Genomic DNA, 53284 nt, shown 5'->3' on the forward strand with positions numbered 1-53284 from the left:
ATAAAAAAGTATTTTAAATACAAAGCTTTAGAACAATTATTTTTTATAAATTAGACAAAAGAAACTTAAATTATACAATAATGATGAAATATAGATTTTGAACGAATTTTGTGCATGTGTTAAATTTTAGCCAAGAGATGAAAGCTTTAATTATATATAATTAATATTAGATAAAACATTTCTATTTCTTGTGCAAATATATGATTTTTATAATTTCATCTCTTTTTTATATAAATTTAAAAGTTTCTTTTGGATGAAAGGAACAGGGCAAGGTAGAAAATAAGAGTTTATTTCATTGGGGCGGTATTTTTTTGCTATCAAGGACTATTTGTAAAAAAGGAAATTGCAATGAAAGAAAATTTGGAATTTGGATATGTATCTCATAATGGTCATATAGATCCTTATTATCATACAAAATTGATAGAAGATTGGGAGTTTTCTTATCACCAAGTATCTTCTGGAAAGTTCATTGGTAATCTAAGTAAGATCTGGCTTGGTGATATAGAAATTTATGAGGAAAAGCTATCAACTGCAGTATTTCAAGAAGGATGCTGTCAGCAAGGGGTTTTATGTATAGGTATATTTCGAAATTTTCAATCTCCAGCGATTTGTCTAGGACATACAGTAGAAAATTCAGATATTATTAGTATTAGGCCCAATCAAGAGATTTTGATAAAAACACCTGAAGAATCAAAGTTCTATGCGTTGCAAATACCACTGCAATCATTGGTCGGGGATGATATTGAACAATTAGAAGACATGATGAGTTTAAGCAGAAATGCTGAACTAAATAATAAAATTTATAATAAAATTAGGTTCTTATTTAACGCATTTGAAAATATTGTTTTAAATGAGGTAGCTAAAAAAGATATTATTTCAGATTTTACTGATATTGGTTGTGAATATATAAATTCCATTAGGAATGACAAACTCGAACATAAGAAAGCTAAGAATAAAGCAGAACGGGTCATTAAAAAAATTCTATATTATTTACAAAGTACTAGCGATCTGCCAATTACAGTTGAAGACTTTTGTAAGGTTACCAATACATCCAGAAGAACCTTGCAAAATTATTTTGAAATTATTATAGGGTGTAGCCCATCTTTATTTCTAAAATACTGGAAGCTAAATTGTGCAAGAAAAATGCTATTAGCCAATGAAGAAAAAACGACGGTTAGTCAGGTTGCCTCATATTGGGGGTTTTGGCATTTTTCTCAATTTGCACAAGATTATAAAGGATTATTTGGAGAATTACCCTCAACAACATTAGAGCTTTCGAGATGATTTGGGCTATAAATAACAACATCCATTATTTTATTAAATAAGATAATAATGGATGTCTATTATTTTATAACTTGGCTTCATTCATGCATTTTTTGGATAATTGCTTTAGTGGTTTCGATATATCCACTGATATCTTCATCGGTCATGGGTAATGTAAGACCAATTTGTCCACGATGCACAGGAAAGTAGCCTTGCGTTGCCATTTCCAATGCATAAGTATTCATAGAATCTTCATCAATTTTATGCCAATAGTCACGATGAGTTTTGATTTCTTGACCAATTTCTTTGGTAAATGCATACCCTAGCATTGAAAATGCGCCATAAACAATAAAAGGATAATTAGATGCTTTCGCCCAGTGATTGAGTTCATCCTTGATTCTTTTTGCCATACGATTCAAATGCTCGTAAGCTTCATCATTCATGACTCGTAAACAAGCGCTACCAGCTGCACATGAAAGTGGGTGTCCATGATGTGTGCCTGAAATAAGCACTTGATTTTCTTCTAGAATGCGGAAGATTTCGCGACGACCACCTACAGCACCAATAGGAAGCCCACCTCCAATCATTTTACCCATTACCGTAAGATCTGGATGGACTTGATAGATACTCTGTAGTCCTCCTTTAGCTGCACGTAAGGTCATGGTTTCATCAATGATTAAAAGGATGCCAAGCTCCTGAGTAAGCTTTCGAATACGAGCAACAAATTCCTTATCAAGCTCAACGACTCCTCCTGCGCCTGACTGCAACTCCATAATGACACAAGCTACATCATCTGCATGATTACGAAGAATACTTTCGCATGCTTGATAATCATTTTGTACTAATACAATGACATTATCGCTTTTGTAGGTTGGGATCCCTGCTGAATCTGGTAATGGCTTTGGATGGAAGTCTGGGCCTGGAAAACTAGCTGGTGTTGGATGTGCAGAAATTGCTAAATCGTCACAGAATCCATGATAACCTCCTTCGAATTTGGCTATTTTATTTTTTCCTGTGTATCCTCGGGCAATCCGGATCGCACTCAAACATGCCTCGCTAGCGGAACAGAAGAATTTAACCTTTTCAATAGAATCAATTCGTTGGCATAGGAGTTGGGCGAGCTCTAACTCGTAATTTACAGGATTACCAAATGAAAATCCCTTTTTCAGGACTTCCTGAATAGCTTTGAGAATTTCAGGGTGATTGTGACCAGTGACATTGGTTGAAAAGTTATTATTAAGATCGAGTAGTTTTTTACCTTCAATTGTATAAACATATTGGCCTTCACCTCGCTCAGCGAAAATTGCATGCGGGCCATAGGCAAACGTTCTACGACTAAAACCACCTGGGATTTGATCATTCCCTTTAGATGTTTCTTCCTTGGAAAGATTGAAAGTTTCAGAGAATTTTCTTAAAGATTCAGCGTAATCAAGTTTCATATTTTAATCCTGATATTAAAAGGAAAATCGTTATTTTTTAAATAACTATAGATTTAGATTCGCTAAAATAGATAATACAGAGGTTGGGCTGTTCACGATGAGTGAAGAGCTGTTCAGAAAATTAGGCACAACTGGGCTAAAAAGCCGGTTACTTTTGTGGCTTAATTTTTTGTATCAAGACCATCCCTATCTATAGTGCGTCTAAGAGGAAATAAAATTTATTTCCCTATCGATTTGTGTTTAAAAAAGCCATAAGGTTCTCCATTTCCTATTCGTAGGCTTTGTCAGTGTTAGATTTTCATAAGTACGGGTTGAGCTAAATATGCTTTTAGAGTTGTCTAATTGACTGATTTTATTTAATTAAATAAATTTAAAGCTTTAGCTTATCTATTAAAGTATTTATAACGAAGTGCAAAAATTCTGACTATCAATATCTGGAAAATTTGAAGTTTTAATGTGGACGAATGTAATAAAAAATATCTAAGGCAAAGATGATTTATGAGAGGGGTAGATTTTATTCTTCGCTATATTGTTCTCACTAGAGATACTGAGAGCACACATAGATTGGATTTTAGCCATATTCATCTTTTGGTAAAGATTGTTTTAGCGTGTTATAGATCGCTGAATTAATTGGTATATTCTACGTTTTATGAAATTCAAAATTTGAATCTTATCAATGATTTATTTTGGATTATTTGATGATCTTTATCTTAACTTGATTACGCTATTCTGTGATTCAGTTATAAAAAAGCCCAGCATACTTTTCATTCAATATGTCTGGGCTATTTTTGATTATTAACTGTGTAGAGTTAATAATTTTATTATTCTACCGTTACACTCTTGGCAAGGTTACGTGGCTGATCGACATCAGTTCCACGTAATACAGCGACATGGTAAGACAATAATTGTACTGGTACGCTGTAAACGATTGGCGCTAGCCATTCATTAACGGCTGGAATATGTACGACGTGTTGACGGTCTTTACCGTGAATACCACTGTTCTCATCCGCGAAAACAAATAATTCACCACCCCGTGCTTGTACTTCTTCCATGTTCGATTTGAGTTTATCGAGCATTTCATCATGCGGTGCCAAGATAACTACAGGCATTTCGTTGTCAACTAAAGCAAGGGGACCATGCTTCAATTCACCCGCAGCATAACCTTCAGCATGAATATATGAAATTTCTTTCAGTTTCAATGCGCCTTCAAGTGCGATTGGGAAGTGTGTTCCACGGCCCAAGAACAAGCAGTGATTCTTTTCCACGAACAGTGCAGACAAGCGAAGAATTTCAGTATCACCTTGCAAGGTATCTAAAATGACTTTCGGGCAGTGCCATAAAGCAGTTGTGATTTCATTTAGTTGTGCATCAGAAAGGCGTTGTTTCACCTGACCAATTTTCAGGATTAACAACATCAATGCCGCAAGCTGAGTGGTAAAGGCTTTGGTTGATGCCACACCAATTTCAGGGCCAGCCAGCGTCAGTAAATGGTGATCTGTTTCACGCACCATTGATGAGGTTGCGACATTACAAATCGTCATTGTCGTGATGTCAATGTTGTTGGCTTTGGCACGTTTTTGAGTTTCACGTAATGCAGCTAAGGTATCTGCGGTTTCACCTGATTGAGAAATACAGATATACAGCGTATTGGCAACGATGACAGGTGTGCGATAGCGGAATTCACTTGCGATTTCAACCTGACAAGGCACGCCAATCAATTGCTCGAACCAGTATTTGGCAATCATACCTGCATGGTAGCTGGTACCGCAGGCAATAATTTGAATTTGCTGGATTTTACTGAAATCGGCATCGGCATGATTTAAGAAATCTTCGCGTAAGCTATTGCCATTCAATGCTTGAGAAATGGTTTGCTGAATCGCTTCAGGTTGCTCATAAATTTCTTTGAGCATGAAGTGCTTATATTCGCCTTTAGAAGCATTACTAACCGTTGCATCTAACTCTTTTACTGGGCGTTCAACCGCTTCACCATTTGCAAAAACTTCAATACTATTACGGGTTAAGCGTGCAATATCGCCTTCTTCTAAATAAACAAAGCGATTGGTCACAGGCAACAAAGCCAACTGGTCTGAACTGATAAAGTTCTCACCAATACCCACACCAATGACCAGTGGAGAGCCTTCACGCACGGTAATCAGCTCATCCGGATGTGCGGTATGCACAATACCCAGTGCATACGCACCTTTCAGGCGAGGTGTAATTTTTTGTACCGCTTCCAGCAGACTATCAGTTTGTTTTAGTGCTTCATTAACGAGATGCGCAACAACTTCTGTATCTGTTTGAGAGGTAAAGACATAACCTAAAGCTTGTAATTCATCTTTAAGTTCTTGGTAGTTCTCAATAATACCGTTATGTACAACTGCTACATTGCCAGAAACGTGTGGATGCGCATTGTTTTCAGTCGGTTTACCGTGTGTTGCCCAGCGTGTGTGTGCAATACCCACATTACCTGTTAAATGCTGTTCTGCTACGGCTTCAGCTAGATTAGCCACTTTACCTACGCGACGTTCACGCAGGATTTGCTGTTTATTGAGCAAGGCTAAACCTGCAGAGTCATAGCCACGATATTCCAGACGTTTTAGACCTTCGATCAGAATCTCGGTTACACAACGTTCAGCAACGCCACCAACAATACCACACATAATTTTATCCTCTTATTTTTTCAGTTTTTGGGGACGTTGATAATCCGCTTTTTCAAACTGCTTTGCTCGTTCCACAGCCAAACTATGCTCAGCCACATCTCGTGTTAAGGTAGATCCCGCACCTGTGGTCGCACCCTGACCGATTTTGATTGGTGCAACCAATGAGTTATTGGTTCCAATAAATACATTGTCTTCAATAATGGTACGGTGTTTGTTGGCGCCATCATAGTTACAGGTAATGGTGCCTGCACCAATGTTACAGCCTGCACCGATATCCGCATCACCTAGATAAGTGAAGTGGTTGGCTTTAGAACCAAGACCAATATTTGAATTCTTTACTTCAACAAAGTTGCCGATATGCACGTCATTGGCAAGATTAGCGCCTGGGCGTAAACGCGCGAATGGCCCAATCTGGGTATTTTCTCCAACTACCGCGTTTTCAAAAATACTATAGGCCTGAACCTTGGTACCTGCCGCAATACGGGTATTCTTTAAGATACAACCAGCGCCGAGCTGGACGTTATCGCCAAGTTCGCAGTCACCTTCAATGATGACATTGACATCAATTTGTACATCTTGACCGCACTTGAGACTGCCGCGCAAATCAAAACGATTTGGGTCAATCAGATGAACACCTTGTTGCATCAACTCTTTGGCTTGCTGTTGCTGGAATTGGCGCTCTAAGGTCGCTAGTTGCAGACGGTCATTGACGCCTTCAACCTCGAATTCTAGCTCAGGCTGAATAGACGCAATCTCTAAGCCATCTTCAACTGCCATTGCCACAATATCCGTCAGGTAATATTCACCCTGAACATTATTGTTAGAGAGCTTTGGTAACCATTGATGCAGTTTGGCATTGCTGACGCAGTAAATGCCTGTATTAATTTCCTGAATCTGGCGCTGTTCTTCATTGGCATCTTTATGTTCAACAATGGCCTGAATTTTGCCAGCTTGACGAACGATACGACCATAACCTGTTGGATTTTCAACATTCAGGGTGATCATACCGATACCAGATTGACTCGAAGCTTCTAATAATTGTTCAAGCGTACTTTGACGAACGAGTGGCACATCACCATAGAGAATTAAGGAAATTCCATCTTGCGGTAGTACCGGTAAAGTCATTTGAACCGCATGACCTGTGCCTAACTGTTCAGCCTGCTCAACCCATTCGATCTGTTCGGCAGCGAAGCTTTGTTTAACCAGCTCACCGCCATGACCATAAATGGTAATAATATTTTGCGCATTCAGTTTTTTTGCCGTCTGGATCACATGACCCAGCAGTGGACGACCTGCCAATGGTTGTAATACTTTTGGTAGTTGTGAACGCATTCGCGTTCCTTTCCCTGCTGCAAGAATAATAACAGTTGTTGACATAACTAACTCTAATTTATGGCTTAAGTCAAAATATAAAAATGAATAATAAGAATACAGAGTGCTGCCCAAAGTCCCGCAATGATATCGTCGAGCATGATTCCAAAGCCGCCAGAAACTTTCTGATCTGCCCAGCTGATCGGGAATGGTTTCCAGACATCAAATATACGGAATAATACGAATCCAACAATGACCCATAACCAGTTCACTTGTTGCAAATAAAGCAAAGGAAGCAGGGTAATGGATTGTCCTGCAAACTCGTCCCAAACAATACGTCCATCGTCGTGGACATTGATCACTTTTGCTGTATGGCCACAGATATAAATGCCAATCAAAGACATGAATATGACCACAACGATGCTGGCAGACAGGCCGAGATATACCCATAGTGGCATAAACAGGAGTGCAAAGGCCGAACCAAATGTACCCGGTGCTTTAGGTGCTAAACCAGAACCGAAACCGACACCGCAAAAAACGATGAAACGGTCAAACCAAGACATTTGGTTAAAGTGAATGGGAGGTTTATGCAAAGTGTTGGTATCCATGAACATGTAACGGGCATGCTTCGCCCATATACTCAAATAACAATCCAGTTTGTTGGGTAATTTCGCCAATTATTGTAATCGGAACATCTAATTGTTGTCGCGACAGTTCCTTAAAGTTTTGCGGTGATATTGTAAAGCATAATTCGTAATCATCACCGCCTGCAAGTGCATAATGCCAAGTCTGTTGCAGATCGAGTTGTTTTAGTGATGGATCTAACGGAAGTTGGTCAAGCTGTAATTTTGCACCGACATCGGAAGCTTTCAGAATATGACCCAGATCCTGAGCCAAGCCATCCGACACATCAATCATGCTGGATGCCAGACCTTTCAGCTGTTGGCCGAGTTGACAGCGTGGCGTTGGGTAGTCCAGACGTTGTTGTAGGACATGACCAAGATGCTGCAATCCAAAGGCTGCGTCTCCAACTTGCCCACTGACACAAATATAGTCACCAACCTGAGCGCCTGCACGTGTGATGGCTTGGCCTTGTTCAATCCAGCCTAAGGCTGTCACACTGATGGTGAGTTGAGTACTTTGAGTGGTATCGCCACCGATCAGGCTCACACCAAATTGATCGCAGCAATCGAAAAGCCCCTGACTAAATCCAGCCAGCCAGTCGTGATCAACGGTCGGTAAGCTCAGTGCCAGTAAAATACTGTGGGGTTTTGCACCCATTGCAGCCAGATCAGATAAATTGACAGCGACACTTTTCCAGCCAATAGCATGGGGAGCCGTATCTAGGGGAAAATGTCGACCAGCAACCAGTGTATCTGCACAGATCACCAATTGTTGTGAAGGAGGGGGGGTGACAATGGCTGAGTCATCACCGATGCCTAAACTTACATCTGCATTGGATGTACGCTTAAAGTAGCGCTCAATAATGGAAAACTCAGCCATACAACATCAAGCCTATTATTTTGCTTGTTGTTTTTCAGCTTCACGAAGTTTTGATGAAAGACGGTCTAATACACCATTGATGTATTTATGGCTGTCTGCACCACCAAAGTGTTTCGCTAACTCAATTGCTTCATCAAGTACAACACGATACGGAACTTCGAGGTGATCTCGTAGTTCATAAGCGCCTAAACGCAAAGTTGCAAGCTCTACACCATCAAGGGCATTTAGCTCACGGTCAAGTACCGGGATGAGTAACTCATCTAAGGCTTCATGTTGAGCAACCACTTGAGTGAGCAATTCATGGTAATAGTTAAGGTCAACTTTGTGCATCGCATTTTCAACACGCGTACGTGCTTCAATTTCATGTACAGGGTTATGACTCATTTGCCATTCATAAATCCCTTGTACAGCAAAACGACGTGCTTTGCGTTTCGCTGCATAAGCGGCCTGAAGTGTTTGCGACATGCTTTAAATTGCCTTTAATAAGTTAACCATTTCGATTGCAGTCAATGCAGCTTCGCTACCTTTGTTTCCTGCTTTCGTACCAGAACGTTCAATTGCTTGTTCAATGCTGTCTGTCGTCAAGACACCATTGATCACTGGCATTGTGCTTTCAAGTGCAACCACACCTAAACCTTTCGCACATTCGCCTGCAACAAAATCAAAATGTGGTGTGCTACCACGAATCACTGCACCTAATGCAATGATGGCATCAAATTTATTTGAAGCCGCTAATTTTTTCGCAACGATTGGCAGTTCCCATGCACCTGGCGCATGAATAACCGTAATCGCATCTTCTGAAACGCCATGACGTTTTAAAGTGTCGATTGCGCCTTCAAGTAAATGTTCAACCACGAAGCTGTTGAAACGACCCACTAAGATCGCATAACGACCTTCGCTTGCGAGATGTAATAAACCTTCAATACGGCGAATTGCCATAGCAACCTCGATTATTTTGCTGTGATTTGATCGGCAGTGATGTATTCCACTACCTCTAAATTAAATCCTGAAAGGGCATTGAAACGAAGTGGAGAACTCAACAACTTCATTTTCTCAACACCCAAGTCACGTAAAATCTGTGCACCGACACCAATGGTCTGATATTGGTGAGAAAGTGCGGCATTTGATTTCAGCGGTTTTGGCTGATTCAAACTATTTAAAGCTGGGCCTAAATCTTCTAAATGATTCTGACCAATCCAAACCAGTACACCACGATCACTTGCAGCAATGGTTTTCATTGCAAGATCAAGATTCCATGCGGGTGAACCGTCTGCTTTATTCAGCTTTAACAAGTCACGAATTGGACTGAAACCATGTACACGAACTGTCGTAACACCCTGTTTCGGTTCACCTTTGACCAAGGCAACGTGAATATCAGGGTTACCAATTTCACGATATTTATACAGCTCAAAAGTACCATATTCAGTTTCAATGGTCTCTTGAGACAAACGTTCAACGGTTTGCTCATTGGTCATGCGGTAATGAATCAGATCCGCAATAGTACCGATTTTTAAGCCATGCTTTTCTGCAAATACTTCCAGATCAGGGCGACGCGCCATAGTACCGTCATCATTGATGATTTCACAGATCACTGATGCAGGTTCAAGACCAGCCAAACGGGTTAAATCACAACCAGCTTCGGTATGACCCGCACGGTGTAGTACACCACCTGGTTGTGCCATCAATGGAAAAATATGCCCTGGCTGTACGATATCGCTTGGCTTGGCATGTGCAGCAACCGCAGTACGAATGGTATGTGCACGTTCAGCTGCTGAAATACCTGTGCTAATGCCTTCTGCTGCTTCAATTGAAAGCGTGAAGTTGGTCGCGTGCTGTGCGCCGTTCTGATCAACCATTAATGGCAAGTTGAGCTGCTTACAACGTTCACGGCTTAAAGTCAGGCAGACCAAACCACGTGCATGGGTAATCATGAAGTTAATATCTTCAGGGCGAACATGCGTTGCAGCGATGACTAAGTCACCTTCATTCTCACGATCTTCATCATCCATCAGGATGACCATTTTGCCTGCACGAATATCTGCGACAAGCTCTTCAACACGACTCAGCGGCATTCGCTTTCACCTTTGATGTTGCCTTTTAAGGCTCTAGTATTCGATAAATCTGGCATAGTTTACCGCATTTTAAAAAATTTCGCCTGTGCTTCTTGATCAATTCAAATATGTCATCTGCAAAAGCAGATAATGGCTTGATCTGGGGCTGCTGTTGTGAACTTTCTAGGCTCATTTTGTGAGGCGTTTGAGCAGGGAAAAAAATAAGGCTTTGTTATGAAACAAAGCCTTATTTTAAGATGCGGCGCTTGAATCAGGACTCAGTGGCTGCTTTCGCTTTTTTGCCCATCAAGATTTCAGTACGCAGTGTTTGTGCCACAGTTGCACAGGCTTCATTCATGCCATTAATCATGAATGCATGGCGAGTCATGATGTTGCTTGGATTTGGCATTGCCACCAGTTCATAATTATTTTGAATGGTCTTAAGTTGATCATGATTGAGGTGTAAAGCCGCTTCTTTGGCATGTAAATGTTGAGTCAAGCGTTTTGCTGCTTCAACCGCATCCAGTTGCATAGCATCCACCGCGCCAGCAACCGCACCACGAGTTTGCAAGGCAAAACGTTTATCTTCACGGTAACGTTTATACAATACATCAGACAACAGCTGGAACACGGCACCGACCATCATCAGGCATTCTAGCGCTTGTGGCTGTTCCGTGTTGGTGGTCAAAGTTGCACCTTCGCTATCAAATTCTTGGGTGACATGAATCTTAGCGGCATCAATTTCATAATGCTTGGCACAGAGGTCGATACTTTTATCCAAGAATAACTGGCAAAGTTTAAAATATGGCACCGAAACAGACTGATTGACACTATTTAGAAGTTGCTTCGGATCATAGAACTGAATGTTCAAAGCCAATGCTTGATCATCCAGTTGAACCGCTTCTGCTGGACGCTTCTCGACGCGCGCCTTGCTCTGCGCTTTGGCCTGTTGTTGAGCCTGAGCAACCAGTGTCACCGTATTTTGTTTTTCGAGTGCCAATGCTTGAGTTAAACGTTGAATTTCATGCTTAAGATGATTCTCTTGGTTAATACGAGCCAGATATTCACTGCGCGTTGGACGGGCAATGGCACGATAAGCCAGCCAGATCAAGGCATGAATAAATAACGAGACTAAAATCGCTAACCATTGGGTACGTAAGATTTCACCGATACTTGGCTGGATGAGGGTAATTTCAACCGTTCCAACTTTCTTCTCATTTTGCAATGCATCACGAACAAACACTTCGCCTTGGCGAGTTTTCGACATCCCACTGGTGGCAAGGACTTGCTTATTGGCATCCAGAATACGAATCGAAGCAACACTTGGATTGGTGGCATAACGATTCGCCACCAGAGCCAATGAAACGGTGTTGGCAGGTTCCAGCTCGGAAAGCGTATCTGCCACTAACTGACTTGTCATCAGTTGACCTTGGCTGGCGCGGTTTTCATTGAGTTGATGTGTCGTTGCAATCACCAATAAAAAGGTATGCAATGCAAAACTTACGATCAGTAGGCTAGCAAATAGCCCTTGGCGAGGCGCATTCAAGTTAAACTTCCAAGGCAAATAGATTTAGGTTCGGTTATGTTATGATTCTTACATACAATAGTTGTCGCTCAACCACGAGTCAATTCATGCGAGAAATCATTCTTATATCCTTTCTAGGACCAGATCAACCGAATCAGTTTACTCGATTAATGCAGGTACTATCCGTACATTCTTTGCAAATACTTGATGTAGGTCAGGCCGTTATCCACAATCAACTCACCCTCGGGATCGTTGTTGCATCGGATAATGAGACTGCTACCGCATTGGCAATGAAAGAGATTCTGATTTTAGCACATGATATTGGCCTAACAGTGCGATTTAAACCAATCTCCAACGCAGAATATGATCAATGGGTGAGTGAAGGTGGCCGAACACGCTATATCGTGACGGCACTTGCCCCAGAACTCACGGCTGCGCATTTGCAAGCGGTCACAAAAATTGTGTCGAGTCAGGGTTTTAATATCGAAACCGTTACGCGCTTATCTGGCCGTTTAGAGCTGGATACAGAGAGTCCTTTCCCGCGTCGGGCTTGTGTCCAATTTGGATTGAGTGGGCAGATGTTAGATGCGCAAGCCATGCGTGCAGCCTGCCTGAGCTTGTCAGGTGAGTTGAATATTGATGTCGCAGTACAAGAAGACAATGCGTATCGCCGCAATCGCCGTCTGGTGTGCTTCGATATGGATTCAACCCTCATCGAGCAAGAAGTAATTGATGAGCTGGCTTTAGAAGCTGGTGTTGGTGCGCAAGTCGCTGAAATTACAGAGCGCGCCATGCTCGGGGAATTGGATTTCCAGCAAAGTTTCCGTGCCCGTGTCGCTTTATTAAAAGGTCTGGATGCGTCAGTTTTACCTAAAATTGCAGAACGTTTGACCGTGACTGAAGGGGCAGAGCGTCTGATTTCAACATTGAAAGCGCTAGGTTATAAGACCGCAATTCTATCAGGTGGTTTCCAGTACTTTGCTGAGTACTTGCAAGCAAAACTTGGGATTGATGAAGTGCATGCCAATATTCTCGATGTTGAAAATGGCATCGTGACAGGTGAAGTGAAAGGTGCGATTGTCGATGGCGCGCGCAAGGCTGAGCTACTACGTCAATTGGCTGAGAAAATGGGGATTTCCTTAGAACAGGCGATGGCGGTTGGAGATGGTGCTAACGATTTGCCAATGCTCTCGATTGCGGGTCTTGGTGTCGCATTCCGTGCCAAGCCTTTGGTTCGCCAAAATGCCAATCAAGCAATTTCCAGTGTGGGTTTAGATGGTGTTTTGTACTTGTTAGGTATGCATAATAAAGACTTGAATCGCGCTTAACACAGCGATTTTCGGGTTCAAATAAGGCCGCTTTTGAAGCGGCTTTATTCATTTTTAAGTCGTCACGATTCCGTCATATTTATGTCTAAATGTATAGAAAAACAACGATAAAAAATTTCTGAAAAAAGTTTTTTTAAGGTCTAAAACATCGATAGTTTTTTGTAATGACACGCCGCAATTGATGCTATATGGAGATTCGGGACTTTTGTAATTTTAAAAAATGTAATTACAAAAGCATATTGCGACAGCTTATGTCGTAAGGTTAATTTCAGGCTCTTTTTTTCTAAAAAAAACACTCCATAATGCATAAAGACGTTAATGCAACACCAAGTACTGTTTGAGATTACAGAACAATATAGAGGTCTGGACACAATTGCAGACCATCCTTTTTAAGACGGAGGTTTCTATGGAAGCAGCGAATTTCACCATGTTGGTTGGATTTGGCTTAATCGCTGTCGCAATTATTGCTGTTTTCTTTTCTCCTTATCGTCGTTGGTTAGGTTTTATGTTGGCAGGTATGCTCTGCTGGGGACTGTTAGAAGTGGTACGCTTTGGTGCGCAAACCATATTCGAGATGTCAGTCGCCTATAGCTATCTCACCGCATTGAGCTTCGCGATGATTACGGTTACATTTATTTTGTTACGTGAAGATAAACAAGCACAAAAACAACTGGCAAATCGTCAGTATATTGAACATACACCTGTTTATAAGGATGATCAGCAACAATGTTCTAGTAGATAAATTATAATAATTTTAACAACATCAAAGGCATGCTCAGCATGCCTTTTTTGCACTAACTTTCTGCAACAAAGCTTTTTCCGACTTTTCTACAATTGTGCTAGGATACAGTTGTCTTAATTTTCATCATAATACTGTAGGCATAAATGTCATGAAGCTTTCTTCTTTACCTGTGGTTAAGTTACCTATCGTTGATGTAAGCACTGATCCACTTGATCTATTAGTGGCAGGTTTGGCGTTACGTATGAAGCAATTGGCACGCACTAGCCCGAAGTTTATTGAATTGGTTCATGACCGTGAGTTCCGTATTCAGATTGGTACGGATTTAGGTTTTGCACGTCAAATTATTGTGAACCGTGGCAAAATTGATACAGTGGCAGGTAACCCGGAACAAGCTGATTTTATTTTGCAATTTGCTTCAAGTGAGCAAGGCGTAAAAACCTTACTGAAAGGCGACCCAACTGCATTTATGACAGGGATGCAGGACGGCAGCATTAAAATGGAAGGGGACTTTAGCTTATTGGTGTGGTTTAACCAAGCTGCAAAACTGATTCCACCTAAAGTACCAAAACCAGTAAAAGAAAAAATCCGTCAGGCACGTGCATTTATTAAAGAAAAAACAGGCAAATAAAAATGTCATAAAAAAACTCCCAAATCGGGAGTTTTTTTATGTGCTCGAATTATTCAACGTCCAGATTAAAGGTCACTGGCCCATCATTAATTAAATGAACTTTCATATCTGCTGCAAAAATTCCTGTTTGCACATTATTGAATTGTTGGCGGGCATATTCCACTAGCTGTTCATAAAGTGCTTTGGCTTCGGCTGGTGGCATCGCTGGACCAAAGTCTGGGCGTAAGCCTTTTTGCGTTTGTGCCATCAAGGTAAATTGAGAGACCAATAAAATCCCGCCATTTGCTTGGCTGACATTCCAGCCCATTTTGCCTTGTTCATCATCAAAAATTCGGTATTTCAGAATTTTATCAATCAGCTTCTGGCCTTTCTCTAAAGTATCTTCTTTACCCAGACCTAAAAATACCAGTAAGCCGTGTTGAATCTCACCTGTAGTTTCGCCCTCAACCACCACTTTCGCTTCGAGGACGCGTTGAATTAGTGCGCGCATAAGAATTAAAGATTAAATGTTCAGTCAGTTGCGCAGTCTAGCAGATTTAGTGACCCTACAGCGGAGTGCAAAATAGAGCCTTCGAATGCTTGATCTTATTTTTCGATTTGTTTTATTAAAATTATCTTTTTTATCTATTGTTAAAATCTTTGTATAGTCCCCGTGCAGGAAAGGTATTTGATTTTGGATTTAACAGTATGTTTAAACGAACGTTTTTATTCACAATAATGGCAGCAACGTTAGGCACCGCGTATGCAGCTCCTTTAACAAAAGACAATGGTGCGCCTGTCGGTGACAACCAGAACTCAACCACAGCTGGCGCAAATGGTGCAACCTTGTTGCAAGATGTGCAGCTTATTCAAAAATTACAGCGTTTTGGCCGTGAGCGTATTCCTGAGCGTGTGGTACACGCACGTGGTACAGGCGTATACGGTGATTTTGTCGCAACAAAAGATTTGTCTGATTTAACTGTCGCTTCTATGTTTAAAGCAGGTACGACCACACCTGTATTTGTTCGTTTTTCTACGGTGATTCATCCGAAAGGTTCACCAGAAACTGCACGTGATCCACATGGCTTTGCTGTGAAGTTTTATACCCAGCAAGGGAACTGGGATCTCGTCGGGAATAACTTGCCTGTATTCTTTATCCGAGATGCGATCAAGTTTCCTGACTTTGTACATGCGATGAAGCCTGATCCTGTGACCAATGTTCAGGATCCTAACCGCATTTTTGATTTCTTAAAAAGCCAGCCGTGGTCGATCAATATGTTGACCTATGTCTATTCAAACTTGGGCACACCTGAAAGCTACCGTACGCTGGATGGCTTTGGCGTGCATGCATTCAAGTTATACAACGACAAGGGTGAGTATAAGTACGTCAAATTTAACTGGCGTTCTAAGCAAGGGGTAAAAGGGCTGAATCTGGATCAGGTACGAGAAGTACAGGGCCGTGACTGGAACCACTTGACCAATGATATGTATAAAAATGTCTATGCAGGAAACTATCCGAAATGGGACTTATACATTCAGGTGCTTGATCCAAAAGATTTGGATAAATTTGATTTCAATCCATTAGATGCAACCAAAATCTGGCCGAATGAGCTAGTCCCTGAAATGAAAGTCGGGACCTTGACGCTGAATCGTATGCCGAAGAATTTCTTCCAGGAAACAGAACAGTCAGCATTTGCGCCTGGCAATTTAATTCCGGGTATTGAGCCATCGGAAGACCGTTTATTACAAGGTCGTATTTTCTCTTATTCAGATACACAGTTGTATCGTTTGGGCGCCAATCACCAGCAAATTCCAGTGAATCGTCCGCGTGTGGCTGTGAACAACAATAATCAGGAAGGCTTCATGAATATGGGACAAACTGAATCCCATGTGAATTATGAACCAAGTACGATTGAGCCGAAGCCATCAACTGAGATTGCGCGTGCAGTTGCAACGCCGTTGCAAGGTTCCGTCATGCAACAGGCGATTCAGAAACAACAGCCATTTAAACAGGCTGGTGATTTATATCGCAGTTATTCAGCCTTGGAAAAGAATGACCTGATTCGTAACCTTGCGGCTGATTTAGGCCAAGTTAAAGATGTAGAAACCAAAAGCATTATGGTCTCTTACTTCTATAAGGCCGATGCCGATTATGGAACGCGTCTGGCCAAAGCTGTGGGCGTAAATCTTAAAAATGTACAGAGCAAAGCAGCTCAGTTGAAAGACGAATAAACGCTTTGTTGATGTGGTAACAGGTGCCTGAATGTTACCCCCAGAAAGTCCTGTAACCTCAATAGCCTTTCCTGCACCTAGGGCGAGTGTTACAGGCACTCCTTGTTCAGATTTTTGAGGAATGCTCATGATCCATTTACGTTCGATCTTGTTTGCTGCGTGTTTGCTTTGCAGCAGTGTGGGGACTTCGGTCTATGCAGCAGTGCCATCTTCACAGGACAATGGTTCAGCAGAAGTCATTGAGCTGTTTTTCTCTGCCGCTAAAGTGGGAAATATTGAAGTCCTGCACGAGTTTTTAAAGCACGGTTTTCCGATTGATATTCAGGATCAGTCTGGCTATAGCGCTTTAATGATGGCGAGTTATTACGGTCAGAAAGATGCCGTCAAACTGTTGCTGCAGCAAGGTGCCAATCGTTGTCTCCGAGACAAACGCGGGCATACCGCACTGATGGGTGCAATCGTGAAAGCCGAATGGAGTATTGCCAAGCAATTACGTCAGGTGGACTGTGACGTCAATGCTGCCAAAACAGGTCAACTCACGGCAGAACAATTTGCGCTACAATTTGGACAGCAGCAACGCTTAAAAGAAATCCAGCCATCACCAGAAAAATAGTATTCGATTCAGCTAACCTATTGAATTTGAATAAGTGACTGTGTTTTATTTTCGTGAAAAATCATCCATTGCAATCGACAGACTCATTTCTGTGCAAAAGTGTGCTTTAATGCTTGAACGAGAATAGATCCTAGTCAGTCATGTCTACACCAATTATTCAATCTTTACTTGATACCGACTTATATAAATTCACCATGTTGCAGGTGGTGTTACATCAGTTTCCACAAACGCATAGTGTGTATCTATTCCGTTGTCGAAACCTCGAAGATACGGTTTATCCGCTCGTTGAAATTCTGGATGACTTGAATCAGCAGCTCGACTGGCTATGTGAATTGCGCTTTGCTGAAGATGAGCTTCAATATCTCCGCTCGTTACGCTTTATTAAAAGTGATTTTGTTGATTATCTGGAACTCTTCCAGTTAAAACGTCGCTTTATTCAGGCCAGTATTGATGAAGCGGGTCGTCTCGATATTCGTATTGAAGGGCCAATGGTTCAGGCGATGATGTTTGAGATCTTTGTCCTAGCGATTGTCAATGAACTGTATTTCCGCCGTATTCGTAGTGATGAGGTTCTGGCAGAAGGCGAACGTCGTTTACAGCAAAAACTGGTGCAACTGCAACATTACGCACAAGAACAACAAGAGAATGAACCTCCATTTTTAGTGTCTGACTTTGGGACACGCCGTCGCTATAGCTTTGAATGGCAAAAACATGTAGTGCAAGCATTTCATACTGCGGCACCAAAGGTATTTCGTGGAACCAGTAATGTGCTGTTGGCGAAACAGTTGGGGATTAGCCCGATTGGAACTATGGCACATGAATTCCTGCAAGCTTTTCAAGCCCTTGATGTACGTTTGCGTAATTTCCAGAAAGCGGCTTTAGAAGCTTGGGTACAAGAATATCGGGGTGACCTTGGGATTGCCTTGACTGACGTGGTCGGCATGGATGCATTCTTACGCGATTTTGATTTGTATTTTGCCAAGCTGTTTGATGGTTTACGTCATGACAGCGGTGACCCGTATGAGTGGGGAGATAAGGCGGCAGAGCATTATCGTAAACTCAAGATTGATACCAAAACCAAGATGTTGACCTTTAGTGATGGGCTGAATCTGGAAAAAGCATGGTTATTGCATCAATATTTTAAAGACCGTTTTCAGGTGAGCTTTGGTATTGGCACCAATTTAACCAATGATATGGGGCAGAAGCCTTTGAATATTGTGTTGAAATTGGTGGAGTGTAATCGTCAGTCGGTGGCGAAGATTTCGGATAGCCCAGGAAAAACGATGACTGATAATGATACGTTCTTGGCGTATTTGCGTCAGGTGTTTGAGATTGAGGACGTTGAGTAGAGGCATTGCGGTGTCTTACCTAATTATCATCAATTTTCAGGATAGACCTTCGGTGAGTTACTTTGGTTTTGCCCAAAGTAACCAAAGGCATTTGTTGAACTGACGGCACATCCTTGATGCCGCAGTTCAACGGGCGGCATCCATGCCGCCTTAGCACCATTAAATTTTTTCACAGTAAAGTAATATAGCCTAACTTCCGCGATGATCAGCAAATTCTTAATTTTTGACTCATCCTAGTTTAGCTTTATGCTATATCTCCTTTTCTGCTAAATGAATGCAAAAAATCAGACAAAGATAAAAAGTCGGCTATGCTAAAATTATTCATAAGGCGGATGACAAAACAGCATAACAATGACTGATGTAGATTTTAAACTTGATTTACTGATTGAACCTGAACAACTCGTGCCCTATTTAGGACACGAACGAATTCGTATTGTCGATTTAAGTCGGGCATCGGTTTATGAGCAACTGCATATTCCTCATGCAATTCATTTACAACCGAAATATCTGGTTGCACAACAAGAACAAGCCAATGGCGTGTTACCTGATTTAGAAGGATTACAGGCTTTAATTGAGAAGCTAAATATTTCACCGCAGCATCATGTGGTGGTGTATGACGATGAAGGGGGTGCCTGGGCTGGACGATTAATCTGGAATTTACATTGTCTGGGTTTTCATCATACCAGTCTGATTAATGGCGGGATTCATGGCTGGTTGGGTGCGGGATTGCCGACGACGGCTGAAGTCGATTCAGTGAAACCTGTTGCGGATCTGTTGCAAATTGATTTAGACACCGTTCAGCAATATCGGGTTGAATATCAGGAATTGTTGAAGCAAGTCGAAGAACAGAATATTCAACTGTGGGACTGCCGCAGTAATGATGAATATACAGGTCTACGTTTAGCTGCGCGACGCGGCGGTCACATCCCAAATGCGTTACATTTTGAGTGGAGTACTGCCCTTAATCGTGAAAATCATCTAAAATTACACCCGCTTGAACGCACACAACAACGTTTAGAACAATTAGGCTTTAATTTACAACAACCTGTGGTGGTGTACTGTCAGTCTCACCATCGTTCGGGCTTGGCGTATATTCTGGCAAGATTGCTGAACTGGCAAGTTAAAGCCTATGATGGTGCGTGGAGTGAATGGGGCAATCGCCTCGATAGTCCTATTATTTCAGGAGAGTCACCGTTGTGAGCTTTGCAGCAGATTTAAAAAAACAATTATTTATCAAAGCACAAAATCTTGTGCCGCAACATCAACTCAGCCGTGTGATTGGCAAGGTTGCCGCAAGTGAAAATCTCTTGGTAAAAACTGCTGTTATTCAGGCGTTTAAAGCAAAATACGGGATTGATATGAGTATTGCTGAACAAAGCAATGCGCAACACTATAAATCTTTTAATGAATTTTTTACCCGTGCACTCAAAGAAGGTATACGCGGTATTGATGAACAAGCGGATAGTATTGTTTGTCCTGCGGATGGTGCAATTTCACAGCTTGGTAAAATTGAAGCGGGTGATATTTTTCAGGCCAAAGGTCAAAGTTTTTCAGTGGAAAAATTGATTGGTGATCCGCAGTTGGCGAAGCCTTTCCATGAAGGGCAATTCGCTACGGTTTATTTGTCACCTAAAGATTATCACCGTGTGCATATGCCTTTGGCGGGCACATTGACCGAAACTTTATATATCCCAGGTGAATTATTCTCGGTCAATCAAGTGACTGCTGAGAATGTACCGGGCTTGTTTGCGCGTAATGAGCGTATGGTCTGCTTATTTGATACCGAACTTGGTCGTATGGCGGTGGTTCTGGTGGGTGCAATGATTGTTGCTGGTATTGAAACAGTCGCAACGGGTAAGGTCAAACCGACGGGTCGTGTTGAATTGCAACATCATCAAATGCAATTGGATAAAGGCGCGGAATTAGGTCGCTTCTATCTTGGCTCAACCGCTGTGGTTTTATTTGAAAAAGATAAAATGGTATGGGAAGAGCAGTTTAAAGCCAATTCGACAGTGGTGATGGGTGAGCGTTTAGGTCATTCCGTTTAATCGATAAAATTATAAAAAAGCCCTTTAAAATTTAAAGGGCTTTTTTATTTGTTGGATCATTCAGTTTGTGACTTTGTTATGAGGTATAGCAGGTGGGTGTCACGCCCGTATGTTGACGGAAAAAAGCGATAAATGCACTGTCACTGCTAAATTCTAGCGCTTGAGCAATCTCACTGATACTTTCATTTTCAGCTAACCTTTCGATGGCTTTCAATATTCGCCATTGCTGACGCCAGTCTTGATAATTCATCCCTGTTTCTTTTATAAATATTCGGCTAATGGTGCGTTCACAAGCACCAGCTTGTTGCGCAAATATATTTAACCGTAAAGGCAATTCACCTTGACGAATACGCTCTATCCAGACCGATAAGCGACGATCTTGCGGAAATAATAATCCCCAGTTTTCTTTTGGTGCCGTATTTAATTCTTCCATAAATACGGTCAAAAGACTGGTTTGAGATTCCGCAGACATATCCCAAGGCCAAAATGCCATTCGTTCAATTACTTCAAACAAAAGTGGATTAACCGCAAAAATCTGTAGTGGAATTTGTTTCAGGGGTAAATCCATTGAGAAGTATAAAGAGCGATAGGCAATCACCCCGCGCATTATTGCACGATGTAACACACCTGCTGGTATCCATGCTGCCCGCCCGGGAGGAAGTAAATAAACCTTTGTCTCCATTTCGATCGTAATACAGCCTGCTGCAGAAAACAGGAGTTGATGTCGCCTATGACTGTGCTGGCCCGAGTCATGTACAGGCATATCAGCAGCGATGCCCACCACAGGAAGATAAAAATGATCGGCATTAAAGCTAGTTGTAGGGCTGATTTTCGCCATCTTGTCCGTTTTTTTATATTTTGAGTCTGAATTATTGTAATCAAACCAATTCATTTTCACAACAATAGGCGGAACTCAGTCAGTAAACAAAAAATTGTGCAAATTAAGAAACAGCCACCGTTATGGTTATTAATTTTATTAATCATGTTTCCACAACTGGTAGAAACGATTTATAGCCCTGCTTTACCGAGTATTGCCTCGTCATTTCATGTGAGTCATGAACAAAGCTCTCAAACGCTTTCCGTATATTTCTTTGCTTTTGCCATCGGTGTCGCATTATGGGGCTGGTTAAGCGATTGGATCGGCCGCCGCCCAGCAATGCTTTTGGGATTAGTCTGTTATGCATGCGGTGCAGTGCTGGCAATATTTACAACTGATTTTAATATCCTATTGCTGGCTCGTATGGTTGCAGCCTTAGGTGCTGCTGCTGGATCAGTTGTAGTGCAAACGATCTTACGCGATAGCTATGAGTCAAATGCTTTGGCACGTGTATTTTCTGTGTTGGGAGCTGCACTCGCTATCAGTCCGGTCTTTGGTTTAATGAGTGGTGGCTGGATCGTTTCTTTTTATGGACATATTGGTGTTTTTATTGGATTGGCAATCTTAGCTATATGCTTATTTATACTTACAGTGGTAGTGCTACCCGAAACTCGTCCACAAACAATGGCGAGGCCAGCGCTATTTAAACTGGGTTCCGTTATGTTAAAGGATTTAGGAATCTGGAAAAGTGCTGTGTTAATTTCATTGTTCAACACAATGATTTTTAGCTATTACAGTCTTGCTCCATTTCTGTTTGAGCGATTGGGTTGGGGCGCACGTGAATTTGGCTGGACAGGAGGAGTGTTGGCTATTTCTTCTTTAGTGGGGAGTTTTCTCAATCGCAGGATGTTAATGAATGGCTGGAAGATTGAAGGGTTAATTCGATATACGTGTCTGCTCGCCTTATTATCTAGTATGTTAGTCTTTATTTTACAGGACTCTATCTGGTTTTTAGCCCCGATGATGGGGATTGTGATTGCTTATAGTATTGTTATTCCAAATGTACTTAGTACTGCATTAACTGATTATCGGCAATATGCAGGAACAGCTGGCGCGATATTGGGATTGACCTACTATTTATTACTGGGTGTGATGTTGGCTATAGCAGGTTTTGTTCAGAACTTAGGTCTTGTTTTAGCTGTTTGTGCACTTATCGCTGGGTTTGTGATAGTGAGAAAAAAGTCTTTTTGAAATCCTATACGTGTATGATTATATTTTAATCTCGAAAAATTATTCTCCGTAGATAAATATGATTGAAGATATAAGATATTTAATTATTTTTGCGAAAATTGCTGAGTTTGGATCAATTTCTAAAGGCGCTAAAGCCTTAGGATTATCTGTTGCGACTGTGAGTTTACATCTAACAAAACTAGAAAAAAATTTAGAGTGTGCTTTATTTTATAGAAATACAAGGAAAATGACCTTAACACATGATGGTCAGAAGCTTCTAGATACGGCTCAGGCCATGTTAGTAACATATGAATCAGGAATTTTAGATTTTAAGCAACGCTCTATTATTAAAAAAACACAGCTTCATATCTCGATCCCTGCAGTCTTTATTCATGGAGAGTTTATGCAATGTATCACGGTATTCTGTGATCAATATAAAGATCTTACTTTACATATTACTTGCGATGATAGCCGGACAGATCTTATTGCTGATAATGTTGATATTGCTTTTCGAATTGGTGAATTACCAGATAGCTCATTTAAAGCGAAATATCTATTTTCTTTAGCTCGCAGTATTGTTGCAAGCCCTGATTTTTTAAAACGATATCCAAGTATTAATCATCCTAAAGACTTGATGAATATGAAGTGGATAGGGTTGAGCATGAGAAAAAATAATAGAGTTTTAAGGAATGTAGATACTCAAGAAGAAATAGAAATTTCATATCAGCCCAATATTTACGTAAATAATGTTGAGGCTTCCTATCAATTGGTAAAATTGAATGCAGGATTGGCTGCACCACCTGATTACTTGACTCAGTCAGACATTGACCAACAGAAAGTTGTACAAGTTTTACCAGCGTGGAAGCTTGAACCTTTAAGTGTCTATGCGGTTTGGCCCGCCAATATCCCGATGAATGGAATTGCCCATGCTTTAATTGAAAAAATATATGAATCATTTAATCCAAAATATCTTAAGTAACATATAAATTGCAAAAAGGATGAGAGATCCACCCATTAAAAAATTTAAAGTTTTGATATTGGAGGTGTTAGTGAATATTTTTGATAATTTGTGGCCAGAAATTCCCCACAAAATTAAAGAAATATAGCAAATAACGAAATAAATAAGAATAAATAGAATGAGGGGGAAATAACTGATTGGTGAGGAAAATAAAGATATACCTGAAAGACATGCAATCCATGCTTTAGGGTTGAGCCACTGTAATAGAAATCCATCTGTAAAACTGGCAACAGAGATATTTTTTACAACTTCAATCTCTGGTTTAGAAAACATAATTTTCTGACCAATATAAAAAATAAATAAAGCACCTGTACATTCTAGTATTTTGAAAAAAATAGGATAATGACTAATCGTTTGACTAAAACCAAAGCCTAAAATTATTAATAGTAAGGTAAAGCCGAGCGTTGCGCCTGAGATAAAGGGGAGCGTTTTCTTAAAACCGTGAATTAAGCTGGTTGAAAGAATTGTAATATTAATTGGCCCAGGTGAAATGGACATGCTTAACGAAAAGATAAACATACTGACAAGAATCGAAAATTGCATTTTAGCTGTCTTTTTAATCAAATCTTGAACGGAGATGATACAGCGATGAGAAAATAAGATTAGCCAGTTTTTATCTAAAGCAGATTTTGATTTTTTATAGTTTTAAATCCAAAAATCTTAAATGAGCAATTTTTGCATATCAAAAATATACGTTATTACTCGTAATGAAGAGTATCTTATTGGAAAAATTTATAGTTGTTTAGAATGAAAATTTATCAAGTTGATGCATTTAGTGATCAGTTGTTTAAAGGAAATCCTGCTGCGGTTGTTCTTTTGGAAGAGTGGCTGGATGAATGTTTAATGCAGAATATAGCATTAGAAAATAATTTATCTGAGACCAGTTTTGCTAGGAAAATTGATGATCAAAACTATGAAATTAAATGGTTTTCACCGATACAAGAAGTGCAGTTTTGTGGTTATGGCACGTTAGCAACCAGTTTTATTATTTTTAAAAATCAACCTGAAATTGAATCGTTGGTATTTCATGTGGCGAACTTGGGTGAGTTTTTCATCACTCGCGGTGCAAATGGCAGGATCAAAATGAACTTTCCTGTACAGATCCCAAGTCGAATGGAACAGATTCCTCAAGCATTAAAAGAGAGCTTGTCCCAAGACATTGCTGAGGTATATGTCAATCCACAGGCTTATATCGTGATCTATCAAAATACAGAGGCTGTTTTAAATGAATACCCTAATTTTGATTTAATCAAAACTCTGGGTGGGCGACGTGTTGCAATTACTGCTTTAAATGATGCCACAGAGGGAAAAATGAGTGGGTTTGATATCGTTTCCCGTTATTTCACGCCTTCTATGGGAATAGATGAGGATCCTGTAACAGGTTCGTTGCATACCTCGTTAATACCACTTTGGCAGTCGCGACTTAAAAAGGAAGATATTATTGCCTATCAAGCATCAAAACGAGGTGGAGTACTGTATTGCAAGTTACTTGAGAATGACCGCATAGAGATCGCGGGAGAGTGTCACTTATATCTAGAAGGTGAAATTTTCATTTAATGAATAACATAAAAACCATGTACGCTTTTGCTTACATCCACTAACGGCAATGTCCCATTTTCAACCTAAACCAAATTGCCTAATATGAACTCATCAGGAACAGGAAGTTCCAAAACATAAAACAAGAATGATAAGTTTGAGCATCAGGACGTGAGGTACGACAGGAGTTGCACCTAGTAACGAAATACGAAAAAGCCCGACAGGATGTCGGGCTTTTTTATTTATTGTGAACTGTAATAAGCATGGATCGCATCAGCACAGCTATTCACGATCAGATCATTGTCCTTTCTCCAAATCAGTTTGACCTCACTCAACGTATTTTCATCTTGAATTGGGATAAGCCTGACATTACTTGGCAGGATCACTTTAAATTCTTCAGGCACGATACAAATTCCAAAGCCATTAGCAACCAGCTCAAGTTGAGATCTTTTTCTTGAATAAATTCTGCTTCGTTTTGGCGAAAATCCATTGACCAGACATAAATTAGCAGCCAAATAACTTAAGCCCCCACGCGCTTTATGCGGCACAGAAACAAAATGCAATGACGCTAATTCCCGTATCGAAATCCGTTCTTTTTCACCTAAAAATGGGTCTGCAATATGGGCAGCGACATACAAGGGCGCAGAATATAAACTGATAGCATTCACGTCATTCAGGTTGTGGTAAATCGGTGGTCGGATAAAACCCAGATCAATACTGCCATTCAATAAATATTCCAGTTGTAACTCGGATGATAAGGTATTCATCTCAATATCAATGTTATGGGTATCACAGAGCTGCTCGAAGATTTCGAGTTTATTCTGGTCAAGTACGATACTGCTGGAATGGGCAATTTTAATAATTCTACCTTCACCTCGACTGATACTTTGGGCGCTAACAATTGAACTTTTTAAATGATCAATATTGATTTTTAAACTTTTATACAGTGCTTCTCCTGCAGTGGTCAGTTTAATTTTTTTCTCGGACCGATCAAAAATTTCAAAGCCTAGTTCTTCTTCTAAATTTTTAATTTGCCTGCTGAGGGCGGATTGGGCAATAAACAGCTTTTCTGAGGCGGCAATGAAACCGCCCGTTTCTACAATCGTGATTAGATAATTAAATTGTTTTAATGTCCACATATCTCAAAATTAGATCAGTGCTGGTTTTTTCTATATTAGATGAGATGGGAAAAATCTTATACCTTTTTCATAGATGCTTGAATGAGGTAGAAAATGATGAGAATGAAAAAGCAGATTTTGACCTTAGTTGCCTTTGTGATGATTTGTCTATTGGCGCAGAGTTATGACAGCTATATGGGGATGCAGGTGATATCGCAGCAGGCTGATTTAGCTGGCGATTAGAGAAATGCTCGTATTATCTTTTATATTATGACTAATTAGAAAAATGAGATGAGGGCATGCTGATGTACGTTTTTGCTTACACTGATTAGAGGAAATGTCCCATTTTCAACCTAGGTTGAATTGCCTAATATGAACACATCAGGAACAGGAAGTTCCAGAACATAAAACAAAAATGATAAGTTCAGGCATCAGGACGTGAGGTATGACAGGAGTTGTACCTAGTGAAAGGAATACGAAAAAGCCCGACAGGATGTCGGGCTTTTTTTATTCGATATTGATTTCTTTTGTCCAGAGTTCGATGAGCATCTGAGTCGTTTGACTTAAAGGTTTGTGGCTCGGCCAGATTGCATGGATCGGCATATCCAGTCGATTGGTGGTGTCACGAAATTCCAGTCGAATCAAACTGCCTTTTGCAAAATGCTCTTGCACGATCGAGAGCGGAAAATTGCCCCATCCGAAACCTTGTTCCACCATATTAATCGCCATAAATAAACTATCGGTATACCAGCAGGAATCAGAAACCAGAACGCGACTATCTGGAAGGGGATAGTGTTTGCTTGCCACAATAATCTGTCTGAGTTCAGAGAGCATGGTGAGTTCATTTTTATTATTATCCTTAAGCTGTTGTGCATCTTTCGGGGAAACCGCCGCGACAAATTTTTCAGTTCCGAGCAGTCGGAATCGTTCATTCAGGTCGAGTTCGGATGAGCTATAGGCAATATAAAGATCAATTTCATTTTGATGTAAACGTGCTTTTAATTCTTGTTGGGGCGCACTGACCATTTCAATATCCAGAAGTGGGTAACGTTGCATCAGACGCTCAATACCAGCCAAGAGCAGCTTCTGGTTGATGTCCGCAGCGATCCCAATCGCAATACGGGTTTCCAGTCCTGTTGAAAGTTCAGTTAAATGCATTTCTAGCTGGCGCAATTTAGTCACAATCAATCGGGCATGGGGTTCGATGGACAAAGCAATTTCAGTGGGAGCAAGATGGTTTTTACTGCGTTCAAATAATTTTAAATTTAATTCTGCCTCTAAATTGGCAATCGCCATACTGACTGCGGAAGGAACCCGATTCAGTGCTCGGGCAGCCGCCGAAAAATTACCACGATCAATAATTTCAAGAATCAGTTCAAGTTGTTCACTGGTCAATTTCATTTTAATTTACTTGTCAGCTGTGCTGATAACGATTGACTTTTTTTATCAAAATTAAAGCGTAAAATCCACTCATTATTTATTTCAAGGTGTTGTAATGCAAGGAACCAAGAGAAGAGTCACCTACGTCTTTTTCTATGAAGTTTTTAGCTTTTTTATCTGTGCAATGGTGCTGGCAGTACTTTCAGGTACCACCATTAGCCATACAGGGCCTTTGTCGATTTTAATTGCGGTCATTGCCGTAACAGTGAACTTTTTTTATAACTACGTGTTTGAGATGTGGGAAAAAACTCAAACGTCGAAAAAGCGTACCGTGTTGAGACGTGTTGCGCATGCGATTGGATTCCAGATTGTGCTGGTCATGATTTTGATTCCATTGATCGCATGGTGGATGCAAATCAGTTTAGTCAAAGCATTCTTGCTGGACTTCAGTTTGATGGTGCTGATTCCATGTTATACCTTTGTTTATAATTACTTTTTTGACCATATCTTTGGCTTGCCAAGTCATTTGGTCGAGCCGACAGAGCTCAATGCGAAAGCAAGTAGTTGATTGGAATGATCCAGAATTTAAAAAGCCGATCGAGAAGGATCGGCTTTTTTATTGAAGTTAAACATTTACAGCATTCGATAAAGACGTTCTTTGGGGAAGATCGCGGTAAAGGTTGAGCCTTCATTTTCTTTAGAGGTGATCTCTAGATGTGCGCCATGTTGCATGAGTACATGTTTTACAATGGCAAGTCCTAAACCTGTACCACCAGTTTGACGGCTACGCGCGCTATCAACGCGATAGAAGCGTTCAGTCAGGCGTGGTAAATGTTTTGGATCAATCCCGATACCGTTGTCCTGTACCGTAAAAGAGGCATGGTCACCTGCTTCATGCCAACCAATGGTAATGATGCCACCAGGCGGCGTATATTTAATTGCATTGGTAATTAAATTACTGAAAGCACTGGCAATTTCAATATCTGAGCCAATTAGGTCGCAATGGCTATCAATATCCAAATTTAAAGTATGACCATAATCAAGATTGTAAGCACGCGCATCATCAAAGATCTGGTTCATTAGATTTGCCATATCAATAATCTGATTTTTTGCGACTTTCTTATTATTTTCTAAATTTGATAACAACAATAAATCATTGACCAAGGCATTCATACGTTTGGTCTGGGACTGCATTTGCGTAAAAGCACGTTTCCAGCGCGGCGTAATGTCATCTTGATCGGTAAAGGTTTCGATATAACCACTGAGTACGGTCAGCGGTGTACGCAATTCATGTGAAATATTATCGACAAAGTCTTTACGCATTTGTTCCAGATTATGGACGCGCGTGGTGTCATGTGCGACCAATAAACGACTTTCTCCCCCAAAACGGGTGAGTTTGACGTGCACATAACGCTCTTCTTCCATCTGCGCTTGCAGACGAATCCCATCAGGGGATTGATCTGGGTTGTTAAAATATTCAATGAAACTTGGCTGACGTAAAATCGACAATAAGTTACGTCCGCGGTCGAGGGGACTAATACCCAATAGCTTTTCGGCTGCGGGGTTCCACCATTCGATTTGATGTTGGTCATCAATCAGAACCACGGCTTCTGCCAGAGCAACCAGAGAAGACTGGGCTCGGTCAATGAGACCAACCATTTCCGCTTGAACGATGCGTTCCTGACGTTGTGCACGATAAACATTGAACAGTAATGCACCCCAGATCCCGTTTAAGTTGGGCGGGACATCATAGGGGCGGTTTGAAATCCATTCATTGACCAGATAAAGCGAGCGGAGCTGCAGGGCGAAAAACACCACAAAAGCAATAAAAATACAGCTCCAAAAGTATCCAACCCCAAATCCAATTAAGCTTGCAATCAATAAGAAAAAAAGTAACAGTCTTAAATCTTGTTTTGCAAACGTCCATAAACTGCTGTAGCGAAAACGCTGGTGTTCACGTGCCAGTTCAGGGACGGGATAAGGTTCATACATAAAAGATTTTTAACCTACTGCTAAATCTGCTCGTGTCGAGAAGCGATAACCTGTGCCACGAACCGTTTGGACAAAGCGGTCAACACCAAAAGGTTCTAACACTTTGCGTAAACGACGGATGTGCACGTCAATGGTACGGTCTTCGATATAGACATTGCCACCCCACACTTGATCAAGTAACTGGGCGCGTGTATAAGCGCGTTCCGGGTGAGTCATAAAGAAGGCCAGTAAACGATATTCTGTTGGCCCCATATCTAAAATACTATTGCCAAAGCTAACACGCTGACTGACAGGATCCAGCAATAAGCCATTGGCATCAATCACTTTTTCACCGCTCAGTGCGTTGGCACGACGTAATACCGCCTTGATACGGGAAACCAGTTCACGTGTCGAGAAGGGTTTGGTCATGTAATCATCTGCACCTGCGTCAAGACCTTGAACTTTATGGTCTTCTTCACCGCGTGCAGTGAGCATGATTACAGGAATTTCAGACAGGTTCTCGTCGCGTTTAAGGCGACGGCATAAGTCTACACCACTCACACCACCTGGTAACATCCAATCCAGCAAGATAAGTGCAGGACGCTGATCAACGATAATCTGATGCGCTTGTTTGGCATCCTCAGCTTGTAAACATTGGAAGCCTGCCATATCCAAAGAGGTATGGATCATTTCGCGGATCGGTAACTCATCATCGACAATTAAAATATAGTCATCTTTCACAGCGCAATACCCTTAAATTCCGTAACGGTTTAACCGTTTTGTTGTTATGACAGGCTTATTACAAAGATTAATTATGACAATATCATTGCAAAAGAGGGAATAAAGTCGAATTTAGCAATAAATTGTGACAATTGTGGGGCAGCGCAATGACCAAATGATGACAACTTGCCTAGGTATAAAGCAAGTAAATTCATTGAGTTAATCAATTTGTCATGGAAGTGCTTTTCATGTCACAAAACTGTAAAACGATTTTAATTTTTTTGAGATGTTGTTTCGATAAAGGACAAAAACACAGCACAACAAGCTGAAAGCACATCTGCAAGCGGCTGTTTAAAGCCTTCTGAGACCCATCGAATAATAATATGGGTCACATAACCATTTAAGCCCGTTGCCATTAAAGACACTTCTTCGGTGCTTTGCGGCGCATTGGGCATGGTAATCATCACAAAGCCTTGAATAATACGGTCAAACTGAGTCAAGGTTTCCTGAATCGTGGCTTGATTATGCAGGTCCTGAACCAGCATGGCATCGATATAGATAATCCGTGCCATACGCGGATCATCTTTAATGGCGTTCAGGAGTGCTGATAAGCCTGCATTCACCATATTTTTAGGTTCAGGTGCTGCCATGAGTACAGCCTGAGTCAGACAGGTTTGCATTTTTTCGATCATTTTTAGAAACACAGTCTGAAAAAGATCTTCACTTTTCTTAAATGATTCATAAAAGTAGCGTTCAGTCAGCTTGGCTTCATTGCAGACATCTTTAACGGTCACCGAGAAAAAGCCATGTGTACCGTAAGTCGCAATACCCGCTTCAATCAGTTTTTCACGACGTGCTTCTTTGCGCTCAGTTAAAGAAAGACCCTTGAATTGTCGCTCTTTCACTGCTGTCTTTTTTTTCTTGTCTGTCGCTTGCTCTTGAGTTGCCATTGAAAAACCGTTCCCTAAAATTCTCTAAATCGTATATTTCGTGCTTTTTTACATTGCTGCCATGTGCTGTTGATCTAGCATAACTAAATTTTGAAAATATGCCTTGTCTCTTTTAAACATCTTCGATCAAGAATGTAAATAGGCCTATTATGACATGTTAGGTGTCGGTTATTGCCATTTGTCTTAAAGCTTGAGTGTACTATATTGACAACCTGTATTGTCAAAATTATATTGGTTACAGGTTAAACAGCACATGACAACGCATGATTGGGGCGAATATTGTGCATATCATTCGCAACACAAAGGATAGGCAATGAAAAATTTTAAAAATAAAGTCGCAGCGATCACGGGTGCTGGTTCTGGGATTGGACAACAACTGGCGATCTTGTTAGCGAAACAAGGCTGTCATTTATCGTTAAGTGATATCAATGAAAAAGGTTTGGCACAAACCGTTGAATTATTGAAGCAATACCCTGTAACAGTGACGACGAAAGTACTTGATGTGTCAAACCGTGATGCGGTGAAACAGTGGGCGCAAGAGACGGTACAGGATCATGGTTCGGTTAATATGATCTTCAATAACGCAGGTGTAGCACTTGGCTCAACCGTGGAAGGTGCAAGCTATGAAGATTTGGAATGGATCGTAGGCATCAATTTCTGGGGTGTGGTGTATGGCACTAAAGAATTCCTGCCATTTATCAAACAAACCAAAGATGGTCATATCATCAATATTTCAAGTATCTTTGGTTTAACTTCGCAGCCAACCCAATCTGCATATAATGCAACCAAATTCGCAGTACGTGGTTTCACTGAATCATTACGTCAGGAGTTGGATATTGAGAAGGGCGGTGTCAGCTCTCTTTGTGTACACCCAGGCGGGATTCGTACCAATATTGCCAAAGCAGCGAAAATGAATGACAGCTTGAAGAGTTTGGGTATGGATCCGAGCAAATCAATCAAGCAATTTGATAAGTTCCTGCGTACGCCGCCAGAAGAAGCTGCACGTCAAATTCTGAATGCAGTGCAGAAGGATAAACGCCGTCTGTTAATTGGTACAGATGCACGTATTGTGGATTCTTTCCAGCGTTTATTCCCAACGGGTTATCAACGCATTGCAGCCTTTGCAACCAAGATGATGTAAGTCATTACAGCATGAAAAAAGCCATTCTATTTGAATGGCTTTTTTATTTGTGTCAGAACAAGCAGATATTAAACAATCTGAGTTCGGTTTGACTACCCTCTAAGCTATTGAAAATAATTAGCTTGGTGGAGTCTTACAATGTCCTCATCCAATTTTAGGATCAGCCACTACGTCTTGCACTTCAGTTGAAATATATTTCAACTTTGTTCAGGCTCGCTCTACTTTTGTTTTGGTATGAGGAGCGAATGCTCCGTAAGGGCAAAACCTGAGGGGCGAATAGCGAAGATTAATAATCTTTGCCGTACCACAAGGTGAAAGCTATGCTTGAATAACAAACTACGCACAGTGTTTATCTTGCGCTTCACCAAAGCTTTAGTCGCTTTGGCTTGCTCAGGTTGTAGATGACGTTTCCAAGTACCATATTCAGCCTCGAACTCAGGTTAAATCAGGACTTTGATTTTTGATTTCTTCCAGAAGAATTGATAATAAAAGCCTTGGAAGATGCACAGACTCACGAAGGACAGCGCATAGGCAATCCAGATACCCGTTAAGCCCCACAATGAACTAAACCAATAGGCACACGGTACTTCGATCAGGATAATGGTAAAAATATTGATCAGCATCGGGATATTGACTGTACCGCTGGCACGCATGATCGAGGCAAAAATTGCACTGGCGCCAAAAAATAAAATTGACCACAACACAATAAAGAGTAGTTGTTGTCCCAAAACAATTACGCTGTGATCGGTAATAAACAGCGCCATTAAATATTTTGAGAATAAATAGGCCAGAACAATCAATGTTCCCGTAAACAAGAAATTCATGCCCAAAGCGGTACGGGTCACTTTGGCCAATAAATCAGGTTTACCTGCACCAATCGCTTGAGCAGCAAAAATCGAGGCCGCAATCGAAATCGACAAGGCTGGAAATTGAATATAGTTCAGTACCTGATTCACGGCACCATAGGCAGCGGTGGCATGCGCGCCGTAATGGTTAATGAGACCGATAATCACCAGCCCCGCCAGTGACGTCGTGACCATCTGAATGCCTGTTGGAATACCGAGTTTTAGAATTAATTTACTGAGCTCGGAATCGTGGCGGATATGTTGCAACAATTGGCGATCTATCTTTAATGGATGATTTTTATGGTTCAGATAAACGGCTAAGAAAATCAGCACAAAGGCATAGCCCATAATGGTTGCAATCGCGGGCGCGACAATTCCCAATGCAGGGAAACCCAAATAACCTTTCAGTAAAACTGGCGTTACGGCTAGACCAATCAGGCTGGTCAGACTTAAGGCAATCAGAGGCGTGACGCTATCCCCGACACCGCGAAGAATCGAGGTATAAATAATATAAACGAACAGCAGCGGACTACCGACCAGCATCCATTGCACATAAGGCAAGGAGAGATGCATCACCTTTGGATCTGTACCCAATAATTCCAGAATATGCTTGGCAAATACTAGACCGAGCACCGCGATAATGCATCCGCCGATCATGGTCATAAATAAGGTTGAACCAATTACACAGCGGACTTTTTCAAGGTTTTGTGCGCCCCAGGCCTGTCCCACCAGTACGGTTGTCCCAGCAGAAATACCGATCACGAAGGCAAGCAAAAAGAACAGGATCGGGAAGAATACGGAAACAGCCGCAATCGCATCTACGCCCATCATTTGACCGACAAAGATGGTATTAATCGTTCCCGACAGGTTTTGTAAAATATTGGTGGCAATCAAAGGTACCAGAAACACAAAAAATGTTTTCCAGAGATTCGGTTGCATCACCAGAGGTTGACGTGGAGTCATTCAGTTTCCTTCACCCTTCATCCTGAAGCGTATCTATTTTTTCAACATACCATCATAAGCGATGCTGGGAACTTTATCGTTCGGTTTATTTTTTGTTGATCAACACTGTAGGAGGATTTCACCTGCACGTTGTAGTGTCTGATCAGTCTTGGCGAAGCAGAATCGTATCAAGCGCAGTGATTCTGGCGCTTGTCGGTAAAATACTGAAATGGGAATCGCCACGATTTTGTGTTGCTCCGCAAGGAACTGGCACATCTCAACATCATTTAGATCTGGACGAATGTTGCTGTAATCCAGATTCTGGAAATAGGTGCCTTGGGAAGGTAGGAATTGAAAGCGTGAATCTTGAATGTGTGTATTAAACAGATCGCGTTTTGCCTGATAAAAATGAGGTAGCTCTTGAATATGTTCAGGGTGCTGTTGCATGTAATGGGCAAGGGCTAACTGGCAAGGGGTATTGCCACAGAAATTGGCAAACTGATAGATCTGGCGGAACAAACGCATCAGCTGCGGAGAGGCAACACAATAACCTGTTTTCCAGCCTGTGACATGGTAGGTTTTACCGAAAGAACCAATCACAAAACTGCGTTCGCGTAATTCAGGAAATTGCAGTGCGCTAAAGTGCTTTTGTCCATCAAATACCAGATGTTCATAGACTTCATCTGATAGCACCACAATATTTTTATCTTGAATTAGTTCAATCAGTTGTCGCCAGTCTTGTTCTGACCAGATTGCACCCGTTGGGTTATGCGGCGTATTCACAATAATCATGCGGGTTTTCGCATTGATACGGTCTTTGACTTTTTGCCAATCCACTTGAAAAGAGGGTGCTTCCAAGTTGATATGAATGGATTTTCCACCAGCCAGTTGAACTGCTGGGGCGTAGCTGTCATAGCTGGGATCAAAAATAATCACTTCATCATCTGCATGGATGCAGGCTTGAATGGCGCAAAAGATCGCGATGGTTGCGCCTGAAGTGATGGTGATTTCAGTGGCAGGATCAAGTTGTATTTGATCGCGTTGTAAAAATTGTGTGGCCAGTTGTTCTCGTAAAGCCAGTACACCATCACCTGCTGGATATTGGTTATGGCCTGAGAGCGTCGCTTGGCTAAGCGCTTCAAGTAATGCTGGTGGAGCTGGGAAATCGGGAAAGCCTTGTGACAGGTTGAGGGCATTGAGGCGGTGTGCGAGTTCAGTCATTACGCTAAAGATGGTAACGCCTTGGCTTGGGAGTTTTGACTGAAGTTGCAACATCGGATGTCCTTTTTAATATCTAATTTCTTTTTTACGATGACTCTGCACAGCCTCATAGGCTGTGAGAAATTATATGTAATTTGCATAGGCATGTTTTACTTTTCAAGGATGAAAAGTAACAAAAATCCTTTGTAGTGCTGACGGCCCATCCTTGAGGCCGCAGCACTACGGGCGGCATCCATGCCGCCGTCACGATAGTTGATCCCAACTTAAATTGAGCTAGAGAACTTTACGATTTGATTTAATTTACAAAACATTTTCCACAATAGCACGTATAACACCGAGTGCTAAACCGATAAAAGCCCCGACAATCACGCCGTTAACACGGATCATATGCAAATCACCGCCAACCTCGCTTTCGATTTTGGCAATCATTTCACGTGAATCCCACTCATGGATGCGTTCACTGATATAGCGAATGATTTTGTCGCTGTATTGCTCACTGAAATTGGTCGCTAAGCCGATCATTTTTTCATTTAACACATGACGTACTTTTTCATTTTGAATCAGGCTTTCACCTAGTTGCTGTATCGCCGCCTGTAAGTTAGTCGCAATTCCTGAATCTTCCTGCATTAAATCGGTCTTAATCGCATCACATAGAATCGCGACTGCACCACTGATAAAGTTCAATACTTGCGGACTATCCAGCAACGCATCTTTGCCACGATTTAAACGTTGGCTGGCTTCGCTTTCGGTATCTGCCAGTTCCAGCATCAGATTATGTGTGGTTGTTTCAATATCCTGACGCCATGGATGATCAGGATTGGCTAGCATCGACTCAACTTTTTCTATCAGCGAGTCAATGGTACGTTGCTGGACGTCAATCCCGATCCAGCTAGCGCCTTTGGCTAGTTTCCAGACACCAAGCTCTTGAAACAGTTTACGTGATAAATCGCGTGCTTCTTCAGGATGAGATACCATCCACTCATGTGCCAGATCCAGTCCGCGTTGTAATACATCCTGATGGAAATCATTTTCCAGCACCGCTCGTAGCATTTCACTAGCCAGCTTATTGACCTTGGTGCTTCTGACCCATTGCACACTGTTATTCTGGACAAAATGCGCAATTTGATCTTGGCTAACAAATTCAAAAATTCTTGGCACGGTGTGCTGAATCATCTGCACTACATGCTGATTATTCTTTGGATTGGCTAACCATTGTCCAACGGCCAAACTGATATCGGCATTTTGTAAACTGCGTTCGACAATTTGCGGTGACAGGAAGTTCTCCTGCACAAAACGTCCCATCGACTCGGCAATACGGGCTTTGTTACGTGGGATAATTTCGGTGTGGTCACGCAATAATTTGGGTAGAGGCATTTTGCCAAAGGGATTACGGAACAAGACCGTGACCGCATACCAATCGGCTAAGCCACCCACCACGCCTGCTTCTGCGCCCAGCATAAAGATATGGATGAGCCATTTATATTCAGGGAGAAAATGCGCCGCAACCATTAAAGCAATCCATGACACCACGGCAATAATCAGGGCCATGGTGGCGAAGTATTTACTTCTTTGTAGGCTAGGTACGTGGATTTCTTCGACTGAACTCATTGAGCCATCCTTTTAACTTACTTTTTATTTTGAGGTGGTGCAGGCGGCTGCAACACTTCTCCTGTTGGACTCAAACCGTATTTTGGCCCCAAAGATTGCAAAATCAGTTGCGCATCAAAGGCATCTGGCGATTGCTGCTGAGTCTTGAAACACTCGATAGTATACGACACTTGAATTGGATCAATATTGACCACTTGTGGGGTATCGTAGAATGGATCAGGCCAAAAGGCTGGGTGACGACGATAGTAACCATAAGGATAATACGATGGTGTCGGATAAATCACGGCCTGACGGGGTGTTTTATGACGGGCATTACTTGGATCATCCACCACACTAAAATAACGGAAACCATTTTTAACGGTGGTTTGCGCTGCCTTGAGCAAGGTAATTTCCTCTGCTGTACCATAACTCAAATTGTTATCCGCCTGAAAACCGACACGGTAAGTTTTGTTATTTAACGGATAAGCGGTGAATTGACCGAGCTGGTCAAATGTTCTGGGTTTGGAAGGAACCGTTGCACATCCTGCAAATGTCAGTGCGACAAGGAGCGGTGTGCATATTAATAAAGATTTCATATGCTTTTCCTATGTTCAGTGCCGAGGGAGATCGACTTAAAAGCTACTATTCGGTTGTGTTAAAAATTCCAGTTCTTCTGGTGTCGAGTCACGCCCTAAAATTTTATTTCGATGTGGATAACGTCCAAAGCGATCAATAATCACTTTATGCTTTTTCTCGAAATTTAAATTAATTTCATTGCCTAAGCGCTGGAATAATTTTAATGCAAATTCGTGGATGTGTTTGGATTCGCTATGCATAAAGGGCATATATAAAAATGAGCGCTGATCAGGACTGAGTTGAGCATCTAATTGTAGGCTAATCGCTTCTTGTGACAGTGCCAAGGCCAGACTGTCGTAAGCAAAGGCCTGTGCCTGATCTCGATATAAGTTTCGGGAGAACTGGTCAAGTACAATAATTTCAGCTAAACGGCCTTCAGGGGTTTTGCGCCATGACCAAAGTTCCGCCTGAGCTGCCTGATGATGAATCTCTTGAAATGACTCGCGAATTTTTGCATCAAAATCATCGCTTTTGGCAAACCAGAGTGAGCGGTGGTCAGGGTCAAACCAAAAATTCAGAATGTCTTGCGCTTGCATGGGCGAGCCTCCTCTAGAAGATTTATTTTTCAATAAAATCACAATTTCAGCGTGTCTTATGTAACAAGATTGTGATAAAAATTGCCAAACTAAACAGGGATTTCTGTCACAAGCATTTATGAAATGTTAACAGAGCCTAGATGACTAGATCATAATTGTCGTTATAATTGGCTGAGTCGAAGGGATTGGCATTGTCATGATGTCTGTATGGTCGACGAAGTCGCTACCTTTTATGTGGTCGGCTGATCTTGAATAAGCGAGCCTATAATATGAATCAACCCAGCACACTTACTTCCTCTGTGATACCAACTTGGGTAGATGCATCGCTATTAAAAGGGATGTTACGCGGGATTGAGCGTGAAAGTTTACGTATGCAAAGTAATGGATTTTTATCACAAAAAAATCATCCAAAAGCTTTGGGTTCGGCACTGACACATCCACATATCACCACCGATTATTCAGAAGCCTTGATGGAGTTTATTACCACTCCTCAAACGACGATTGCCGCAGCTTTAAATGAATTAAGTGACATTCATAGTGTCGTGCATCAGCAATTGGAAGAAGGCGAACGACTGTGGCCTTTATCCATGCCTTGTATGTTGGACGATAACGAAGAAAATATTAAACTAGCTCAATATGGTTCTTCCAATATCGGTCGTTTTAAAACGCTTTACCGCCGTGGCTTGGGGGTGCGTTATGGTCGCCGTATGCAGACCATTTCAGGGGTTCACTATAATTTATCTTTCCCTGACCAGTTATTTATTGCCTTACAGCAGCATGAGCAAGATGAACAATTAAAACAGCTCAGCCTGCAAGATTATCGTAGTCATCGCTATTTTGGTTTGATTCGGAATTTTATCCGCTTAATTCCTCTGGTCATGTATATGTTAGGCGCGAGCCCATCGGTATGTCGCTGTTTCCTGACTGGTCGTGAACATCATTTGCAGCCTTTGGTAAAAGGAACTTTATATTTACCAGAAGCGACCGCCTTGCGGATGGGACGCTTGGGTTATCAGAACTCGGCACAGAAAGAACTGGGTATTCACTACAATGACCTGCATGATTATCTGGATGGATTACAGAAAGCCGTGCATACCCCTTATCCTGCATTTACCGATTTAGGTTTAAATGATGAGCAGGGTGAGCCAATTCAGATCAATGATCATGTGCTCCAGATCGAAAATGAATACTATAGTCTGGTTCGTCCAAAACAGGTGCCTCAAGCAGGTGAAACACCATCTCAGGCATTGAAAAACCGTGGTGTTGGATATGTAGAATTGCGTGCAGTCGATGTGAACCCATATAGCGCGATTGGTATTGACGAGATTTCGGCTGGTTTTCTGGAAAGTTTAGCGCTCTATTGTTTATTGAATGACAGTCCAGATCTATTTGCGGAAGAGCAGGAACAGATTGATCGTAATCAACTTGAAGTGGTCAATCGTGGTCGTGCAGGAGATGCACAGATTGAAGAAGGCTCAAACTCGATTGCGTTAAAAGACTGGGCACAACGTCATTTAAATGCAATTCAAGGTTGCGCGATTTTATTAGATCAAATGGAAGATACGCATCTTTATCAGGATGCGATCCAGATTATGCAGCAGCGTTTGGACCATGTTGAAGAAACACTTTCAGCCCATGTGATTGCAGATACCTTACAACATGGTGGAACCTGGAACTTTGGTAGTGTGATGGCGCAGCAACACGTCGATCACTATGACCAGCATCCACTGAGTGAAGAAACCAAACAATACTTTGCGCAATTAGCGCAAACTTCATTGCAAAAACAGGCGCAACTTGAACAAGATAACGACATGAGTTTTGAACAATATCTTGCACAATATCGCTAGGGCCTGTTGAACGAGCAACAGGTCAACAGACCCTAATATTTTAGAGGATTTCCCATGCGTTGGAATTACCGCTTAGTGAGTGCGTTGTTGGTACTGACGAGCATCATTGGTATCTCATTTGCGTTGTATTTAGAACATGTGCAAGGTTTGGATCCTTGCCCGCTTTGCATTTTCCAGCGCCTTGGCTTGATTGGAATGGGATTAATTGCACTGGTTGCATTTATTCATAACCCTGTTTCAAGTGGATTCAAACGTTTTTATGCATTCTTGGCGACCTTATCGATTGGCTGGTCGGTTGGCGTGGCGGCACGTCATGTCTGGTTGCAAAGTTTACCGCCAGATAAAGTGCCAAGCTGTGGTCCGGGTCTGGATTATCTAGTTGATGCCTTACCAATGAAAACTGTACTGCAAGAAGTACTTTCGGGTTCGGGCGAATGTGCGGTGGTGGACTGGACTTTCTTGGGACAATCACTACCAGTGTGGTCTTTATTATATTTCAGCTTGATTTTATTGATCTGCTTATGGCAGCTATTTAGAAATTATAGTGTGGTTAAAAAATAACAGACAACTATTTAGTTTCCCTAAAACCCGAAATATAGGATTTATATTTCGGGTTTTTTTAAATTTAATTAAACTAGTATTATTGCAGAGAGAGCTATAGAAGTTAGGGGGTTTATCTAAATGAGTTTCATTTTGGCAATAACTCTTAGATGAAATTTTTGACGTGATTATAAGGTATAATAATCTTTATATAATTTTAAATCAGGATTTATGTATTTTAAGGTAATATGAGTCATGAAAATTAAAAAGATAATTATGGGATTAAGTTTATTATTAACCACAGGTTATGTATATGCAGAAAGAATGGCACAGTGCAAGAAATATTGGAATGAAGTTGCTGTACAAGTAAAAGTTTTAGAAGATACGGAATGTCCTAGTATCTGGGGAAAATAGCTTTAATAAAGATAATAAAAAATTAGTAAAAGAACTTGGTTTTAATTTAAAAGATAAAAACTGGATGTCTACAGGAACATGTAATCATATTTTATATAAAAATAAGATTTATTATATTTACTGGTCTTATCTGAAGCATAATCGGAAAGATCTTATTATGATTTATAATGATAATAATTCATTCGCATATTCCAGAGAAATAGATCGTGCAAAGCTTAAAAAAGAAGACTTTAGAGTAGAAGACTCAGTAGATGTAAATTTATCTTGTGCAAAGTCAGGGAATGATCGCAATATTGTATCTGCGCTTAATGGATATTTATTTCAAGAAACATTAATCCGGAATATTTTTAAATATAGAGTTTACGATCAATTCAAAGAATAAAATCTTTCATTAATAAATAAGCCCAGCTATAAAGCCGGGCTTATCTATTTAAGTTTCAACAATCCCTTCTAAATCATCAAAGGTATAATTGTTCGGTACATTGATCATATGTGTCTGTACCCCAGCTTCCACTTTTTCTCTCGCATCAGGATATAACCAACGCGTAATCTGCTCGGCGACACTGGAGTGATACTGAATTTCAAAATGGTTCAGTCCATAAAAAACCGCTTTATGTGTGTCTGGTAGCTTAAGTTGAAAACGAGGATTTGGATGTTCACCCAAGGCACTTTTGACACTGACCAAATAATCACCAATCACAGAGAGCGCTTTATTACGAAGCTTCTCGAATTCTAAAGTTCCTGCAATCAGGAAAGTATTAATATGTGATGGGAGTGGTGCGGGCTTACGATTGTCATCTGCAAAACCAATACGTGCATCATTATGTTCCCAGTCATCATCACGAACGCTGCCGTGGCGCAGATCTAAGATGCCGTTACTGCGTACATTGACCAACTGACCAATCAGACTGATAAATGGAAATGCACCAAGTTTATCCTGTAAGACAAAGCCAAAACGTTCCAGTACTGCACCATGATGTGGCGAGCCAATACAGACGAGGTTCTCGACCATATGTACCCATTGATATAGATTCTGCTTGCCATAAAACAGGGCACTGCGAGAAACCAGTCCACCCATACTGTGTCCAATCAGGTCGATACTGGTAATACGTGGATTACGCTGGACCAGATCTTCTAAGGTGTTGGCAAAACTACGACCATTGGCTGAAATCCGACGCCCTGTGTTGTAGTTCAGATACAACATGGTGTTGTTATCACGTTGAGCTAGCAGACGTTCACCAATCCCGCCATAACGATGGTTAGACCAAGTTAGATGGTTCATACATAAACCATGTGTCAGGATCACGACACGACCTGTCAGTTCTCCTTGCTGCAAAGACCCATAGTGGTCGTAAAGCACCATCGGCAATGCCATTGGATTATGTTGCTTTAAAAAGAAATCACCGAAAATGCCGTTCAGCGCACCCACTGCAAAATGTAATGTCGGCGTTAGTGGCTTGTCATGTAGAATAGGGAATTTGGCGATAATGCGACGTAAATTAGGGGCAAGAAAATGACTGCCGTATTTTTGTAGGGCCACATAGGAAAACTGGTAGAACTTTTGCAGTTGCGGGTGTTTTTGTAATTTCTTGGCTTTTTGTGCACTTAAACCGAGCGTTGTCCGTAATACCTCAGTTTGTACTAGTTGCACCAATTCGTGCACCCCGCTTAAGCTGGTACTGACGAGCTGGGCCAAACCCTCCAGAACATCTGCCTGACTCGGGGGCGTACGATCCCACTTGCAGTAGGTTTCATGCAGAGGTGTTAAACTTGGCATATTGATTTCCCCATCCTTGATATATACCGAAGGTTTGAAGTGATTCACGTTATACTATTTAGATAAACTACAACAAACGCTTACATCTTAAATCTTTCATAAGTAGTTTTTTTAGAATACTGATGAACGGAGTGCAGTATCGTTTTTTATGTCCGACAATATTGAGCTTATCTGTATTTAATATTGTTATTTGCATAACGATTAAGCAAAATAATGTGATTTATTTCACTATAAGTCAAGCCACTGTCTCTTTTGGTGCATATGCAAATTATTTATTTACATGGTTTTCGAAGTAGCCCGATGTCGATAAAAGGGCAATTATTGCAACAATATTGTGCAGGACTCGATCATGTTCAGGTGCATTTACCTGATTTAAATCGGACACCTGATCAGGTACTTGCACAGCTTTCTCAGCTTATCGAAAGTTTACCACGTGATAAAGTAGTTTTGGTGGGAAGCAGTCTCGGTGGCTTTTATACGACATACTTTGTCGCAAAGTATGGCTGTCCTGCTGTACTGATTAATCCTGCTATGCAACCATGGCAATTATTTCAAGATTTATTCGGTATTGAACAAATCCCGCTCAAAGTCACTGAATCATGGACACTTGATACAGATCAATTGCAGCAATTACAATCGATTGCTGACACGAAGTTAAAGCATGCTGATAAAATTCTCGTGCTTTTGCAACAAGGCGATGAAGTCTTGGATTATCGTCAGGCTCAACGCTATTATAGTGCAGTTCATCCATCCTCATTGATTTTAACTGACGCTGGTGGTAATCATGCAATGGATGATTTTGAAGAAAAATTACCTTTAGTACTCGAATTTTTATCGGCAGCCCTCCAATAAGGAAGTCAGACCAAGTGACACAATACACGGCACAATCCCTTGAAGTTCTTTCTGGTTTAGATCCTGTTCGTCGTCGACCAGGCATGTATACCGATACCTCGCGTCCAAACCATTTGGCGCAAGAGGTGATTGATAATGCAGTCGATGAAGCACTTGCAGGCCATGCCAACCAGATTTGTGTGACCGTATATGAAGATGGTTCGTTGTCAGTTGAAGATAATGGACGCGGGATGCCGGTTGATATCCATCCTGAATATGGGCAAAGCGGTATCGAAATTATTCTGACCAAGTTACATGCCGGCGGTAAATTCAGTACCGACAACTATCAGTTCTCAGGTGGTTTGCATGGGGTCGGGATTTCGGTGGTCAATGCCTTATCGACCCGTGTTGAAGTTGCTGTCCAACGCCAAGGCAATCTCTATCAAATGGCCTTTGAACAAGGTGAGCCAGTTGCGCCATTAGCCGTTTTGGAAGGCAAGGTGGCAAAGCGTGCGACAGGGACAACCGTTCGTTTCTGGCCTGAAACAAAATATTTTGATAGTCCTAAATTTGCGCTGAAAGCCCTCAAACATAATTTAAAAGCCAAAGCTGTGTTAGCGGCAGGTTTAAAAATTATTTATGACGATAAAATCAATAAAGAAAAAATTGAATGGCAATTTGAAAATGGTCTGGTCGACTATTTAATGGATGAACTGCAAGATCGCGAAATTTTACCTGATCCTGCTTTTGTGAGTAGTGGGCAAGCGGATCGTGCAGCGTGTGAATTTGCGATTTGCTGGAACGTGGAAGGTGGCGAACAGATTCAGGAAAGTTATGTCAACCTGATTCCAACCGCACAAGGCGGAACGCATGTGAATGGCTTGCGTTCAGGTGTAACGGAAGCACTGCGTGAATTCTGTGAATTACGTAATTTATTGCCACGTAATATGAAACTGTCTGCGGAAGATGTTTGGGATGGTGTGAATTTCATTTTATCGTTGAAATTTCAGGAACCGCAATTCTCAGGACAAACCAAAGAACGTCTATCCAGCCGTGAAGCATCAAATATTGTGCTGAACATTGCCAAAGATGCATTTGCTTTATGGTTAAACCAGCATGCCGAGATTGCGACACAACTGGCTGAAATGGCGATTGCCAAAGCTGGACGTCGTCTCAAAGCGGCGAAAAAAGTAGAACGTAAGAAGATTGTTGCAGGTCCAGCCTTACCAGGAAAATTAGCCGATTGTGTCGGTTTAACCCGTGAAGACAGTGAACTGTTTATTGTGGAAGGTGACTCTGCGGGTGGCAGTGCCAAACAGGCACGCGACAAGAATTTCCAAGCGATTATGCCGATTCGTGGAAAAATCCTGAATACTTGGGAAGTATCTTCGGACGAAGTCTTAGCCTCTCAAGAAGTGCATGACATTGCCATTGCGATTGGTGTTGATCCGGGCAGTGATGATTTGTCTGAATTGCGCTATGGCAAAATTTGTATCCTTGCCGATGCGGACTCGGATGGTCTGCATATTGCGACTTTATTGTGCGCATTGTTCGTAAAGCATTTCCCGACACTGGTTGAGGAAGGTCATCTATTTGTGGCGATGCCACCGCTGTATCGTATTGATATTGGTAAGGATGTGTATTACGCCTTGGACGATGACGAACTTGAATCGATTTTGAAAAAGGTGAAGGGCAATAAAAATCCACAAATTACCCGATTCAAAGGTTTGGGTGAGATGAATGCCAGTCAGTTACGTGAAACGACCATGGATCCGAATACCCGTCGTTTGGTGCAACTGGATCTGGATGATGCGCATTTAACGGCTGGATTGCTGGATAAATTACTTGCGAAAAAGCGTTCAGCTGACCGTAAACACTGGTTAGAACAAAAAGGTAATTTAGCGGATATTAGCGTCTAAATTCCTGAAAAAATCTATAGATTAAAGCCAAGCCAATGCTTGGCTTTTTCTTTGTTTAAAGTATGGAGATTTTGGTTGAACAAATTTGCATCATTTTAGGTCAGGAGGTATTTTTTGTATGCAATGTTGTATACAAGATCAAAAAAATCATCAGTAAAATTTATTAAAACATAATAAAAACATATGCTTGTAGTGTTGGCATAAAAATTGAATAACCCCACCCAGTAGAAATCACAATATTCAGGTGTGGAGAATAAAGATGCAGAATAAATTAATGTCGATGTCTGTACTGATGGCAGCCATGATGGGGATTGGTTTGGTTGGATGTTCAAAACCAGCCAAAAAAACAGAACAAACCAAAACGGAAGCTAAAACAGCGCCCGCAACAAGTGGCGACACCATTAAAGTCGGCATTCTGCATTCGCTTTCAGGCACGATGGCGATTTCTGAAACTTCGCTGAAAGATACCGCGCTGATGACCATTAATGAAATCAATGCCAATGGTGGAGTGCTCGGTAAAAAATTAGAACCTGTGATTGTCGATCCAGCCTCAGATTGGCCACTGTTTGCAGAAAAAGCACGTCAACTGATTACTCAAGATAAAGTCGCGGTTATTTTTGGTTGCTGGACATCGGTTTCTCGTAAATCTGTGCTTCCTGTGGTCGAAGAACTGAATGGCTTGTTGTTCTATCCGGTGCAATATGAAGGCCAAGAGCAATCGAAAAACATCTTCTATACGGGGGCTGCTCCGAACCAACAAGCGATTCCAGCGGTTGAATATTTAATGGGAGATGAAGGTGGTAAAGCTGAGCGCTTTGTATTGCTTGGCACCGATTATGTGTATCCACGCACCACCAATAAAATTCTGCGTGCCTTCTTAAAATCTAAAGGCGTCGCTGATGCTGACATCATGGAAGAATATACGCCATTTGGTCATAGCAACTATCAAACCATTGTTTCCAACATTAAAAAATTCTCTGCTGGTAAAAAGACTGCGGTGATCTCGACCATCAATGGTGATTCTAACGTGCCGTTCTATCGTGAATTGGGTAACCAAGGTATTAAGGCCTCTGATATTCCAGTCATGGCCTTTTCGGTAGGAGAGGAAGAATTACGTGGCATCGACACCAAACCATTGGTGGGTCATTTAGCCGCATGGAACTATTTCATGTCGGTGAAAAATCCTAAAAACACCGAGTTTGTGAATAAATTCAAACAATATGCAGTCGAATACAAACTGCCAAATGCTGACAAAGTGGTGACCAATGATCCAATGGAAGCCACTTATGTGGGCATCAATATGTGGAAGCAGGCGGTTGAAAAAGCAGGGTCTACTGAGGTGGATAAAGTTCGTGATGCCATGGCAGGTCAAACCTTTGCTGCACCATCAGGCTATACCCTCAAAATGGATGAAAGCAATCACCATTTGCATAAGCCTGTGATGATTGGACAAATCCGTGGTGATGGTCAGTTCGATGTAGTCTACAAAACACCGCAAACCATCAAGGCGGAGCCTTGGAGTCCGTATATCCCTAAATAATTTTTCAAGCCTGCTGTTTCAGCAGCAGGCTTTTTCATTCTGTTTTTTGTTTGATCAATTTAAACCGCAACAATAAGGGGAGTTCTATGGCGAAGCATTATGTTTTGGCACTGCTCTGCATCATGGCGCAGCTGATATTTACTCCAGCATGGGCAGAGGCCACATCCACAGCAACCGTGACGTCTACAGCTTCTCAAGATGCCATTCAAACCTTTGTAAAGGCTGATTTTGCCATACGTCGTGCCATGCTCAATCAATGGCCTGCCAGTATTGAACAACTGGATCAACTGGTGGCGTATATCGATCAAAATGAGTTGTATACCGATAGTGCTGGCAATACCTATTTACTGAAAAATGATGACAAACTGTTCAGCTACCCTGCACAGCAACCACTGGAACAATGGCCTGCGGATTTATCCCAAGTGACTTTGGTCAATACTTTACGTAAGGCACTGAATTTTGGGCAAGCCAAAGCTAAACTCAGCTCCAATGATGCTTCACAGCGATTAGCCGCGGTTGATATTTTAGAAAATAATCTGGCTGAGCTAGATCTGGCGACCGTGAAACAACTCTACGTCAATGAAAAAAATGATCAGGTCAAAGCCCGTTTAGCGCAACTTAAGGCGCGTCTGGATTTTAATAGTTCTGATGAGTTTACCAAGCTTGAAGCCGTGAAGATCTTGGCTGATTCAAATCGTCCAGATGTATTTACGCTTATCACCCAGACTTTAGAACAACCACAGCAGAATCCAGCTTTAAAGGCAGCTCTGCTGGATGCACAAAATAAAATTAAAACCCGTTTGCAGATCAGTGAATGGTCGGGTCATGTATTTTCAGGTTTAAGTACGGCCAGCATTTTATTGCTTGCTGCACTCGGACTTGCGATTACTTATGGCCTACTCGGCGTGATTAATATGGCGCATGGCGAACTCATCATGATCGGCGCCTATACCACTTACGTGATCCAGAGCATTTTTAAAACCCATTTTGCTGGACTGGTGGATTGGTATCTCATCGCTGCGATTCCTGCGGCTTTTCTGGTCAGTGCCTTGATTGGGATGTTGATTGAGCGCACCGTCATTCGTCCGCTGTATGGTCGCCAATTGGAAACCTTACTTGCCACTTTTGGGGTGAGTCTGATTCTGATGCAATTGGTACGCATGGTCTTTGGTGCACAAAATGTCGAAGTCTCAAATGTGAGCTGGTTGAGTGGAGGGATTGCGGTTACGCCAAGCCTGATGCTGCCATATAACCGTATTGCCATTATTGCGTTTACCGTTGCGGTGTTATTGCTGCTGGTGTTCTTACTGAATAAAACTCGCTTTGGTCTATTCGTTCGTGCGGTCACACAGAATCGTCAAATGGCACGTGCGGTTGGCATTCGATCTGCGCGGATTGACATGATGGCGTTTGGCCTCGGTTCTGGCTTGGCAGGGTTAGCCGGTTGTGCCTTGGCACAAGTCGGTAATGTCGGGCCTGATCTCGGTCAGAATTACATTATTGATGCCTTCCTTGTCGTCGTTGTCGGTGGTGTCGGTCAAGTGTGGGGTGCCGTACTTGCAGCACTCGGATTGGGCATCAGTGGAACAGTGCTAGAAATTGGTTTAGGTGCAGTTTTAGCAAAAATTATTCTCTTGGTTCTTGTGATTTTGTTCATCCAAAAGCGTCCACAAGGTTTGTTTGCCATCAAAGGCCGTTTTGTGGAGTAAGCCAATGAAAATTACTTCTGTGTTCGCAGATAAGCCGTATAGCGCCGTGGCGATTGCAATCTGTTTCGGCGTACTGTTGCTGTTGCCGTGGTTGCATTTGCTGTCTCCAGACTCTGCATTTTACCTATCCGCTTATTGGATTACTTTGATTGGCAAGATCATGTGTTTGGCTTTGGTCGCCTTGGCGCTGGATCTGGTCTGGGGCTATGCAGGGATTCTGAGTTTGGGGCATGGTTTGTATTTTGCCTTAGGTGGTTATGCCTTTGGTATGTATCTGATGCGCCAATCCGCAGGCGATGGGCTGCCTGATTTTATGCGCTTCCTGAGCTGGACAGAATTGCCGTGGTATTGGGTCGGGACAGAGCATTTTGCTTGGGCTTTGGCCTTGGTGGTACTGATCCCGGGCTTGATCGCATTTATTTTTGGATTTTTTGCCTTTCGCTCCAAAATCAAAGGCGTGTATTTTTCCATCATTACCCAAGCCATGACTTTTGCCGCAGCGTTATTGTTCTTCCGTAATGAAACAGGCTTTGGGGGCAATAATGGCTTTACTGGTTTCAAGACCATTCTCGGTTTTGACATCACCTCTGCATCAATGCGTGCCACGCTGTGTTTTGTTACTGCACTGGTATTAATGCTGTGTTTTATCGGTCTACGACAACTGATGAATCGTCCTTATGGTCGGGTCTTGGGAGCCATTCGCGACAGTGAAAATCGTTTGCAATATCTGGGTTACCGCACGCTGTGGTACAAGCTGTCGGCATGGGTCTTGTCTGCGGTGATTGCGGGTATTGCTGGCGCGTTGTATGTGCCACAGGCAGGCATCATTAATCCGAGTGAAATGAATCCCGTCAACTCGATTGAAATGGCGGTGTGGGTGGCTGCGGGTGGACGTGGCACTTTGATTGGGCCAATTCTTGGAGCAGGTCTAATTAATGCCGTGAAAACCTATTTCACTGTGGCTGCACCAGAAGCATGGTTGTTGATCTTAGGGGCACTCTTCATTGTGGTGACTTTATTCCTGCCGAAAGGTGTGATTGGCCTATTTGATCGTTTTAAAAAGGAGCGTGACTAAATGAGTGATGTATTAATTGACGCTGCTCAACATGGCGGTCAACTCGGTGAAGGATACGGGCGTGCCAAACCGAAAGGGGCTGACTTTAGTCATGGCATCGCCTTATATCTGGAAAAAGTCAGTGTCTGGTTCGACTCATTTCGGGCTTTGAATGATCTGTCGCTCTATATTGCCGAGGGTGAGTTACGCTGTATTATCGGGCCGAATGGCGCAGGAAAAACCACCTTGATGGATGTGATTACAGGGAAAACTCGCCCAAGCACAGGTACGGCATTTTTTGGGCAAAACTATGATTTAGCCAAAATGAGTACCGAGCAAATTGCCGAAGCAGGCATCGGTCGCAAATTTCAAAAACCAACGGTATTTGAAAATTTCACCGTGATGGAGAATCTGCTACTGGCTGCACCAAGAGATAAACGAGTGAAAAAAAGCTTATTTTCTCGTTTAGATCCAGAAGCGCAGTTGGCTTTGGATGAAACATTGGAACAAATTCGTTTAAAAGAATTTGTACAGAAGCCAGCAGGTTTGCTGTCGCATGGACAAAAGCAGTGGTTGGAAATTGGCATGTTGTTGATGCAACGACCAAAGCTGATTTTGCTGGATGAGCCTGTCGCAGGTATGACCGATGCTGAAACTGAACGCACTGCTGAACTCTGCCTTGAACTGAAAAAAAATCATACCCTTGTGGTGGTCGAACATGACATGAGTTTTATTGACACTATCAGTGAAAAAGTCACGGTATTGGCCCAAGGTGCGATCTTGGCAGAAGGCACATTGGCGGAAGTTCAGGCCAATGAAGATGTGATTGAAAAATATTTAGGGCGTTAGGAGAGACACATGTTAGAAGTGAAACAAATTAATCAGTTCTATGGTGGCAGTCATATTCTGCGTGATGTGTCTTTTAACGCGCCTGTCGGTGAATGCAGTGTGGTCTTGGGGCGTAATGGAGTGGGCAAAACCACCTTGCTGAAATGCTTGATGGGGATTCTGTCGATTAAGTCAGGACAAATCCTGTTAGATGGCAAAGATATTGCCAAAATGTCCCCTGAACAACGGGTACGTGCGGGTTTGGCCTATGTGCCGCAAGGTCGTGATATCTTTTCGACTTTAACGGTAGAAGAAAATATTTTAATTGGCATGGCTAAATTCTCAGGGGCTAAGACGCGTAAGGTGCCAAGCCATTTATATGAGATTTTCCCTGTACTGGATGAAATGAAACATCGCCGTGGTGGTGATTTATCCGGTGGCCAGCAACAGCAGCTTGCCATAGCCCGAGCGTTGGCTTCTGAACCACGCGTATTGATTTTGGATGAACCCACCGAAGGCATTCAGCCTTCGATTATTAAAGATATTGGTCGGGTGATTCGTAAACTGGCTGATCAGGGCGAGATGGCGATTATTTTGGTGGAGCAGTTTTATGACTTTGCCGAAGAGTTGGCAGATGCCTATACCGTAATGGCACGTGGGCAGGTGATTGCGCAAGGGCGGGGTGAGGATATGCCTGAGAAGGGGATTCGGGAGTTGGTGGCGATTTAATATCCATCTCTACATATCTCATTTTACTATTTAGAAAAGTAGATATTAAAAAATGAATATTTTTATGGAGTCATACCAAGAAGTCTTCTAATGTCTAAATAAGCCTTCGGCTGGAGTTACTTTGGTTTCGCCCAAAGTAACCAAAGGCATTGTCATTCACAAAACCTGTTCAATTCTTGGATTTTTTCTATTGTTTCGCAGAAACAATATCTTTCAAAGATCACGCAGGTTGTGAATGACGTTTCCGAGTCTCATACTTTTTCTTAAATTTTTTGTTGAGTTTGGGTGTAAAGATCATTCATTTGTTTTCCACTTTATAAAACGTTCCGCCTGCATAGACATTGTGTCCAAAGCCACATGAGGACTCACCATTGTTTTGTTCAACCTCAATTTTTTGACCTAGATTCGGGTCATTGGCAAATTGAAGCTTAATCAGACAGTCTTCATTGCGATAGCTGGCCTGCGTTGACTTGATAGGCATGCTGGTTTCAAATTGTCCCATATTGGGGCCATAGATCAGGCCGCGCAGTCCAAAGTAATAGCCATCAAAAGCAATTGCATATTTATTCTGTTTTTTGCTGACCTTGATATAGTCCCATTGCCCAAAGCCATTGGCACGAACATAAGTGCCTTGTAAATCAAAGGTTACTTTGGGCTTCGGGAGTTGTTTTAAGTTGTATTGGCTGGTTTTCGAGTTTTTATCACGTAAAAACCAGACTCTGGCCCATTGCGGCTTACCGAGTTTGGCATAACTTAACCCCACATTATTATTGGCGATTTCAATGTCTCGATCACTCACCTGAATCCCGCTTTCATCGGCATTGGCCTGACAGAAATGTGCCCATGCGGCTTGGTCTTCAAATTGTTTGGCTGCTTTGAGATATTGTTTTTGATCGTAAAACTTTTTACCTGCTTGCGCATATTGTTTCACTTTGGCGCAGCCCTGTTGCAATTCTTGCTCGAAGGAAAGTTCTGCAAAGCTGGCACTTGAAACAAGTACGATTGTGAGGCATAGGCCGAGTTGGGATGTTTTAATCATTGTGGCTATTTTTGAAATAAAGTATATCTTTCATTTTAAATCAAAAATTGCTGTAAGAATCGTATTACAAAAGTGATGTTTTATTAGGCTTCTGTGAGTTGCAGTTGCATCCAGACAAGATCACGCCATTGCCCAAACTTTTGTCCAACCTGTGGCATATACCCTGTTTGAATGAAGCCCAGTTGTTCATGCAATACGGTAGAGCCTTTATTTTCACTATCAATCGCGGCGACCATGATATGCATGTTTTGCTGTTTGGCGAGATGAATGAGTTGTTGCATGAGGGCTTTGCCAAGACCTTGGCGTGCATAGCTTGGATCAATAAAAACAGAATGCTCGATACTTTGACGGTAACCACTGATAGCACGAAACGCTGCGTAATAGGCATAACCAGCAACTTGATGGGTGTTCAGGTCTTCCACCACGATCATCGGAAAGTGTTGCTGTTGCATGTTTTGAAAGCGTTGCTGATATTCCGCCAGAGAAACGGCCTGATCATTCCAGTTGGCTGTCCCATTTAGAATTTCAGCATTGTAAATCGCAAGAATCGCGCCTAGATCATCGACTGTCGCAAAGCGAATCTGGAAATAGGGTGCGAGTGTATAAGGTGCAAGTGGAAGATTTACGGGCATGGGCACAGGTCATCAAATCAGGCAAAAACAAAAGATGAGACGTTGATAAAACGGCAGATCATTTCAGCTTTATATTCGATGATACCAACAAAAACAGCAAGGAATT

48 protein-coding genes and 2 pseudogenes are annotated in these 53284 nt (G+C 41.8%); 25 read left to right on the forward strand and 25 right to left on the reverse strand.

What is annotated here, in order from left to right:
- Positions 1-348 precede the first annotated feature (348 nt).
- Positions 349-1284 (forward strand): helix-turn-helix domain-containing protein, encoded by a 936-nt coding sequence (locus tag A9Z07_RS06025; RefSeq protein ID WP_069577631.1) that lies wholly within the window; start codon positions 349-351, stop codon positions 1282-1284.
- A gap of 77 nt (positions 1285-1361) precedes the next feature.
- On the opposite strand, the gene A9Z07_RS06030 is transcribed toward A9Z07_RS06025, so the two are convergent.
- The 9 genes and pseudogenes from A9Z07_RS06030 to A9Z07_RS06070 form a co-directional block, all read right to left on the reverse strand.
- Positions 1362-2702, reverse strand: a complete 1341-nt coding sequence (locus A9Z07_RS06030) for an aspartate aminotransferase family protein (protein ID WP_069577632.1) — start codon at positions 2700-2702, stop codon at positions 1362-1364.
- 821 nt (positions 2703-3523) lie between these two features.
- On the reverse strand, positions 3524-5362 hold the full coding sequence (gene glmS, locus A9Z07_RS06035; RefSeq protein ID WP_069577633.1) for a glutamine--fructose-6-phosphate transaminase (isomerizing): 1839 nt from the start codon (positions 5360-5362) through the stop codon (positions 3524-3526).
- A 12-nt stretch (positions 5363-5374) separates the two neighbouring features.
- A complete protein-coding gene (glmU, locus tag A9Z07_RS06040; protein ID WP_069577634.1) occupies positions 5375-6739 on the reverse strand; it encodes a bifunctional UDP-N-acetylglucosamine diphosphorylase/glucosamine-1-phosphate N-acetyltransferase GlmU in 1365 nt (454 codons plus the stop codon).
- A gap of 20 nt (positions 6740-6759) precedes the next feature.
- Complete coding sequence (locus tag A9Z07_RS06045) at positions 6760-7281, reverse strand: phosphatidylglycerophosphatase A (protein WP_069577635.1); 522 nt, start codon at positions 7279-7281, stop codon at positions 6760-6762.
- Positions 7259-8176 carry a thiamine-phosphate kinase gene (gene thiL / locus A9Z07_RS06050; protein ID WP_069577636.1) on the reverse strand — a complete coding sequence of 306 codons (918 nt, stop codon included), beginning with the start codon at positions 8174-8176 and terminating at the stop codon, positions 7259-7261. Before thiL ends, A9Z07_RS06045 begins: the two co-directional genes overlap by 23 nt.
- A 15-nt stretch (positions 8177-8191) precedes the next feature.
- Positions 8192-8641 (reverse strand): transcription antitermination factor NusB, encoded by a 450-nt coding sequence (gene nusB, locus A9Z07_RS06055; RefSeq protein WP_004657014.1) that lies wholly within the window; start codon positions 8639-8641, stop codon positions 8192-8194.
- Between the two features lie 3 nt (positions 8642-8644).
- Positions 8645-9115 carry a 6,7-dimethyl-8-ribityllumazine synthase gene (ribE, locus tag A9Z07_RS06060; protein ID WP_004659764.1) on the reverse strand — a complete coding sequence of 157 codons (471 nt, stop codon included), beginning with the start codon at positions 9113-9115 and terminating at the stop codon, positions 8645-8647.
- Between the two features lie 11 nt (positions 9116-9126).
- The gene (gene ribBA, locus A9Z07_RS06065) at positions 9127-10248 is read right to left on the reverse strand and encodes a bifunctional 3,4-dihydroxy-2-butanone-4-phosphate synthase/GTP cyclohydrolase II (RefSeq protein ID WP_004776357.1); all 1122 of its coding nucleotides are present in this window, start codon (positions 10246-10248) and stop codon (positions 9127-9129) included.
- A 231-nt stretch (positions 10249-10479) separates the two neighbouring features.
- A pseudogene (locus A9Z07_RS06070) lies at positions 10480-11791 on the reverse strand (hypothetical protein).
- Between the two features lie 68 nt (positions 11792-11859).
- Between A9Z07_RS06070 and serB the strand changes: the two are divergent.
- From serB to A9Z07_RS06085, 3 genes are all read left to right on the forward strand, one after another.
- Positions 11860-13080 (forward strand): phosphoserine phosphatase SerB, encoded by a 1221-nt coding sequence (serB, locus tag A9Z07_RS06075; RefSeq protein WP_069577638.1) that lies wholly within the window; start codon positions 11860-11862, stop codon positions 13078-13080.
- A 406-nt stretch (positions 13081-13486) separates the two neighbouring features.
- The gene (gene aciT / locus A9Z07_RS06080; protein ID WP_004776351.1) at positions 13487-13822 is read left to right on the forward strand and encodes a ciprofloxacin tolerance protein AciT; all 336 of its coding nucleotides are present in this window, start codon (positions 13487-13489) and stop codon (positions 13820-13822) included.
- A 148-nt stretch (positions 13823-13970) separates the two neighbouring features.
- Positions 13971-14450, forward strand: a complete 480-nt coding sequence (locus tag A9Z07_RS06085) for a hypothetical protein (protein WP_004776350.1) — start codon at positions 13971-13973, stop codon at positions 14448-14450.
- Positions 14451-14499: 49 nt separating this feature from the next.
- Here the strand turns inward: A9Z07_RS06085 and dtd are convergent, their stop codons facing one another.
- Positions 14500-14940 carry a D-aminoacyl-tRNA deacylase gene (dtd, locus tag A9Z07_RS06090; protein WP_047429911.1) on the reverse strand — a complete coding sequence of 147 codons (441 nt, stop codon included), beginning with the start codon at positions 14938-14940 and terminating at the stop codon, positions 14500-14502.
- A gap of 197 nt (positions 14941-15137) precedes the next feature.
- Here dtd and A9Z07_RS06095 point away from each other — a divergent pair, with 197 nt between their 5' ends.
- The 5 genes from A9Z07_RS06095 (at position 15138) to asd (ending at position 20671) form a co-directional block, all read left to right on the forward strand.
- The gene (locus A9Z07_RS06095; protein WP_047429914.1) at positions 15138-16661 is read left to right on the forward strand and encodes a catalase; all 1524 of its coding nucleotides are present in this window, start codon (positions 15138-15140) and stop codon (positions 16659-16661) included.
- Between the two features lie 127 nt (positions 16662-16788).
- Complete coding sequence (locus tag A9Z07_RS06100; RefSeq protein WP_069577639.1) at positions 16789-17274, forward strand: ankyrin repeat domain-containing protein; 486 nt, start codon at positions 16789-16791, stop codon at positions 17272-17274.
- Between the two features lie 140 nt (positions 17275-17414).
- Positions 17415-18623: a nicotinate phosphoribosyltransferase gene (gene pncB / locus A9Z07_RS06105; RefSeq protein WP_047429918.1), complete on the forward strand. Its 1209-nt coding sequence runs from the start codon at positions 17415-17417 to the stop codon at positions 18621-18623.
- A gap of 351 nt (positions 18624-18974) precedes the next feature.
- Positions 18975-19823: a sulfurtransferase gene (locus A9Z07_RS06110; RefSeq protein WP_069577640.1), complete on the forward strand. Its 849-nt coding sequence runs from the start codon at positions 18975-18977 to the stop codon at positions 19821-19823.
- Complete coding sequence (gene asd, locus A9Z07_RS06115) at positions 19820-20671, forward strand: archaetidylserine decarboxylase (RefSeq protein ID WP_047429925.1); 852 nt, start codon at positions 19820-19822, stop codon at positions 20669-20671. The genes A9Z07_RS06110 and asd overlap by 4 nt, the downstream gene beginning before the upstream one ends.
- Before the next feature lie 76 nt (positions 20672-20747).
- On the opposite strand, the gene A9Z07_RS06120 is transcribed toward asd, so the two are convergent.
- Entirely contained in the window at positions 20748-21509 is a 762-nt protein-coding gene (locus A9Z07_RS06120) for an AraC family transcriptional regulator (RefSeq protein WP_047430219.1), read from the reverse strand.
- 96 nt (positions 21510-21605) lie between these two features.
- Between A9Z07_RS06120 and A9Z07_RS06125 the strand changes: the two genes are divergently transcribed.
- Positions 21606-22739: a multidrug effflux MFS transporter gene (locus tag A9Z07_RS06125; protein WP_047429930.1), complete on the forward strand. Its 1134-nt coding sequence runs from the start codon at positions 21606-21608 to the stop codon at positions 22737-22739.
- A 58-nt stretch (positions 22740-22797) separates the two neighbouring features.
- Entirely contained in the window at positions 22798-23697 is a 900-nt protein-coding gene (locus A9Z07_RS06130) for a LysR family transcriptional regulator (protein ID WP_047429933.1), read from the forward strand.
- Here the strand turns inward: A9Z07_RS06130 and A9Z07_RS06135 are convergent.
- Positions 23671-24279, reverse strand: a complete 609-nt coding sequence (locus A9Z07_RS06135; protein WP_047429936.1) for a LysE family translocator — start codon at positions 24277-24279, stop codon at positions 23671-23673. The genes A9Z07_RS06130 and A9Z07_RS06135 overlap by 27 nt on opposite strands.
- A 204-nt stretch (positions 24280-24483) precedes the next feature.
- Between A9Z07_RS06135 and A9Z07_RS06140 the strand changes: the two genes are divergently transcribed.
- Entirely contained in the window at positions 24484-25293 is an 810-nt protein-coding gene (locus tag A9Z07_RS06140) for a PhzF family phenazine biosynthesis protein (protein WP_069577641.1), read from the forward strand.
- Between the two features lie 221 nt (positions 25294-25514).
- Here the strand turns inward: A9Z07_RS06140 and A9Z07_RS06145 are convergent, their stop codons facing one another.
- On the reverse strand, positions 25515-26411 hold the full coding sequence (locus A9Z07_RS06145) for a LysR family transcriptional regulator (RefSeq protein ID WP_069577642.1): 897 nt from the start codon (positions 26409-26411) through the stop codon (positions 25515-25517).
- A gap of 93 nt (positions 26412-26504) precedes the next feature.
- Between A9Z07_RS06145 and A9Z07_RS18095 the strand changes: the two genes are divergently transcribed.
- Positions 26505-26633 (forward strand): hypothetical protein, encoded by a 129-nt coding sequence (locus A9Z07_RS18095; RefSeq protein ID WP_264754277.1) that lies wholly within the window; start codon positions 26505-26507, stop codon positions 26631-26633.
- Between the two features lie 264 nt (positions 26634-26897).
- Here A9Z07_RS18095 and A9Z07_RS06150 read toward each other — a convergent pair whose 3' ends face one another.
- Entirely contained in the window at positions 26898-27791 is an 894-nt protein-coding gene (locus A9Z07_RS06150; protein ID WP_047429945.1) for a LysR family transcriptional regulator, read from the reverse strand.
- Between the two features lie 94 nt (positions 27792-27885).
- On the opposite strand from A9Z07_RS06150, the gene A9Z07_RS06155 reads away from it, so the two are divergent.
- On the forward strand, positions 27886-28338 hold the full coding sequence (locus A9Z07_RS06155) for a PACE efflux transporter (protein WP_069577643.1): 453 nt from the start codon (positions 27886-27888) through the stop codon (positions 28336-28338).
- A 65-nt stretch (positions 28339-28403) separates the two neighbouring features.
- Here A9Z07_RS06155 and phoR read toward each other — a convergent pair whose 3' ends face one another.
- The 3 genes from phoR to A9Z07_RS06170 form a co-directional block, all read right to left on the reverse strand.
- Positions 28404-29762: a phosphate regulon sensor histidine kinase PhoR gene (phoR, locus tag A9Z07_RS06160; protein WP_004776329.1), complete on the reverse strand. Its 1359-nt coding sequence runs from the start codon at positions 29760-29762 to the stop codon at positions 28404-28406.
- A 9-nt stretch (positions 29763-29771) separates the two neighbouring features.
- Complete coding sequence (gene phoB, locus A9Z07_RS06165) at positions 29772-30482, reverse strand: phosphate regulon transcriptional regulator PhoB (protein ID WP_004776327.1); 711 nt, start codon at positions 30480-30482, stop codon at positions 29772-29774.
- Between the two features lie 251 nt (positions 30483-30733).
- Complete coding sequence (locus tag A9Z07_RS06170; protein ID WP_004776325.1) at positions 30734-31411, reverse strand: TetR/AcrR family transcriptional regulator; 678 nt, start codon at positions 31409-31411, stop codon at positions 30734-30736.
- Between the two features lie 313 nt (positions 31412-31724).
- Between A9Z07_RS06170 and A9Z07_RS06175 the strand changes: the two genes are divergently transcribed.
- Entirely contained in the window at positions 31725-32552 is an 828-nt protein-coding gene (locus A9Z07_RS06175) for an SDR family NAD(P)-dependent oxidoreductase (RefSeq protein WP_004776323.1), read from the forward strand.
- A 440-nt stretch (positions 32553-32992) separates the two neighbouring features.
- On the opposite strand, the gene A9Z07_RS06180 is transcribed toward A9Z07_RS06175, so the two are convergent.
- From A9Z07_RS06180 to A9Z07_RS06200, 5 genes are all read right to left on the reverse strand, one after another.
- Complete coding sequence (locus A9Z07_RS06180) at positions 32993-34360, reverse strand: MATE family efflux transporter (protein ID WP_069577644.1); 1368 nt, start codon at positions 34358-34360, stop codon at positions 32993-32995.
- 99 nt (positions 34361-34459) lie between these two features.
- Positions 34460-35614: a pyridoxal phosphate-dependent aminotransferase gene (locus A9Z07_RS06185; protein WP_069577645.1), complete on the reverse strand. Its 1155-nt coding sequence runs from the start codon at positions 35612-35614 to the stop codon at positions 34460-34462.
- Positions 35615-35860: 246 nt separating this feature from the next.
- A complete protein-coding gene (locus A9Z07_RS06190; RefSeq protein ID WP_069577646.1) occupies positions 35861-37168 on the reverse strand; it encodes a DUF445 domain-containing protein in 1308 nt (435 codons plus the stop codon).
- A gap of 17 nt (positions 37169-37185) precedes the next feature.
- The gene (locus tag A9Z07_RS06195) at positions 37186-37743 is read right to left on the reverse strand and encodes a CC0125/CC1285 family lipoprotein (protein ID WP_069577647.1); all 558 of its coding nucleotides are present in this window, start codon (positions 37741-37743) and stop codon (positions 37186-37188) included.
- 36 nt (positions 37744-37779) lie between these two features.
- On the reverse strand, positions 37780-38319 hold the full coding sequence (locus A9Z07_RS06200; protein ID WP_069577648.1) for a DUF924 family protein: 540 nt from the start codon (positions 38317-38319) through the stop codon (positions 37780-37782).
- Between the two features lie 269 nt (positions 38320-38588).
- On the opposite strand from A9Z07_RS06200, the gene gshA reads away from it, so the two are divergent.
- The 3 genes and pseudogenes from gshA to A9Z07_RS06215 all read left to right on the forward strand — a co-directional run bounded on the left by gshA (position 38589) and on the right by A9Z07_RS06215 (position 41502).
- Positions 38589-40166, forward strand: a complete 1578-nt coding sequence (gshA, locus tag A9Z07_RS06205) for a glutamate--cysteine ligase (RefSeq protein WP_069577649.1) — start codon at positions 38589-38591, stop codon at positions 40164-40166.
- A gap of 54 nt (positions 40167-40220) precedes the next feature.
- The gene (locus A9Z07_RS06210) at positions 40221-40727 is read left to right on the forward strand and encodes a disulfide bond formation protein B (RefSeq protein ID WP_005260220.1); all 507 of its coding nucleotides are present in this window, start codon (positions 40221-40223) and stop codon (positions 40725-40727) included.
- Positions 40728-40961: 234 nt separating this feature from the next.
- Positions 40962-41502 (forward strand): annotated as a pseudogene (locus tag A9Z07_RS06215) (hypothetical protein).
- A 48-nt stretch (positions 41503-41550) separates the two neighbouring features.
- On the opposite strand, the gene A9Z07_RS06220 reads toward A9Z07_RS06215, so the two are convergent.
- Positions 41551-42897, reverse strand: coding sequence for a hypothetical protein (locus A9Z07_RS06220; RefSeq protein ID WP_069577650.1), 1347 nt, complete (start codon positions 42895-42897; stop codon positions 41551-41553).
- Positions 42898-43158: 261 nt separating this feature from the next.
- Here A9Z07_RS06220 and A9Z07_RS06225 point away from each other — a divergent pair, with 261 nt between their 5' ends.
- The 7 genes from A9Z07_RS06225 (at position 43159) to urtE (ending at position 51507) form a co-directional block, all read left to right on the forward strand.
- The gene (locus tag A9Z07_RS06225) at positions 43159-43749 is read left to right on the forward strand and encodes a YqiA/YcfP family alpha/beta fold hydrolase (RefSeq protein WP_069577651.1); all 591 of its coding nucleotides are present in this window, start codon (positions 43159-43161) and stop codon (positions 43747-43749) included.
- A 14-nt stretch (positions 43750-43763) separates the two neighbouring features.
- The gene (parE, locus tag A9Z07_RS06230) at positions 43764-45647 is read left to right on the forward strand and encodes a DNA topoisomerase IV subunit B (RefSeq protein ID WP_047429965.1); all 1884 of its coding nucleotides are present in this window, start codon (positions 43764-43766) and stop codon (positions 45645-45647) included.
- 259 nt (positions 45648-45906) lie between these two features.
- Positions 45907-47187 carry an urea ABC transporter substrate-binding protein gene (gene urtA, locus A9Z07_RS06235; protein ID WP_069577652.1) on the forward strand — a complete coding sequence of 427 codons (1281 nt, stop codon included), beginning with the start codon at positions 45907-45909 and terminating at the stop codon, positions 47185-47187.
- An 86-nt stretch (positions 47188-47273) separates the two neighbouring features.
- A complete protein-coding gene (gene urtB / locus A9Z07_RS06240; protein ID WP_069577653.1) occupies positions 47274-48896 on the forward strand; it encodes an urea ABC transporter permease subunit UrtB in 1623 nt (540 codons plus the stop codon).
- Between the two features lie 4 nt (positions 48897-48900).
- A complete protein-coding gene (gene urtC, locus A9Z07_RS06245; protein ID WP_069577654.1) occupies positions 48901-49971 on the forward strand; it encodes an urea ABC transporter permease subunit UrtC in 1071 nt (356 codons plus the stop codon).
- A complete protein-coding gene (urtD, locus tag A9Z07_RS06250) occupies positions 49972-50799 on the forward strand; it encodes an urea ABC transporter ATP-binding protein UrtD (RefSeq protein ID WP_069577655.1) in 828 nt (275 codons plus the stop codon).
- A gap of 9 nt (positions 50800-50808) precedes the next feature.
- Positions 50809-51507: an urea ABC transporter ATP-binding subunit UrtE gene (urtE, locus tag A9Z07_RS06255; protein WP_069577656.1), complete on the forward strand. Its 699-nt coding sequence runs from the start codon at positions 50809-50811 to the stop codon at positions 51505-51507.
- Between the two features lie 298 nt (positions 51508-51805).
- On the opposite strand, the gene A9Z07_RS06260 is transcribed toward urtE, so the two are convergent.
- The gene (locus A9Z07_RS06260) at positions 51806-52546 is read right to left on the reverse strand and encodes a hypothetical protein (RefSeq protein ID WP_069577657.1); all 741 of its coding nucleotides are present in this window, start codon (positions 52544-52546) and stop codon (positions 51806-51808) included.
- An 83-nt stretch (positions 52547-52629) separates the two neighbouring features.
- On the reverse strand, positions 52630-53178 hold the full coding sequence (locus A9Z07_RS06265; RefSeq protein ID WP_069577658.1) for a GNAT family N-acetyltransferase: 549 nt from the start codon (positions 53176-53178) through the stop codon (positions 52630-52632).
- Positions 53179-53284 lie beyond the last annotated feature (106 nt).

The sequence above is a fragment of the Acinetobacter sp. YK3 genome (assembly GCF_001729365.1).
GTDB classification, from domain to species: Bacteria; Pseudomonadota; Gammaproteobacteria; order Pseudomonadales; family Moraxellaceae; genus Acinetobacter; species Acinetobacter vivianii.

Bases quoted from the DNA above. Each gene is read 5' to 3' on its own strand.
- A9Z07_RS06025 (WP_069577631.1), top strand. From the start codon at position 349: ATGAAAGAAAATTTGGAATTTGGATATGTATCTCATAATGGTCATATA.
- A9Z07_RS06030 (WP_069577632.1), bottom strand. From the start codon at position 2,702: ATGAAACTTGATTACGCTGAATCTTTAAGAAAATTCTCTGAAACTTTC.
- glmS (WP_069577633.1), bottom strand. From the start codon at position 5,362: ATGTGTGGTATTGTTGGTGGCGTTGCTGAACGTTGTGTAACCGAGATT.
- glmU (WP_069577634.1), bottom strand. From the start codon at position 6,739: ATGTCAACAACTGTTATTATTCTTGCAGCAGGGAAAGGAACGCGAATG.
- A9Z07_RS06045 (WP_069577635.1), bottom strand. From the start codon at position 7,281: ATGGATACCAACACTTTGCATAAACCTCCCATTCACTTTAACCAAATG.
- thiL (WP_069577636.1), bottom strand. From the start codon at position 8,176: ATGGCTGAGTTTTCCATTATTGAGCGCTACTTTAAGCGTACATCCAAT.
- nusB (WP_004657014.1), bottom strand. From the start codon at position 8,641: ATGTCGCAAACACTTCAGGCCGCTTATGCAGCGAAACGCAAAGCACGT.
- ribE (WP_004659764.1), bottom strand. From the start codon at position 9,115: ATGGCAATTCGCCGTATTGAAGGTTTATTACATCTCGCAAGCGAAGGT.
- ribBA (WP_004776357.1), bottom strand. From the start codon at position 10,248: ATGCCGCTGAGTCGTGTTGAAGAGCTTGTCGCAGATATTCGTGCAGGC.
- serB (WP_069577638.1), top strand. From the start codon at position 11,860: ATGCGAGAAATCATTCTTATATCCTTTCTAGGACCAGATCAACCGAAT.
- aciT (WP_004776351.1), top strand. From the start codon at position 13,487: ATGGAAGCAGCGAATTTCACCATGTTGGTTGGATTTGGCTTAATCGCT.
- A9Z07_RS06085 (WP_004776350.1), top strand. From the start codon at position 13,971: ATGAAGCTTTCTTCTTTACCTGTGGTTAAGTTACCTATCGTTGATGTA.
- dtd (WP_047429911.1), bottom strand. From the start codon at position 14,940: ATGCGCGCACTAATTCAACGCGTCCTCGAAGCGAAAGTGGTGGTTGAG.
- A9Z07_RS06095 (WP_047429914.1), top strand. From the start codon at position 15,138: ATGTTTAAACGAACGTTTTTATTCACAATAATGGCAGCAACGTTAGGC.
- A9Z07_RS06100 (WP_069577639.1), top strand. From the start codon at position 16,789: ATGATCCATTTACGTTCGATCTTGTTTGCTGCGTGTTTGCTTTGCAGC.
- pncB (WP_047429918.1), top strand. From the start codon at position 17,415: ATGTCTACACCAATTATTCAATCTTTACTTGATACCGACTTATATAAA.
- A9Z07_RS06110 (WP_069577640.1), top strand. From the start codon at position 18,975: ATGACTGATGTAGATTTTAAACTTGATTTACTGATTGAACCTGAACAA.
- A9Z07_RS06120 (WP_047430219.1), bottom strand. From the start codon at position 21,509: ATGGCGAAAATCAGCCCTACAACTAGCTTTAATGCCGATCATTTTTAT.
- A9Z07_RS06130 (WP_047429933.1), top strand. From the start codon at position 22,798: ATGATTGAAGATATAAGATATTTAATTATTTTTGCGAAAATTGCTGAG.
- A9Z07_RS06135 (WP_047429936.1), bottom strand. From the start codon at position 24,279: ATGCAATTTTCGATTCTTGTCAGTATGTTTATCTTTTCGTTAAGCATG.
- A9Z07_RS06140 (WP_069577641.1), top strand. From the start codon at position 24,484: ATGAAAATTTATCAAGTTGATGCATTTAGTGATCAGTTGTTTAAAGGA.
- A9Z07_RS06145 (WP_069577642.1), bottom strand. From the start codon at position 26,411: ATGTGGACATTAAAACAATTTAATTATCTAATCACGATTGTAGAAACG.
- A9Z07_RS18095 (WP_264754277.1), top strand. From the start codon at position 26,505: ATGATGAGAATGAAAAAGCAGATTTTGACCTTAGTTGCCTTTGTGATG.
- A9Z07_RS06150 (WP_047429945.1), bottom strand. From the start codon at position 27,791: ATGAAATTGACCAGTGAACAACTTGAACTGATTCTTGAAATTATTGAT.
- A9Z07_RS06155 (WP_069577643.1), top strand. From the start codon at position 27,886: ATGCAAGGAACCAAGAGAAGAGTCACCTACGTCTTTTTCTATGAAGTT.
- phoR (WP_004776329.1), bottom strand. From the start codon at position 29,762: ATGTATGAACCTTATCCCGTCCCTGAACTGGCACGTGAACACCAGCGT.
- A9Z07_RS06170 (WP_004776325.1), bottom strand. From the start codon at position 31,411: ATGGCAACTCAAGAGCAAGCGACAGACAAGAAAAAAAAGACAGCAGTG.
- A9Z07_RS06175 (WP_004776323.1), top strand. From the start codon at position 31,725: ATGAAAAATTTTAAAAATAAAGTCGCAGCGATCACGGGTGCTGGTTCT.
- A9Z07_RS06180 (WP_069577644.1), bottom strand. From the start codon at position 34,360: ATGACTCCACGTCAACCTCTGGTGATGCAACCGAATCTCTGGAAAACA.
- A9Z07_RS06185 (WP_069577645.1), bottom strand. From the start codon at position 35,614: ATGTTGCAACTTCAGTCAAAACTCCCAAGCCAAGGCGTTACCATCTTT.
- A9Z07_RS06190 (WP_069577646.1), bottom strand. From the start codon at position 37,168: ATGAGTTCAGTCGAAGAAATCCACGTACCTAGCCTACAAAGAAGTAAA.
- A9Z07_RS06195 (WP_069577647.1), bottom strand. From the start codon at position 37,743: ATGAAATCTTTATTAATATGCACACCGCTCCTTGTCGCACTGACATTT.
- A9Z07_RS06200 (WP_069577648.1), bottom strand. From the start codon at position 38,319: ATGCAAGCGCAAGACATTCTGAATTTTTGGTTTGACCCTGACCACCGC.
- gshA (WP_069577649.1), top strand. From the start codon at position 38,589: ATGAATCAACCCAGCACACTTACTTCCTCTGTGATACCAACTTGGGTA.
- A9Z07_RS06210 (WP_005260220.1), top strand. From the start codon at position 40,221: ATGCGTTGGAATTACCGCTTAGTGAGTGCGTTGTTGGTACTGACGAGC.
- A9Z07_RS06220 (WP_069577650.1), bottom strand. From the start codon at position 42,897: ATGCCAAGTTTAACACCTCTGCATGAAACCTACTGCAAGTGGGATCGT.
- A9Z07_RS06225 (WP_069577651.1), top strand. From the start codon at position 43,159: ATGCAAATTATTTATTTACATGGTTTTCGAAGTAGCCCGATGTCGATA.
- urtA (WP_069577652.1), top strand. From the start codon at position 45,907: ATGCAGAATAAATTAATGTCGATGTCTGTACTGATGGCAGCCATGATG.
- urtB (WP_069577653.1), top strand. From the start codon at position 47,274: ATGGCGAAGCATTATGTTTTGGCACTGCTCTGCATCATGGCGCAGCTG.
- urtC (WP_069577654.1), top strand. From the start codon at position 48,901: ATGAAAATTACTTCTGTGTTCGCAGATAAGCCGTATAGCGCCGTGGCG.
- urtD (WP_069577655.1), top strand. From the start codon at position 49,972: ATGAGTGATGTATTAATTGACGCTGCTCAACATGGCGGTCAACTCGGT.
- urtE (WP_069577656.1), top strand. From the start codon at position 50,809: ATGTTAGAAGTGAAACAAATTAATCAGTTCTATGGTGGCAGTCATATT.
- A9Z07_RS06260 (WP_069577657.1), bottom strand. From the start codon at position 52,546: ATGATTAAAACATCCCAACTCGGCCTATGCCTCACAATCGTACTTGTT.
- A9Z07_RS06265 (WP_069577658.1), bottom strand. From the start codon at position 53,178: ATGCCCGTAAATCTTCCACTTGCACCTTATACACTCGCACCCTATTTC.